This is a genomic window from Lysobacter luteus (assembly GCF_907164845.1).
Lineage (GTDB): Bacteria > Pseudomonadota > Gammaproteobacteria > Xanthomonadales > Xanthomonadaceae > Novilysobacter > Novilysobacter luteus.
This window is the reverse complement of record NZ_OU015430.1, coordinates 2,681,784-2,739,454: the sequence shown is the minus strand read 5'-3', so window position 1 is coordinate 2,739,454 and position 57,671 is coordinate 2,681,784. Positions and strand designations below refer to the sequence as shown.

Below are 57,671 nucleotides of genomic sequence, written 5' to 3'. Positions count from 1 at the left end.
GCGACGCGCTGGCGCAGCCCGAGGTCGGCGCGCTGGCCGCGCTGGTCGCGCGCGACCTGGCCAAGTTCGCGCCCGAAGCGGCGCAACTGGAACTGGTCACCGTCGGCGCCCACTACGACCCGGTCGAGCTGTTGCGCCCGGGCTGGCCGCTGCATCGTGAGCTCGACCAACTGGCCGCTCGTGCGCCGCGCGCCGGGGTCGCCCGCGACGAGGGTCGCGTGATCGCGTTCGGTGCCCATGACGAGCGCCTGCCCGGCGCGCTGGCGCCGTCGCCCGACTACGCCGGCGGGCCGCTTCGGCTGATGCCGTTCGTGCTCGGCGGACCGGCCGACGTGGTGTCGATCGTCGGCGACGCCTTCGAACGCGACCTCATCGAGCTTGGCATGGCTGGCGCCGACACCGCGCTGGCCGCGCAGGAGGCCTTCGGCCTGCAGGTCGAACATGCCCGCTACCTCACCGTGCACGACCTTGCCGCGATGACCGCGATGCAGTACGAGCACGCCGGCCTGGCCGCGTTGTGGCCGCTGCTGGAAACCGCGCTGCTGCAACCCGAAGGCGAGGCATGGCTCGACCAGCTCCCCGAGCCGCTGATCCACTACACCGAGGGCGAAGCGCGCATCGCGCTGTTCTCGCCCAACGCCTGGCAGCAGCGCTACGCCGCCGAGGTACAGGGCGAGGCCGACGACGCCACCCGCGACCGCCTGCAGCGCCGCCACCAGTTGTTCGAGGCGCGCCAGCGACAGATTGCCGCGGTACTCGGCGCGCACGGCGTACCGGTCAATTTCGTGCACTGCGAGCGCGACGCGGACTGCCGCAACGCCCTGAGCTGAGGCAGCTGTGCCGCTTCGGCGCTTCCGCGCATCCCGGTAGGAGCGACGTAAGTCGCGACCGCGGCTGGAACGATCGAAACCGCGGGTCGCTCGGCCGGAAAGTGGCGACCAGCAATCAGCAACCCTGAACCGAACCGACCGCTGACCGGTAACCGATAACCGGTAATCGCTTCGCGACTTACGTCGCTCCTACGCGTCGCCCTGCGGGGCGGCGGCCGGGCGGTCCACGGCGTGCTCGAGGATCCGGTAGCCGGCATCAACCATCCCGAGCGTGCGATAGGTCGCCTGCGCCGCCGCGTTGTCGCGCTCGGCGTACAGCCGCAGCCCGACCACGCCGTCGGTCGCCTGCGCCTGCGCCGCGACATGCCGGTACAGCGCCGCGAACACGCCCCGGCGACGGTGTGCTGGCTCGACATAGACGCTCTGGATCCACCACCACTCGCCGTTGCGCCAGTCGCTCCATTCGCGCGTCAACATGAGCGTGCCGACCGGCAACGCGAGGGTCTCGCGGCCGGCGGCGAGCGCTTCATCCATCGCGACGAAATAGCGCGCCCGGGCCGGGTCGGCGATGCCGGCGGCGACCCCGGCCAGCACGGTGGCCGGATCGAGCCGTTTGTGCTCTGTCTCCAACGCCATCGCCGACGCCCAGCGCGCCAGCAGCGCGGCGTCGTCGGCGGTGGCCTCGCGGATCCGGCAGGTCATCGCGTCAACGGAACCGGGGCGCGAGGAGGGGAGGCCGGATCAGCCGCCACGGATCACGCCGCAGGCCACGCGCGCGCCGGCGTTTCCGGAGGGCTGGCTGGTGTAGTCGTCCGCGGCCGCGTGCACGACCACCGCGCGGCCGACGCCGTCGTTGGCCGCGCCACCGCCAAGCACCACGCCCTGCGCGTGCACGTCGACCTTGGCCACACCCTCGGCATTGGCGACGATGTTGTTCATGTCGCCGGCGTGGTGGGTCGGGGTGCCGACCTTGCCGTGCGGCTCCCCGGTGGGGTTGAAGTGGCCGCCGGCGCTGCTCGCGTCGGCCGCGCTGCAATCACCCTTCTCGTGGATGTGGATCGCGTGGGTGCTGCCGGGGGTCAGGCCGCCGACCTCGCCGGTCAGGTGGACGCCGTCGGCCATCGGCATCAGCCGCAGCGTGCCGCTGACCAGGCTGCCGGACGCGGCGGCGAGGTTCACCGAAGCCGACGACAGGGTCGACGTGGTGGCCAGCTCCATCGAGCTGGAGGCGATCACTTCCGGCTGCGGCGAGGTCGCGCAGGCGGCGAGGGCGAGTGCGCTGGCGCCGGCGAACAGGGCGGTCTTCATGGGGGATCTCCTTGGAGGCGGAAGGTGAGGGCCGGGACCGTAGCCGAGCCCGGGTTCAGCGGGGGTGAACCGGGCTCAGGCCCGCGGCTTGAGCTTGCGGGTGAGCGTGTTGCGACCGACGCCGAGCCGGGCCGCCGCCTCGGCACGGCGCCCGCCGGTATGCGCCAGCGCGGCCTGCAGCAGCACTTCGTCGAAGCGGGCGTGCGCCCGCGCGTGGATGTCGCTGGCGCCGGCCTCGAGCTCGCGCCGGGCCCAGGCGGCCAGCGCGGTATCCCAGCCATCGGCCGTGCCGGCGCCCGCGGTCGGTTGCGCCCGTGCCCCGACACCGAGCGCGCGCTCTACGTCGTCGACCGTCACCGTCTCGGTCGGGGCGAGTGCGGCCAGTCGCCAGCACACGTTCTCCAGCTCGCGCACGTTGCCGGGCCAGTCGTGCGCCAGCAACCGCCGGGTCGCCGCCGGCGCCAGCCGTCGCGGCGGTGCACCGACCCGCTGCGCGGCCACCGCGAGGAAGCGTTCGGCCAGCAGCGGCACGTCGTCGATGCGCTCGCGCAGCGGCGGCAGCCGCAGACGCACCACGTCGAGCCGGTGCAGCAGGTCCGCACGGAAACGCCCGTCTGCCACGCGCGCTTCGAGCTCCTGGTGGGTGGCGGCGATGACACGGACGTCGACCCGCACGAGCTCGCGGCCACCGACGCGGAAGAACTCGCCTTCGGCCAGCACCCGCAGCAGCCGGGTCTGCAGCGGCAACGGCATGTCGCCGATCTCGTCAAGGAACAGGGTGCCGCCGTCGGCCTGCTCGAAGCGGCCGATGTGGCGGCGGGTGGCGCCAGTGAACGCCCCGGCCTCGTGGCCGAACAGCTCGCTCTCCAGCAGTTCGGCCGGGATCGCCGCGGTATTGAGCGCCACGAACGCCCGCGCCGCGCGCGGTGACTCGCGGTGCAGCGCGCGGGCGACCAGTTCCTTGCCGGTGCCGGTCTCGCCGGTGATGAGGACCGACAGCGGCGCCTGCGCGAGCCGGCCGATCGCGCGGTACAGCGCGCGCATCGGCGCGGAGTCGCCGACCAGCAGTGGGGTGCTGTCGGCGACGGCGTCCGCTGGATGGTCAACGTCATCGTCGACATCGGCGCGCGCCGCCAGCGTGCGCTCCGCCAGCGCGACGGCCTCGTCGAGGTCGAACGGCTTGGACAGGAACTCGCGCGCGCCACCCCGGAACGCGCCCGCGGTGCTGGCCACGTCGGTGTAGGCGCTCATCACCACCACCGGCAACCCGGGGGCGCGCGTGCGCAACTTGTCGAGCAGGACCAGGCCGTCGTCGCCGGGCATGCGCACGTCGGTGAACAGCAGGTCGGGCACGGGGAGGTCCGCGGTCGGCTGCGCCAGCGCGGCCAGCGCCGGCGCCGCGCCCTCGAACTCGGTGACGAGGTGGCCGGCCTCGCGCAGCGCGGCCGCCAGTACGAAACGCACGCTGCGGTCGTCGTCCACCACCCAGATGCGTGCACTCATTCGGGATCCTCGGGTTCGACCATGGGGAGCAGCAGGGTGAACACGGTGTGCCCCGGGCGCGAGCGCCACGCCAGCGAGCCGCGGTGCTCGCGCGCGACCTGCTGGGCCAGCGCCAGGCCCAGCCCGCTGCCCTCGGCGCGGCCCGAGACCAGCGGCAGGAAGATCTGCTCGGCCAGCGCCTCGGGGACCCCGTGGCCGTCGTCCACCACCTCCAGCCGCAGCGCGACCGGGTGCAGCGCGTCGCCGATGCGCAGCCCATGTTCGGCGCGCGTGCGCAGGGTGATGCTGCCTGCGCCGGCCTCGATCGCGTTGCGCACGAGGTTCCACAACGCTTGGGTCAGGCGATCGGCGTCGCCCTCGAACTCCGGCAGGCTGGGGTCGTAGTCGCGCAGCAATTTGACCGCCCAGCCGGCGTCGCTCTCGGCCAACCGCAGCACGCGCTCCAGCACGGCGTGGATGTTGAGCGCGCTGTGCGCGCGGGGCGGCGCGGGCGACAGCAACTGGTCGAGCAGCGCGGTGAGGCGGCCGACCTCGCCGTCGATCAGGCCGACCAGTTCGCGCGAGGCGTCGTCACCGACACGGCGACCCAGCAGCTGTGCCGCGCCCTTCACCCCCGCCAGCGGATTGCGCAGCTCGTGCGCCAGCCCCTTGAGCGAAGCGGCCAGCGCAGCCGGCAGCAGCAGGGCCGGGTCGTCCCCGGGGAACTCGTCGACTGGATGGGCCTCCACCAGCACGCCGTCGTCGCCGTGGGGACTGAGCCAGAGGTCGGCGAAATGCTCGTCGGCCTCGGGGTGGCGCAGTCTGACCCGGCGCAGGCGCAACGGCGCGCTGTCGGCGTGCAGGCGGGCGATCGCTTCGCGCAGTCGCTCGGGCTGCTCCGCGTCGAGCGACGCAAGCGGCCTCCCGACCACGCGGCGCACCCCGACCCCGAGCCATCGCGCAAACGCCTGGTTGCACCCGGCAATGGCGCCGTTGGCACCGGTCCACGCCAGCGGCGTAGTGAGGGCGTTGGCGTCGGGCGCGTCGGCGGGCATCGCACCATCTTAGTGCAGGCTGTTGACGTGGAGGCAGCGACGGACGGGTGCCAGCGGGTCGCGGCTGAAGCCGCTCCTACAGGGGGGCAAATGACAACGGCCCGGGGGGTACCGGGCCGTTGCGTGTGCGGTCAGTCGAACCGCCTCGACTAGATCGCGTAGTACATCTGGTACTCGAGCGGGTGGGTCGCGGCGCGGAACGCGGTGACTTCCTTCATCTTCAGGCCGATGTAGGCGTCGATGAAGTCGTCGGTGAACACGCCGCCGGCCTTGAGGAAGTCGCGGTCCTTGTCGAGGGCCTCCAGCGCCTGGTCGAGGCTGTGGCAGACCGTCGGGATGTTCTTCTCCTCCTCCGGCGGCAGGTCGTACAGGTCCTTGTCCGACGGCGCGCCCGGGTCGATCTGGTTCTTGATGCCGTCCAGGCCGGCCATCATCAAGGCGGCGAAGATCAGGTAGCCCGAGTTCATCGGATCCGGGAAGCGCATCTCGATGCGGCGCGCCTTCGGATTGGCGACGTACGGGATCCGGCACGACGCCGAGCGATTGGAGGCCGAGTACGCCAGCATCACCGGTGCTTCGAAGCCCGGCACCAGGCGCTTGTAGCTGTTGGTGGTCGAGTTGGTGAAGGCGTTGATCGCGCGGGCGTGCTTGAAGATGCCGCCGATGTACCACAGCGCCATCTGGCTCAGGCCACCGTAGCCGTCGCCGGAAAACAGGTTGGTGCCGCCCTTGGCCAGGCTCTGGTGCACGTGCATGCCGCTGCCGTTGTCGCCGACGAGGGGCTTGGGCATGAAGGTCGCGGTCTTGCCGTTGCGGTGGGCGACGTTCTTGATGACGTACTTCATCGTCAGCAGCTCATCGGCCTTCTTTGTCAGCGAGTTGAACTTGGTGCCGATCTCGCACTGGCCGGCGTTGGCGACCTCGTGGTGGTGCACCTCGACCTCGATGCCGAGCGAAGTCAGGGTCTTGCACATCTCGGCGCGGATGTCGTGCAGCGAGTCCAGCGGCGCAACCGGGAAGTAGCCGCCCTTCACGCCCGGACGGTAGCCGGTGTTGCCGCCCTCGTACTCGCGGCCGGAGTTCCACGCCGCCTCTTCGGAGTCGACGTGGAAGAAGGTGTGGCCCATCTCGTTGGCGTAGCGCACCGAATCGAAGATGAAGAACTCCGGCTCGGGGCCGAAGAACGCTTGGTCGGCGATGCCGCTGGACTTGAGGAACGCCTCGGCGCGCTTGGCGATGCCGCGCGGGTCGCGCGAGTAGGCCTGCATCGTCGCCGGGTCGAGGATGTCGCAGGTCAGCACCAGCGTCGGGTCGGCGGTGAACGGGTCGAGGAAGGCGGTGCTGGCGTCGGGCAGCAGCACCATGTCGGAGTCGTGGATGCCCTTCCAGCCATGGATCGAGGAGCCGTCGAACATCTTGCCGTCCTCGAACAGCGCGTCATCGACGATCGAGACGGGGTAGGTCACGTGGTGCTGCACGCCGCGCATGTCGGCAAAGCGCAGGTCGATGAACTCGACCTTGTGGTCCTTGATGGTTTTCTCGATGGATTCGATCGACATGGAAGGCTCCGGAAAGTGGCGGTGGCGAGTGGCGGGCTGTTGCAACCCTCTCAGTAACGCATCGTTCGTGCCAACCGGCGGGCGGACGCAAGTGATTGATCCGTAACGCCAGACCGCGTCCCGCGACCATCACACCGCACCACATCGGTGCGCGCTTCGCACCTCCGCCCACCTCTGGTGCGTCGGTGGCCGCGCTATCCTCGCGTCCTTCGTCCCGCGCCCGCCCCGCCCATGTCCGACCTGCTCGCCGCGCTGCTGCTCGGCATCCTCGAAGGCCTCACCGAGTTCCTGCCGGTCTCCAGCACGGGCCACCTGCTGATCGCCCAGCACTTCATCGGCGAGCAGCGGCCGGACCTGTTCAACATCGTCATCCAGGCCGGGGCGATCCTGGCGACCACGCTGGTGTTCCGGCATCGGTTGTGGGCGCTGGCCACCGGGCTGCGCGAACGCGCCAACCGCGACTACGCGATGAAGCTGGCAGTTGCCTTCGGCGTGACCGCGGCGGTCGGCCTGCCGGTGCGGCTGGCAGGCTGGGAGTTGCCGGAGACGGTCACCCCGATCGCGTGGGCACTGATCCTCGGTGGCGTCTGGATGGTGCTGGCCGAGCGGCTGGCGGCGCGACGCCCGGCGTCGACCCGCATCACCTGGACGGTGGCCGTGCTGGTCGGCCTGGCGCAGGTGGTGGCCGGGGTGTTCCCGGGCACCTCGCGGTCGGCCGCCGCGATCTTCATCGCGCTGCTGGCCGGCACCGGCCAGCGCTCGGCGGCGACCGAGTTCGTGTTCCTGGTCGGCATCCCGACGATGTTCGCCGCCAGCGGTTACGCGCTGCTGGAGCACTTCCTCGATGGCAACGCGGCGCCGGTCGCATGGGATGAGCTGGCGCTGGCGTTCGTCGCCGCGACGCTAACCGGCTTCGTCGCGGTGCGCTGGCTGCTGGGCTACATCAAGCAGCACAGCTACACGCCGTTCGCGGTGTACCGGATCGTGCTGGGCGTGGCGCTGCTCTTGTGGCTGCCGGTGGGGATGTAGTCGACGGCGCGTCAGAGCGCCGGCGCGGGACGGTCGGGATGCAGGCTGTAATGGCCCTGCACCAGGGCTTCGGCGAGGACGTGGCCGTGCATCGTGCGCAGGGCGTCGGCGGCGGTGAACCGGTCGGGCACGTCCAGCCGGTCGACGTCGAGCGCGAACAGGCGGAAGAAGTAGCGGTGTGGGCGCAGGTCGTTGGGCGGCGGGAACGGGCCGTCGTAGCCGAGCCAGTCACCGGCCAGCGCGTCGTCGCCGGCAAACCAGCCGGTGTAGTCGTTCAGTCCCTGCCGCGCACCGGCCGGGCCGGGTGGCGTGCGCTTGCCGTGCGCGGTGACGCCGTCGCTGCAGCTGCCGGCCTCGATCACGCGCAGGTCGGCGGGCAGGTCGACCATCGCCCAGTGGCAGAACTCGCTGCGTGGCTGGTCGACCGGGATCTCGACGCCCGCCTTGTTGACCAGCCCGGGGTCGGTCGGCGCATCGCTGTCGATGCACAGCAGGGCGAACGAGCGCGTGCCTGCCGGCACATCGTCCCAGGCCAGGTGCGGATTGCGGTTCCGGGCGAAGCCGACCTCGCCGGCGTCGCGTGCGCCGAGCGCGTATTCGGCCGGGATCGCGCCGCGGTGGTCGAAACTGTCGCTGTGGATGCGCATCTCGGGGCTCCGTCATGGCGGGGCCCCGAGTCTGCCAGACCGCATCAGGTGCTGGCGTAGCCCAGCCGGCGGGCGACGGGCCCGAGCACGGCGAACGCGTCGGCCAGCGACTCCGAGAATGCACGCCAGTGACCGGCAGGGAAACGGCTGCCGCCCAGTCGCGACGGCGGTACGCCCCGCAGGCCGATGCCAAGGGTGTCGGCCAGCGCCTGGGTGATCGCACCGGGGTCGTTGGCGATCTCGTCCATCCGGAGCAGGCGGTGGGGCAGCAGCTCGGCCTCGTGCAGGTCGGCCACCTGGCCAAGCACCCGTGCCAGCCAGCGCGCGCCGACCTCGGGGCTTTCCAGCGCGAACGGCGCGGGCGAGCCGAACGCGAGCCAGTCGAGCAGCATGTCGCGCGGGTCGCGGATGGCCACCAGCAGGGTTGCTTCCGGCAGGTGCGGGCGCAGCGCGCGCAACACCGCGTTGTCCCACCACAGCAGCCAGTCGAACACCTGGCCATCGGCAATGCCGCGGGCGGGCAGCGCGGCACGCCATTCGGCCACCAGCGCGGACGGGTCGGCACTGCCGTCGGCCAGCGCGGGCACGGTGGTGTAGCGCTGGAACAGGTCGTGTGGCGGGTTCGGGCCAAGACGGTCGGCGCGCAGCGGCGCGCCGTTGGCGTCGAGCACCGTCGCCAGCCGCTCGACCAGCGAGCCCGGTGCGCCCCACAGCAGCAGCACTGCCGGTGCGGGCTGCTCCAGCGTGGCCGGCTCCGGCCAGTCGCCATGCAGGTCGGAGACCGGCGGCAGCGGCAGGCGCTGGCCGACCACCTCGGCATGCAGCTCGGCCCAGGTCGCCGCAGCGGCGTCGGGCTGGCCGGCGCGGTCGAAGGTGCGACCGAGCAACTGGCGCAAGTTGCGTTTGGCCTGCTCGTCACCGGCGACGGCCAGCAGTCGCTCGACGTGGGCGATCGCCTCGTCGGGATCGCGCTTGAGCTTGGCGTCGACCAGCCGCAGCTCGGCCTGGGCGTGGCCGGGCGCGAGCGTGGTGATGCGCTGGGCGATCGCCTCGGCGGCGTCGTTGTCGCCGGCGACGTCGTGGATGGTCAGCTGCGCCTCGAGCGCCGGCACGAAGTCCGGCATCGCCGCCTGCCAGCGGGTGACCACCGCGCGCGCGCCGTCGCCGGCGAACTCCTCGAACAGCAGTCGTGTACGCCACAGGTCGGCCTGCTGCGGATGGCTGGCCAGCAGGCGATCGATCGTTGTGCGGGCCTCGTCGCTGGCGTTGAGCCGGCGCCAGGCCTCGGCCAGTGCAAGCAGGGTGCGGCGGTTGCGCGGTTCGGCTTCCAGCGAGGCGAGCAGCAGGTCCCGCGCACGCTCGTTGCGGCCGGCCTCCAGCTCCATTTCGCCGACCAGCCGGCGCAGACCGGGCGTGGCGCGGTCACCGTCGACGACCGACGCCAGCTCGTCGGCGGCATCGCCCGGGCGGCCCTGCCGGCGCAGCAGGTCGGCGACCAGCGCGCGCAGCGGCAGCGAGTCCGGCTGGGCCTCGCGCAGGCGGCGGAAGGCCTGCTCGGCGAACGCCAGGTGACCCTTGGCGAGATATGCGAAGCCAAGCGCGTGGCGCAGCGTCGGCTCGTCGGGATAACGCTCGGACGCGCGGCTGAGGATGGCGAGCGAGCGGTCGGCGTCGCCGCGGCGCAGCGCGATGGTGCCTTCCAGCGCGGCGATCTGCGGGTGCTCGGGCGCCAGCCGGGCGGCGGTGCGGGTCAGTCGCTCGGCCTCGTCGATCTCGCCGCGGCCGAGCGCAAGCTGGGCCTGGACGATGTAGGCCGGGAACTGGTTGGGGTCCAGCCCGATGCTCGTGGCCAGCGCGGCCTGGGCCTGGTCCAGCTGGCGGCTGCCCAGCAGCATGCCGGCGCGCTCCAGGTGCAGGTTGGCGTCGTCGGGTGCGATCGAGATCGCATGGTCGATGGTCGCCAGTGCGGTGGCCTCGTCGCCCGACAGGCGTTGCGCCGCGGCCAGCAACCGAAGCGCGGCCGGGTCCTGCGGCTGGGCGGCGACGGCCTCGCGCGCGGCGGCGAGCGCTTCGTCGGCGGCGCCGCGGCGGAGGGCGTCGATGATCGGTTCGTACATGCGGGAAACTCGTGCGGATTGGGCGACCGGGCATTGTAGCGGCGCCGTGGGCGCTGGCCCGGCGGCGAGACGCGAGGCGTGGCGCAGCAGCCACGTTGGGTATCATCGCGACGATGAATGCGCCCCCCTCCGCCGCCGCTCCCGCGCCCCGGTCCTCACCGCTGGCGCGTGGCCTGCGTTACCTGGTCCGGGTGCCGATGCTGCTGTGGCACGTGCTCATCGACCTGCCCCTGGTGCTGCTGCTGGTCACGCCGCTGACCAAGGACCTCATGGTCGGCGGGGAGACGCTCGAGCAACGCGTGATCCGAGGCTGGTCGAACGGGTTGATGCGGGTGTTCGGCTTCCGCATGCGGCGGGTCGGCACGCCGCTGCCCGGGGCGGCGATGTTCGTCGCCAACCACGTCAGCTGGATCGACATCACCGCGCTGCACAGCCAACGGATGATGGGCTTCGTGGCCAAGCGCGAGATCCGCAGCTGGCCGCTGGTGGGCTGGATGGCGACCCGCGCGCAGACGATCTTCCACTCGCGGGGGAGCACCGAATCGCTCGGCGGCGTGTTGCACGAGATGCTGGCGCGGCTGCGCAACGGCCAGGCCGTCGGGGTGTTCCCGGAGGGTGGGGCGCGCGGCGGTGGCGAGCTGGGTCCGTTCCATGCGCGGATCTTCCTGGCCGCGGTCGAGGCCGGCGTGCCGGTGCAGCCGGTCGCACTGTGTTACGGCGAGCACTGCTCGGCCCAGAAGGTGGTGGCGTTCCGCCCCGGCGAGAGCTTCGTCGGCAACTTCCTGCGTCTGCTCGGCGAGCCGGCGCGGGTCGGCTCGGTGCATTTCCTCGAGCCGATCCCGCCCGCCGAGATCGAAGGCCGCCGCCGCATCGCCGAGCTGGCGCGCCGCCGCATCGGCGAGGCGATGTCGGCCTGAGCCGCCGGCCGTGCAGACCGCCGCCGCCAACCCGGCGATCCTGACCTCGGCCGATTACCGGCCGCCGCGCTGGCTCTCCAACGCGCACCTGCAGACCGCGCTCGGCTCGAGCGGGTTGCGTCGGCGCCGTGGCGAGCGCGACCTGCTGGCGACCGGCGCAACCACCACCGAACACCTGGTCGACGGCGGCGACGGTATCCGCCTGCTTGGCCTGCACAGCGTCGCACCGGCGCTGGCGCCCGCCAGCGGGCCGCGTGGGCTGGCGCTACTGCTGCACGGCTGGGAAGGCAGCGTCGACTCGAGCTACATGCGCCTGACCGCCGCGCAACTGCTGTCGCGGGGGTTCGAGGTGTTCCGGCTCAACTTCCGCGACCACGGCGGCACGCACCACCTCAACGAGGAGATCTTCCACTCGTGCCGGATCGACGAGGTGGTGCATGCGGCATGCGACGTCGCCGCGCGCTTCGTCCCGCGCGGGTCGGGATTGCCGGTTGTCGTCGCGGGCTATTCGCTGGGCGGCAACTTCGCATTGCGGCTGGCCCTGCGCGCGCCGGCGGCCGGCCTGTCGCTGGCGCACGTGGCCGCGGTCTGCCCGGTGTTGGACCCGGCACGGACGATGGATGCGATGGAACGCGGCCTGCCGGTGTATGCCTGGCACTTCGAGCAGAAGTGGCGGCGCTCGCTGCAGCGCAAGCGGGCGCTGTTCCCGCAGTTGCATGACTTCGACGACCGCGTGCTGGGCCAGCGCATGCGCGCGCTGACCCGCTGGCTGGTCGAGCGGCAGACCGACTTCGGCACGCTGGAGCGGTACTTCGACGGCTACGCGATCGCCGGCGACCGGCTGGCCGCCCTGCAGCCCACGGCCAGCATCCTCACCGCGGCCGACGACCCGGTGATTCCGGTCGATGATTTCCACGCTTTGAAGTTGCCGGCATCGGCGACGCTGGAGGTGTCGCCGCGCGGCGGGCATTGCGGCTTCATCGAGAATGCCCGGCTGGATGGCTTTGCCGAGCGCTGGATCGCCCAGCGGCTGGCCGACGCGGTGTCGCTCAGCCGGCGCTGACCACGGCCAGTGTCAGGCGCGAGATGCAGGCCAGCTGGCCCGCCTCGTCTTCGATCCGGATTTCCCAGACCTGCGTGCGGCCGCCGACATGGACCGGCCGCGCAGTGCCGGTGACCGTGCCGCCACGGACGGCGCGCACGTGATTGGCGTTGATCTCTAGGCCCACGCAGACCTTGCCTTCGGGCACGCACAGGTTGCCGGCGCTGCTGCCGAGGGTCTCGGCCAGCAGCACCGACGCACCGCCATGCAGCAGCCCGTAGGGCTGGCGTGTGCGCGCGTCGACCGGCATGGTCCCGCGCACGTAGTCGGCGCCGATTTCGGTGAACACGATGCCAAGCGGCTCCATCGCGGTGCCGCGCGAGAGCTCGTTGAGGCGCTCGACGCTGGCCTGGCGGCGGAACGGGGATTCGCGGGAAGGGGCGGGCGTTGATGCGGAAGTCGTCGTCATCGCACCACGATAGCCGACCCGCGCAGCCGTGGTCTGCAGGACCGTGGCCTGGAAAAGAAGACCCCGGCACCGCCCGGCTGATGGGGGAGGCATCATCCGTACGACACCGGGGAACAGGAGGAGGGACGAGCCGCGCGTTCGGGGGCGGAGGTGGCAGCGCGGCGCGCGGGTGCGGCGGCCACCGGGCGGATCAGACGCAACGGAACAGGCGCGGGCCGTTGTTGCCGGTGGTGTAGCTGCGCGAGGTCGCGTAGCCGCTGCTGGAACCGTAGCCGACGCCGAAGTCGCGTTCGCGGCGGGCGCCGAACGAGGCGGTGGCGGCGGGAGCGTACGGGCGGGTGGCGGGGCTCGGGGTGGCGCGGTTGCTGTGGCGGCTGGTCGGGCGGGCGGCGGAGAAAGCGTTCATGGCGGTGTCCTTGGGGTCGGGGGAAGCGTGTCGGTGAATCGGTGTGTTGGTAAAGTACAACACCTATTCGCCAGCGCCATGGGCCAGAAGTCACCCCACCGACGACACCCCTTCGAAAAGAACCCGCCGCCCTACAGGATCGGCGCCAGCCCCGCGCCGAACGCGGTGAACAGCCGCGTCGGCAGGCCCTTCAGCGCCAGGTTGACCTCGGGGAAATCCCCGACCGGCCGGTGGCACTCGCGGAACCGCGGGTGGTCCGGCGGCAGCGGCCCCGGGCATGTTGGCCCCGGCACGAACTCGTAGCTGGTCGCATAGCGCACCGGCCACAGGTCGAACACCGGCAGGTATTCGGAGGCCTTCGCCAGCGAGTACTCCAGTCCCCAAAGCACCGGTGCCTTGTCGCGTGGCGCGATCACCCACGAATTGCCGGGAGCGATATCGCGCCGGATGCTCGCCTCCAGCGCCGCCGCGAACGCCGGGTCCTCGATCACCACCGCACTCTCGGTGTTGTAGTGGTCGCCGCGGGGGTCGAAGTTGTGCGTGCCGACGACGCCGACGCGGTCGTCGATCACCAGCGACTTGGCATGCATCCCCACCCGCACGCCGGCGCGCTTGAGCGGCACCGGCTCGTTGGCCTGCCGGCGCAGGTAGCGGGTCGCGCCGTACTCCGAGCGCAACGGCTGCCGGTAGCGTGCGGTGCGCAGCACGCTGTCGCGGTCGGGCGGGCGCGTGCGCGCCCGCTCCTGCACCGGTTCGTAGTCGGGCACGACCGCGCCGGTGGCGGACAGGTCGACCGGGGCGTCCGCGGGGAACGGCTTGTACTCGTAGATCTCGAAGCCGAACTCGCGCAGGTAACGGCGCTTGTACTTGTACGACAGCGCGTAGGCGATGAACGCGTCGGTCGCCGCCAGGCTGTTGGTGGAGACGATGACGCGCGGCGCACCCGGCCGGTCGTGCAACTGCCGGAACATTTCCTGCGCCGGCTTGGACAGCACCAGGTACGGCGTCTGCAACAGCACCTGCCGGTGCGCCGACTCGATCAGCCCGCGCAGCGAATCCGACGCCACCGCCAGCTGCCCGGGATCTTCGCCGTTGTGCTTTTCCGGCGTGTCGGAGATGTAGCGCACCTCGCCAACCGCGATCGCCGGCTCGACCAGCCGCTCGCGGACGAGCTGCGGATCGGCGGCGTCGTCGCGCATCGCCTCGGCGCGCGCCGGGTGGTCGAAACCATGCGGCGCAAGCACCGGCACGCCGTCCTCCAGCAGGGCATGGCCGACGTCGACCAGCCGCGCGGGCGGCACGCTGCGCGGGTCGGTCCAGAACGTCTCGAAGTCGACCGCCATGTCGCGCGCGACCGGGCCGGCCACCAGCAGGTCGCGGTCCCGGAAGTTGTACTCGTCGTCCCAGTCGTAATAGGTGTCCTGGTAGTTGCGCCCGCCGGTAATGCCGATCGCACCGTCCACCAGCAACAGCTTGGTGTGCATGCGCTGGTTGAGCTGGCGCCAGCAGCAGGCCGCGGCCAGCACGTACTGCGGATAGCTGATGCGGGCGCGGCGCAGCACCGGGTTGTACAGGCGCACGCTGAAGTTGACGTGGGCGCCGGCCAAAGCGGCCAGCGTCTCGACGTTCTGCAACGCCGACAGCTGGTCCATCAGCAACCGCACCCGCACGCCGCGGCGCGCGGCGGCCAGCAATTCGTCGAGCACCAGCCGGCCGGCGTCGTCCTCGTCAAAGATGTAGGTCTGCAGGTCGATCGCGGTGGTGGCGCTACGGATCAGGTTGACCCGCGCAAGCATCGCGTCGGTGCCGCTGTCCAGGATCACGGCGTAGTGGCGCGGTTGCCCGGGGCTCGACTCGCTGAAGGCGCGGCCGGCCAGCTCGCGTAGCGGCGAGGGCTGTGCGCAGGCGTCGATCCGCTCGCAGTCGAGCGTCGTGGGGCGCGCGCTGGCGGCAATCGCGGCGGCGCGGTCGGCCTCGTGCGGGCTCAGCGTGGCGCACGCCGACAGCGACAGTGCGAGCACCGCGGCAACGAGCTGGCGGACCGTCACGGCGTGTCGCCCTGCAACCGGACCCGCATGTCGAAGCGCACCGTGTCGGCCAGCGCGACGCGCCAACCATCCAGGCCGTAGTCGCCGCGCGACACCGTGCCGTGCACGACCACGTCGCAGTCCACCCCGGGCCGCGAGCACGTCGCCGGGAGCACGGTGAACGCCTCCATCCGGCTGGTGCCGTGCATCGTCAGCCGCCCCTGGAGGCGGCCGCCGTCATGCGCCAGCTCCGCCGTGTGCGGTTCGGAGACGAATTCGATGAACGGGTGGTGTCCGGCGTCGAAGAACCGCTCGCCGCGCGCCAGCGCGGTGTAGCGCTCGGATTCCTCGACCTCGACCGCGCCGGTGGCGAGCACGATGCGCACCTGCAGGCGCCCGTCGGGCAGGGTGTGCAGTGCGCCGTCATGCCGCGGGAAGGTGCCGTGGACACGTTGCCCCCAGCGCGTGCGCAGCTCGAAGCCGAACCGGGTGTGGACCGTGTCGAAGCCGACCGGTGCGACGGCGCCGGCAGGCTGCAACAGCAGTGTCGCGGGGGTGACCGCCGGCGTTGCGGCCGCAGCGGCGCCGACCACGCCCGCCGCCAGGCCCGCGGCCACCATCCCCCCTGCGGCCAGCCGTGCGATCAGTCCGGTGATCGAGCTGCGGGTTCGCCTCACGGCCACCAGAAAGCGCTGAGCTGGGCGATGCCCGGCTCCAGCGGGACGCCGGCCGGCAGCGACAGCACCGCCACGCCGGCCGGCGGCATCCCGCGGTAGTCGCCGGACTGACCGCTGTGCAGCAACGCGGCCAGTTGCTCCAGGCCCGGGTTGTGGCCGACCAGCATCAGCCGCTCGACCTCGACGTGCCCATCGGCCAGTGCGATCAGGGAACCCGGGCTCGCCTCGTAGATGGAGTCCTCGACCCGCTGCTCGACGTACCCGACCACGCCGAGCACGGCTTCCAGCGTCTCTCGGGTGCGCCGCGACGGCGAGCACAGCACGCAGTCGGGCACCAGCTTCTGCGAAGCCAGCCAGCGGCCGGCCGCCTCCGCCTCGGCGATTCCTTCAGCCGACAGCGGCCGATCCATGTCGGCCTGGTCGGGCAGCGACGGTTCGGCGTGGGCGTGGCGCAGCAGGATCAGTTCGCGCATGGCATCGGGCTCGCAGGGAAGGGGAAGGAAAGGGTTACCGCTTCAGCCAGCGGAGCAGCGGTTGCCAGTCGGCCTGGTGTTCCCGGATCTGCGCCGAATGGTAGTCGAACAGGCTCTTGCCCAGCCCGCACAGCAGCACGTAGGCCTGGCTGTCGCGCAGCTGGGCGACCAGCGGGTAAGGCCAGCGCCGCAGCAGCCCGACCACATCCTGCGAGGCATTCGTCCAGGGGCGCAGGCGGTTGGCAACCAGCCCCACCGGCAGCTCGCCGCGGCGCACCCGCGGGTGCCGCGCCAGCGTGTCGAGGAAGTCGACGCTGGCTTCGATGTCGATGGTCGACGGCAGCACCGGGACGACCACCGCGTCGGCGGTCTCCAGGAAGGGAGCGAGGTCGGCGGCCATCGCGCCGGCGGCCGCGTCGATGACCACCTGCTCGGTGCCGGCGGGCAGCTGTGCCCGCCACCCCTTGCCACGGGTGCCGTCGAGCGGCAGCACCGCGCTGTCCATGTCGGCGCGCCGCCGGGCCCAGCGGGTGGAGGAACCCTGCGGGTCGGCGTCGACCAGCACGGTGTTGCGTCCGTCGACGGCCGCGTGGGCGGCGAGGTGGGTGGCGATGGTGGTCTTGCCGGCGCCACCCTTCGAACTGGCCACGAGCACGGTCTTCATGCGGGTCCCCTGTGAGGCTGCGCAGAGAGCAGTGGAAGCCGCAGCGTACACCGCGTCCGCCACGGTGGTGTCGATGCGGTCAGCGAAGGGAGGCAGCGTGCCGTTCGAGTTGCCGGGCGGCGACGTGGAGCCGCGCCGCGAGCGCTTCGTTGCGGCCGTCGTCGACAGCGCCGCCGGGGGCGCCATCGTCGCTGCGCACCGCGGCCTCGAGCGCCGCGGCGGCGTCGGCCAGTGCGGTCGCGCCGACCAGCCGCGCCGCACCCTTCACCTTGTGTGCCTGGCGCGCCAGTCCGGCCGCTTCGCCGGCGGCCAGGGCGTCATCGAGCTCGGCGAGGTCCTGGCGGGTACTGGCCAGGAAGTCCTCGAGCAGCAGGCGTGCCTCGGCGGGGTCGCCACCGGTCAGGGCATCGAGCGTGTGGTCATCGAGCGCCGGCGCGTCCTGGGGCGTGGTGTCGACCGCCGGTCCCGCGGCTGCGTCCGGCGCGCCGGTGTCGGTGCCCGCGCCGGCGGTGTGGGGCAGCCAGCGTTGCAGGCACGCCTGCAGCACCGGCACCGAGACGGGCTTTGCGAGGTAGTCGTCCATGCCGGCGCCGAGACAGCGCTCGGCTTCGCCTTTCAGTGCCGACGCGGTCAGGGCCACGATCGGCGTTCGGACCAGGCCGTCGCGGGCTTCTTCCTCGCGGATCGCGCGGGCGAGCCGGTAGCCGTCCAGCCGCGGCATGTGCACGTCCGACAGCAGCAGCGCGTAACGGCCGCTGCGCCAGCGCTCCAGTGCCTCGACGCCATCCTCGGCCGATTCGCTGGCGTAGCCGGCCAGCGCCAGCTGGCGTGCGATCACCAGCCGGTTGGTCGGATGGTCGTCGGCCAGCAGCACGAGGCTGCGCTCGCGCTCGGCGCGTGCGGTGTCCGGCACAGGACGCGCGCTGAACACCACGGGCGCGGCGTCGGCGGCCGGCTCGGCGGCGACGTCCTCCACCCGCGCGCGCGGCAGGACCAGCGAGAGGTGCATCGTCGTCCCATGGCCGGGCGTGCTGTCCATGCGCACCTCGCCACCCATCAGCCGCGCGAGCCGCTCGCTGATCACCAGTCCCAGGCCGGTCCCGCCGAACCGTCGGGTGGTGTCGCCCTCGGCCTGGCTGAAGGGCTGGAACAGCCGCCCCTGCGCCTCGGGGGCAATGCCGATGCCGGTGTCGGTGACCCGCAGCGCGAGCCGGTCGCGCGGCACGTCGTCGGCGTTGCCGTCCGCCGCCTCGCCGAGCCATTCCAGCGCCACCTGCACCCCGCCCTGCTCGGTGAACTTGATCGCGTTGGACAGGAAGTTGGACAGCACCTGCCGCAGCCGGAGCGGGTCGGCCAGGTAGGCCGGCGCGATCCGCGGGTCGATCGTGCACTCCAGCCCGAGTCCCTTGCTGGACGCGGCGCCGCTGTAGTTGGCGACGGTGGCGCTGATCAGGGCGTCCAGGCGCAGCGGTTCGGGTGCCAGCTCCAGCCGGTCGGCCTCGATCTTCGAGAAGTCGAGGATGTCGCCGATGATCTGCAGCAGCGACTGCGACGACTGCTGGATGATGTTGAGCGCGTGGCGCTGGTCGGGCGCCAGCCGGGTGTGGGCGAGCACTTCGATCATGCCGGTCACGCCGATCATCGGGGTGCGGATCTCGTGGCTCATCGCCGCCAGGAACGCCGACTTGGCGTGGTTGGCCGCCTGCGCGCGCGCCTCGCTCGCGCGCAGCTCGTCCTGCAACCGCCGGTTGGCGTCGAGTGTGGACTCGTTGCGGGCGAGCTGGTCGATCAGCTCGGTCTCGAAGGCAAGCACGTCCCGCCGCATGTCGGTGAACGCTTCCATCACCGTGGCGAGCTCGCCGCGCGGCACGTGCCGCGGCATCGCGGTGTAGTCGTGCTCGCGCATCCGTCGGGCAAGGAAGGTCAACGCCTCGACACCGTGGTAGGCGTTGCGCAGCACCACCCGGCCGACCAGCGTCGCCACCAGCAGTGCCAGCAACGACACCGCGATGCGCAGCAGGCTGACCTGGCGGTTGCGTGCCAGGTCGGCCCGCACGAGGCTGTCGGCTTGCACCATCGCCAGGTCCGACAGCGCCTGGATGCGCTGGGTGACCGGGTCGATCGCCGGGTACAGCGCGGTGTCGGCAAAGCGGCCCAGCGCGTCGATGTCGCGCGCAAGCAGGATCGCGCGCAGTTGCGCCATCGCGGCGTCGGCGACCGATCGATGGGCTTCGACCTCCGCGAACAGGCGCTGCTGCGCGGTGCTCCGCGGCATCGCCTTCAATGCACTCCAGTCACGCGCGATGCGGGCGTTCGCATCGTCGACCACCGCCACACCGTCCTGCCACGTGATCAGGTTGTTGCGCACGCGAAAGGTGGTGTCGACGACGTCCAGCCCGTAGGCATCCGAGACCGCCTTCAGGCGCCGCATCCGCAACAGCGAGTCGTCCTTGAGCGCGAGCAGCGACTGCCGCGCGTGGTACTGGGCAACCTCGTCGATAACCAGCACGGTCGCGCCGGCCAGCAGGAACAGCCCGAACAGCGCCAACAACTGGTGGCGGATGCTCAGCCCACCCAACCGCGCCCGCCAGCGTCCTGTCGATCGCGTCGCGGGCGCGTCGGACATCTGCTCAGGGCTCCGGTCGCCGCCACTGTGCAAGTACCCGCGGCAGGTCTTCCGGCGCCACCGGCGGCGCGATCAGGTACCCCTGCGCCATGCTGCAGCCCAGGTCGGCCAGCATCTGCCAGTCCTCCACGGTGGCCACGCCCTCGGCAACCACTTCGAGCCCGAGCTTGCGCGCCAGGTCCAGGCTGGCTTCGACCACCGCGCGCTTGCGCGGTTGCTGCCACGCGCCGGCGACGAAGCCCTGGTCGATCTTGAGCTCGGTGAACGGTATATGCGACAGCTGCGCGAGCGAGGAATAGCCGGTGCCGAAGTCGTCGATCGACAGGCCGAAACCCTTCAGCCGCAGCCGCGCGAGCACGCTCAGCGCGCGCGCGGCGTCGGCCATCACCGAGCTTTCGGTCAGTTCCAGCACCACCTCGGCCGGGTCGACGTTTTGCGCCTGGACGATGCGCTGGTAGCGGTCGGCCGCGGTCGGGTCGGCCAGGCTGGTTGGCGAAATGTTGACCGACACGTTGAGCCGCAGGCCTTCCAGGTCCCACCGGCGTTTCCACTGGCAGGCCTGCTCCAGCATCAGGTCGGCCAACGGGTCGGCCAGGCCTTCGCGTTCAAGCAGGCCGATGAAGCTCTGCGGCCGCACCACCTGGCCGTCGGGCCGGACCCAGCGCGCGAGCGCTTCCACGGCGACCGCCTTGCCGTTGCCGAACTCGACCTGCGGCTGGAACCACGGTCGGATCTCGCCGCGTGCCAGCGCCTCGCGGATCGCGGTGGCGCTGATCTCGACCGGCTCGTCGACCTCGTCGTCGCCCAGCAGATCCCCGTAGGTGGTCAGCGCGGCCGCGAGCTTCTCGGCGGTCAGCGGCTTCTCCACGCTGCCCAGCACGCGCAGCCCGTACGCGCGCGCCATCGTCTGCACGGTATTGAGCAGGGCCGGGTCCAGCGCACTGACCACCAGCACCGCCCGCGCCAGCCGCCGCTGCGCGACGTGGCCGATGAACTCGATGCCGTCCATGCCCGGCATGTCGAGGTCGACCATCACCACGTCCGGGGGCTCGTCGCGCGACGACAGCAACTGCAGCGCCGAACGGCCGTCGGCGGCGTCGCTCACGCCGGCAATGCCGAGGTTTTCCAGCAGCCGCAACGCCATCCGGCGTTGGAAGCCGTGGTCCTCGACCACCATCACGCTCAGTGCCGATATGGACATCCCATCCCCTCGATCCTGCCGCCGTCCCCCGTGGTGCCGCCCCGTGCTGTCGCGCCGGACCAGCCACCGCACTTTAGACCCAATCCGCCGGACCCGGCGAGCGCGCCCGCAGCGCGCAGCGCGGATACGAAAAACCCGGCCGGGGCCGGGTCTTCGTGCGGTGCGTGGCTCAGCGCCAGGCGGGCGGATCGGCCTGCCAGGCCTGCTGGATCTCCGCCAGGGTCGCGCGCTCCTGCTCGCGCCAGTCCGGCAGCAGCGCCTCGTACTGGTCGGCGCCGGTCCAGCGCGCGGGCTCGCTGCGCACGGCCGCCGCATACCACTGCACCGCCTCGTCGCGGCGGTCGAGCTCCCACAACGCCAGTGCGAACGTGGCCGGCATCCAGGTGGCATTGATGTTGCGCGACTTGCGCAGGGTGTCCCATTGGGCGAGCGCGCCAGCGGCGTCGCCGGTGCGGAACAGGTCCCAGCCGTAGTTCCACAACACGGCGCGGTACAGGCCGTCGTTGGAGTCCATCTGGCCCAGCACGCGGCCGTAGAGCTCGTGGCCGAGCTCGGGGCGGCCACCGGCCATCGCGACGTGCGCGAGCTGGGCGATGTCGGCCTTGGAGCGCGGATTGCGCTGGATCGATTTCAGCAGTGCCTGCACGAGCGCCTCGCCGCTGCCGGACTGCGACTCGATGGTGCGGGTGGTGCGCGCGTCCTCGTCGAAATAGAACTCGGCGGTCGGCACCAGCGGTGCGGTCTGGGCGAAGGCGAAACCCGCCGTGGCGCAGAAGGCGAGCACGGCGAAGAGCAGTTTGTGGAAGTGGTGCATCGGTAATCCCCCTGTATTGCCCGCCCATGGTACCTCCGGCCGGCGGGCGCTGCAGGCCCGCTGCTACACTCCCGGGGCTTTGCCCGGCGGTTTGCGCGCCAACCGCCCATTCACCTTTTCGCAGCCACCCCGCGGCCCCGGCCGCGCCGGAGCCACGCATGACCAGCACCGCCGAACTCAGTTCGCCGTCCTCGGCGAACACCTCCCTGACCTCGTCCGTGGTCGACCCCGACTACAGCCTCGACCACAAGTACAGCCGCGAGTCCGGCCGGATCTACCTGTCGGGCGTGCAGGCGCTGGTGCGGCTGCCGCTGATGCAGCGGCTGCGCGACCAGGCCGCCGGGCTCGACACCGCCGGCTTCATCTCCGGCTACCGCGGCAGCCCGCTGGGCGGCTTCGACCTCGAGCTGTGGCGGGCGAAGAAGCACCTCGAGGCGGCCGGCGTGAAGTTCGCGCCCGGCCTGAACGAGGACCTCGGCGCGACCATGGTCTGGGGCACCCAGCAGACCGGGCTGTTCCCGGGCGCCAGGCACCAGGGCGTGTTCGGCATGTGGTACGGCAAGGGCCCGGGCGTGGATCGCAGCGGCGACGTGTTCAAGCACGCCAACGCCGCCGGCACTGCGCCCCTGGGCGGCGTGCTCGCGCTGGCGGCCGACGACCACGCGTGCCGTTCGTCGACCCTGCCGCACGGCTCGGAAGGCGAGTTCACCAGCGCGATGATGCCGATCCTCAACCCGGCCGGGGTGCAGGACATCCTCGACATGGGCGCGATCGGCTGGGCGATGTCGCGCTACACCGGCCGCTGGATCGGCTTCAAGACGATCGCCGAGACGGTCGAGTCGTCGGCCTCGGTCGACGTCAATCCGCTGGCCTTGCAGATCGTCACGCCGGATGACTTCGACATGCCGCCCGGCGGCCTCAACATCCGCTGGCCCGACCCGCCGATGGACCAGGAGATGCGCCTTCACCGTTACGCGGTCAAGGCCGCGCAGGCGTTCGCGCGGGCCAACCGGATCGACCGCATCGTGATCGATTCGCCGGCGCCGAAGCTGGGCATCATCACCACCGGCAAGTCCTACCTCGACGTGCTGACCGCGCTGGAGTACCTCGGCCTAGACGAGCGCGCCTGCTCCGACCTCGGCATCCGCGTCTACAAGGTCGGCATGACCTGGCCGCTGGAGCCGGTCGGCCTGCGCAACTTCGTGCGCGGCCTGTCCGACATCCTGGTGGTGGAGGAGAAGCACGCCTTCATCGAGAACCAGATGAAGGAGTCGATGTACAACTGGGCCGATGCCGACTTCGGTGGCGCTCGCCCCAGCATCATCGGCAAGTACGACGAGTCCGGCGCGTGGATCCTGCCGAGCACCGGCGAGCTGACCCCGGCGACGATCGCCGGCGTGATCGGACGGCGCATCCAGAAGAACATCGCACTCGATGCCGGCGCCAGCGAGCGCATGGACAACGTGCTGCAGTGGATGGCGCAGAAGGAAGCCGAGCTGGCGCTGCCGCGGGCGAACTTCCCGCGCGTTCCGCACTATTGCTCGGGCTGCCCGCACAACACCTCGACCGTGGTGCCCGAAGGCTCCCGCGCCCTGGGCGGCATCGGTTGCCATTACATGGTCACGTGGATGGACCGCAGCACCGACACCTACACCCACATGGGCGGCGAAGGCGTGACCTGGGCCGGGCAGGCGGCGTTCACCGACACCGCGCACGTTTTCCAGAACCTCGGCGACGGCACCTACTTCCACTCCGGTTCGCTGGCGATCCGGCAGGCGGTCGCCGCCGGGGTCAACATCACCTACAAGATCCTCTACAACGACGCGGTGGCGATGACCGGCGGGCAGCCGGTCGACGGCCAGCTCAGCGTCCCGCAGATCGCCCAGCAGGTGCGCAGCGAAGGCGTGCAGGCGATCGTGGTGGTGTCCGACGACATCGCCAAGTGGAGCGACCGCTCGCTCTTCCCGAATGGCGTCGAGTTCGAGGACCGCAAGCACATCGACGACGTGCAGAAGCGTCTGCGCGAGGTCAAGGGTACGTCGGTGCTGATCTATGACCAGACCTGTGCGACCGAAAAGCGTCGCCGCCGCAAGCGCGGCAAGATGGTCGATCCGCAAAAGCGCGTCATGGTCAACTCGCTGGTGTGCGAAGGCTGCGGTGATTGCGGGAAGAAGTCGTTCTGCGTGTCGGTGCTGCCGAAGGAGACGGAGTTCGGCCGCAAGCGCGAGATCGACCAGTCGAATTGCAACAAGGACTACAGCTGCGTCGAAGGCTTCTGCCCGAGCTTCGTGACCGTCGAAGGCGGTGCGCTGCGCAAGAAGAAGGGCAGCGGCGCGAAGGACCTGCTCGCCGACCTGCCGATGCCGGTCCTGCCGGCGCTCGACAGGCCCTGGAACATCCTCATCACCGGCGTCGGCGGCACCGGCGTGGTCACCATCGGCGCGTTGCTCGGCATGGCCGGGCACCTGGAAGGCAAGGGCGCGACCGTGCTCGACCAGACCGGCCTGGCCCAGAAGGGTGGCGCGGTCACCACCCACATCCGCATCGCCAACACCCCGGCCGACATCCACGCAGTGCGCATTGCCGCGGGCGAGGCGGACCTGGTGCTGGGCTGCGACATGGTGGTGGTCAACGACTACTGGGCGCTGTCGAAGATCCGCGGCGGTCGCTCGACCGTCGTGCTCAACAGCTACGAGGCGATGCCGGGGTCGTTCACGACGCGCCCGGACATGCAGTTCCCGGCGACCGACATCATCGACGCGGTGCGCAAGGCGCTCGGCGGCGGGGAACAGGCCGTCGACAAGCTCCACGTGGTGGACGCCACCCAGCTGGCGACCGCGCTGCTCGGCGACGCGATCATGTCGAACCTGTTCATCCTCGGCCACGCCTGGCAGCAGGGGCTGGTGCCGCTGTCGCTGGAGTCGATCATGCGCGCGGTCGAACTCAACGGCGCGGCGATCGACAAGAACAAGGCCGCGTTTGCCTGGGGCCGCCTGGCCGTGGTCGACCCGCGTGCCGTCGCCGAGGCGGCCGGACTGGTGCGTAACGTGCCGACCGCGGCCGAGTCGACCCCGCACGCGCTGCCGATGCTCGGCGCCGGCCAGTGGGAAGGCCATGAGTTCGGCAGCCCGTCGGCGCCGCGCGCGACCGCCGCGCAGGACGAACTGCGCCACGTGCCCGAGCACGCCGCCGGCACCGACAACGTTGCCTTCCTGCCGCTCGACGACGCCCGCCTGTCGCGTTCGCTCGACGAGGTGATCGCGCGCCGCGTGGCGTTCCTGACCGATTACCAGGACGCCGGCTACGCCCGCCGCTATGCCGACTTCGTCGCCCGCGTGCGCAAGGCCGAGCACGAGCGTGCACCGGGCAGCACCGACCTGGCCGAAGCGGTCGCGCGCTACGCGTTCAAGCTGATGGCCTACAAGGACGAGTACGAGGTCGCGCGGCTGTACACCAGTGGCGACTTCATGCGGCGCGTGCAGCAGCAGTTCGAGGGCGACTTCAAGCTCAAGTTCCACCTCGCCCCGCCGCTGCTGGCCAGGAAGGACGCGCAGGGGCGCGGGGTCAAGCGCGAGTTCGGCCCGTGGGTGTTCACCGCGTTCCGCGCGCTGGCAGGTCTGCGCCGGCTGCGCGGCAGCGTATTCGACGTATTCGGCTACACCGCCGAGCGCCGGACCGAGCGCCGCCTGGTCGAGGACTACCTGCGCACCGTCGACGGCCTGCTCGCCACGCTCGACCGCGGCAACGTCGGGCTGGCGGCCGAGATCGCCAGCATCCCCGAGCACATCCGCGGCTACGGCCACGTCAAGCACGAGCACCTGGAGAAGGCCAAGGCGCGCGAGGCGGAGCTGCTGGCCGAGTGGGCAAATCCGCTGCGCGTGGTGCAGGTGGCCTGACGAGCGCGTTGAAGAACCCGCGCGCCGGGCCGATAACATGCAGTGTCGACCTTTTCGGCGACTATCCCTGTTGATGCCCGAGATCCCCGGCCCCTGCTACCGCCGCCGCCCGCCCGTCCGCCACCGGTGGCCGCGCCCGGCATGAGCGCCGCCCCGTCGCCTGCCGACTGGCGTGTCGGGCTGCTGTCGGCCGCCGATGCGGGCGGCGTGGTTGCGACGACCGAGGCCCTGGCGCTGCGCCAGCCCGGGGTCGAGGGCGCCCGCCTGCTGTGGGAACTCGGGTCGCTCGGGCCCTGGCGCGACCCGCGTCCTTCGCCGGCACCGGCGGTGCTCTCGCTGGCCGACCTCGCGCTGCTGGGCGCGGAGCCGCGGCTGAGTGCCGACGGACGGCGGGCGGCCATCCCGCTGCGCGCCAGCACCGCGGTGCTGGTGATCGAGGCCGGGCAGGGCTTCGATTTCGACCGGGTGCTGGCCGAACTGCAGCCGCCGCTCGCGGTCATCGACCGCTGGCTGGGCAAGGGCCTGCACATGGCCGGCCTGGAGCGCGAGGTCGCCCGGCTGGAACGTTCCGAGCAGGTCCAGCGCGCGCTGTTCGACATCTCCGAGCTGGCCGGCTCGGACCGCGACATGTCCGAGGTGCTGCGTGGCATCCACGCGATCGTCGGCACGCTGATGTACGCCGAGAACTTCTTCATCGTGCTGCGCGACCCCGTAAGCGAGTCGTTGCGGCTGCTGTACTTCGTCGACAGCCAGGACCCGGCGCCGTTCGACGAGCTGCCGATGGACGCCCTGCGCCACTCGGCCACCTGGTACGTGCTGCACACCGGCCGCACGCTGCGCGGCGACCACGAGCACCTGCGCGAGCAGGTCGACGGTCCCCTGCGGACCGTGGGCAGCGACAGCCCGGACTGGCTCGGCGTGCCGATGCTGCGCAACGGCGAGGCGGTGGGTGCGGTGGTGGTGCAGAGCTACCAGCCGGGCATCGGCTTCAGCGATTCGGACGAGACACTGCTTGGCTTCGTCGCCAGCCACATCCTCACCACCCTTGAGCGCAAGCGCAGCACCGAACTGCTCGAACGCAACGTCGCCCTGCGCACGCAGGAGCTGGCCGAAGCCAACCGCGGCCTGCAGCAGGAGGTCGCCGAGCGCCAGCGGGCCGAGCGCCTGCAGGCGGCGCTGTTCCAGGTCGCCCAGCTGGCCACCGACGACATCGGCGAGGAGGAGTTCTACGCGCGCATCCACGGCATCGTCGGGCAGCTGCTCAACGCGGAGAACTTCTTCATCGCGCTGGTCTCAGAAGACGGCCGCTCGCTGGAGTTCCCCTACTACGTCGACATCCGGCTCAAGACAAAGCGCGAAGGACGACCGCTGGCGCGCGGCCTCAGCGAGTACGTGCTGCGCCACCGTCGGCCGCTGCTGGTCGACGCCGAGTCCGAGGGCGAGCTGGTCCGCAGCGGCGAGATCGTGCCGTCGCAGTACCAGTTCCCGGCGTCCCATTGCTGGCTCGGCGTGCCGTTGCTGCTGGACGAGCGGGCGCTCGGGTTGATCGCGGTGCAGAGCTACGACCCGGCCGTGATGTACGGCCACGCCGACCAGGAGCTGCTCGGCTTCGTCGCCTCGCAGATCGCCAACAGCCTGCACCGCCGGCGCAGTGCCCAGTTCCAGCAACAGGCCTACCTGCAACTCGAGGAACGCGTGGCCGAGCGCACCCTGGAGCTGCGCCGGCAGATCCGCGAGCGCGAACACGCACAGGACCAGCTCCGCCACGAAGTCATGCACGACGCGCTGACCGGCCTGCCCAACCGTGGCCAGATCCACGACCGGATCGAGGCGGCGCTGGAGCGCCTGCGCACCGACCCGTCACGCCGCTGCGCATTGCTGTACCTGGACGTCGACCGCTTCAAGGTGATCAACGACAGCCTCGGCCACCTCGCCGGCGACGACTTCCTGCGCGAGGTCGCGCGCCGGCTGCAGGCCAGCGTGCGCCAGCCGGACCTGGTCGCGCGGCTGTCGGGCGACGAGTTCGCGATCCTGCTGGAGGACGTGCAGCTGGACGCGCTTGGCGCGCCGGTTACCGCCACCGCGGTCGCCCAGCGCGTGCTGGATCTGTTGACCGAGCCGCTGCACGTCGGCGGGCGCCGGCTCGAGCCGTCCGCCAGTATCGGCATCGCGATCGGCGACAGCCGCTACCGCGAGGCCGACGAGCTGGTCCGCGATGCCGATGTCGCGCTCTACCAGGCCAAGGCGCTGGGACGGAAGCGCTGGCAGCTGTTCGACGATTCGCTGCGTCGCTCGGCCATCGACGTGCTGGCGATGGAGGTCGAGCTGCGTGACGCGATGCGGCTCGACCAGCTCGAACCGTACTTCCAGCCGATCGTGCGCCTGGCCGACGGCGCGGTGGTCGGCCACGAGGCGTTGCTGCGCTGGAACCATCCCCAGCGTGGCGTGCTCGGGCCCGGCACGTTCCTGCAGCTGGCCGAGGACAGCGGCCTGATCGAGGCGATCGACTGGCGCATCTTCAAGCGCAGCTTCGTCCACGCGACCCGGCTGCCGGCCGACACCTACCTGTCGATCAACGTCGCCCCGCGCCACCTCCACCGGGAGGACTTCGACGTGCGCCTGCTCGAACTGCTCGAGCGCACCGGCCTGCCGCCGGAGCGGTTGCAGATCGAGGTCACCGAAGGCTCGCTCCTGGAAGACCCCGAGCATGTGCGGGCGATCCTGGAACGGTTGCAGGCCAGCGGCATCGGCGTCGCCCTCGACGATTTCGGCACCGGTTACTCGTCGCTGAGCTACCTGCACGCGTTCCCGCTGCGCGTGATCAAGATCGATCGCACCTTCTTGGCCGCGCTTGGCGAGCAGGGCAACAGCGCCGCGGTGATCGCCGCGGTGCTGGCGCTGGCGCGCGCGCTCGGACTGGACGTCGTGGCCGAAGGCATCGAGACGGCCGAGCAGCACCGCGCACTGGTGGAACTCGGCTGCGAGTTCGGGCAGGGCTACCTGTTCGGGCGGCCCGCGCCGATCACCAACCGGGCGCCCACCGCCGTCGACGACACCGGCTCATAGCGGCGCCAGGATCCGCGCCAGCCGGTCGCGGCTGCCGTCGATCCGCTCCAGGTGCGGGTAGCGCAGCCCGCCGCGGTAGTCGATCGCGATGGTGCGGACCACCTCGCCGTGCTTCACCACCAGTTCGATCGGGGTACCGTCCGCCTGCGCGGCGCGGATCGCGTCCTCGAGCAGGTCGGCTTCGAATGCGTGGCCGTTCACCGCCAGCAGGGAGCTGCCCGGCGCGATGCCGGCATTGAACGCCGGCCCGTCCCAGCGCACCGCGCCGACGTTGCCCGACGCCACCGTCATGCCCAGCGAGGCGGTGTGGTCGGCCGTCTTGCGCGCCCCCAGCAAGGCCTTGTGGTACGTGCTGGGCTTGTCGCGGTAGACGAGTTTCCAGCCGGCCGCGGCCAGCCCGTCCAGCGGCGGCGCGTTGGCGTCGAGCCGGCTGCGCAGGAACGTCGCCCAGTCGTGCGCGGCGACCCCGTCGAGCGCGGCGACGACGTCCTCGAACCGGTACGGCAGCACGTCCCAGCTGCCGTCGTCGACGCCGAAGAACGCGCTGGCGAAGTCGTCGAGCGAGCGGCGCCCGTTGCTGAGCTCGCGCAGCTTGGCGTCGACCGCCAGCCACACCAGCGCACCGGCGTTGTAGTAGTCCTCGCTGAGCTGGTAGCTGCGATACGGCTGCGGCCGACGCATCGCGATGATCGGGTCGTGGGTGGTGTCCTGCAGGGTGCGCCAGTCCAGGCCCGGGCGGTCGTCGGCGTAGGTCGCGGCGACCAGGGCCAGCGCGTCCAGCGCATCCTGCTTCTTCCACAGCCCCGACCGCGCCGCCAGCACCATCCCCCAGTACTGGGTCTGGCCCTCGTAGACCCACAGCAGGCTGTCGACCATCGGCTGGTGGAAGTCCGGCGTCGCCAGCCCGGCGGGGCGGCGGAACTTGCCGTTCCAGGAATGCACGAACTCGTGCGGCAGCAGGTCCCGCGAGGCGACGCTGGCGTCCCAGTCGGTGAAATATCCCGGCCGCACGCCATTCTCGCTGGAGCGGTGGTGCTCCAGCCCGTTGCCGCCCATCCGGTCCGACAGCGAGAACAGGAAGTCGTAGTGGTCGAAATGCTGAGAGTCGAACAGCTTGTAGGCCTGCTCGACCAACGCCCGGTGCGGTTCGATCTGCGCGTCGGTGGCTTCGAGGTACTTCGGCGCGTCGGCGACGATGTCGAGCATCACCGGACGTTCGGCCCCCGGGTCGAGGTCGATCCGGCGGAAATGGCGCCCCGCGTATACCGGTGAGTCCTGCAGCGTCTCGAAGTCGACCGTGCCATAGCGCAACACGTCGCCCGCGCGCGACTGCAACTCGAGCGCGGTGCCGGCCTGCCAGCCGGCGGGCAGCGTCAGTGACGGCGTGATGCGGATGTCGGCGACGTCGTGCCCGGCCGGGTACAGCACGACCGTGCCCCACTCCAGGTTGAGCATGTCGCCGGTCATGACGATGCGGCCCTGGTTGGAGGCCGTCGGGCTGAGCATGTCGAAGGACAGTTCGAGCACGGACACGCCGTCGGGCACGACGATGTCGAACGCGTAGACGTCGGCCGGGTCCCGGGTCCAGGCGATCCGCTGGCCGTTGCCGTTGACCCTCAGGCCGGCGAGCCGGTGGATCGGGCCGTCGGGCCGGTGCTTGCCGGGAATCCACTTGGGGAACAGCAGCCGCAGCGGGCCGGCCTGCACGGGAACGGTCTGGCGGACGTGGAACACCCGCCGGGTGAGGTCGGTCGCGTCGACATCGACGGTCAGCGTACCCGGGTACGGCGCCCGCGCCTCCATGCCCGTGGGACTGGTGGCCGTGGCAGGCGGCGCCTGCGCCAGCAGTGCGGAGACGGGCAACAGCGCCACCGCGAGTGCGGACAGCAGGACGGTCGAACGGAACGGATGCGGCATCGAGGATTCCCCGGGTGGCTTGCGCCCCATCCTACGGTCCGTCGCGGCCGATGCCACCCGCGCGGACTTTGCCGAAAGTGGCGTTGCCTACAGCAGCCCGGAGGCGCGCGGGGCCGCAGCGTGCGAAGGCGCCGCACGGGGCGTCCGCGGAGCGGCATTGCGGCTGGAAGTGCGGATCACCCGGCCGATATAGGCCCAGATCCAGATCGCCGCGCTCAGCACGACGATGCGCACCACGTTGACCGGGCTGCGCAGCTGGCTCCAGAAATCGGCGGCATGGGGTTCGGCCAGCCAGACGAAGCCGGCGACGAAGGCGATCGACAACACCACCGCAAGCGCCACCCAGGCGCATTCGCCTACGCACCACCGCGTGAACCGGATCGCCCCGCTCATTGCCGATGTCCCTTGCCGATGACCATGGCGGCAGTGTCGCCCGCCACCGGTCACGGCAGCGTCGACGCTGGCGGCTATCTGCGTTCCGCCGGTGAAGCCAGTCAGCTGGCGGACAGCCACGCGGGCGGGCCGGCGACCGGTCGTCCGTCGCGCGCCGTCCACCGTGCGCGGCTACTCTGGCCTCCGCTGTCCACCCCCGCTCCGGTGCCGATGCAACCGCGCAACCTCACCGAAGGGCCGATCGCCCGCACCCTGTTCGTGTTCGCCCTGCCGATCCTTGGCGGCAACGTGCTGCAGTCACTCAACGGCTCGGTCAACGCGGTCTGGGTCGGCCGCTTCCTCGGCGAGGAGGCGCTCGGGGCAATCGCCAATGCCAACAACATCATGTTCCTGCTGCTGGGCGGCGTGTTCGGCTTCGGCATGGCCTCCACCATCATGGTTGGCCAGGCCATGGGCCGGAAGGACCTGCCGGGCGCGCGTCGGGTGATCGGCACCGCGGCAACGTTCTTCCTGTGCATCTCGGTCCTGATCGCGGCACTGGGGCTGCCGCTGTCGCGCCACGTGCTGGTGTGGATGAGCACCCCCGAGGCCGCCCTGCCGCTGGCCGACGCCTACCTCAAGGTGATCTTCCTGGCGCTGCCGTTCCTGTACGCGTTCGCGTTCCTGTCGGCGATCCTGCGCGGCGCCGGCGACACGCGCACGCCGTTCCTGTTCCTGCTGCTGGCGGTCGCGCTCGACATCGTGCTGGTGCCGTTGCTGATGTTCGGCGTCGGCCCGCTGCCGGCGCTGGGCATGGCCGGCAGCGCGACCGCGACCCTGCTGGCCAACCTGGTCGCATTGGCGGCCATGCTCGGCTGGCTGCGCCACCGGCGACACCCGCTATGGATCAGCCGACACGAGCGCCACCTGTTCGTGCCGGACTGGGCGATCGTCCGCGCGCTGGTCACCAAGGGCGTGCCGATGGGCCTGCAGATGGTGATGATCTCGCTGGCGATGATTGCCATGATCACGATGGTCAACGCGTACGGCACCCACACCACCGCGGCCTATGGCGCCGCGCTGCAACTGTGGACCTACGTGCAGATGCCGGCGATGGCGATCGGCGCGGCGTGCTCGTCGATGGCGGCGCAGAACGTCGGTGCCGGCAATTGGCCGCGGGTGGAGGCGACCACGCGGGCCGGCATCGGCTTCAACTTCCTGCTGACCGGCGCGCTGATCGCGCCGCTGATCCTGCTCGACCGCTTCACCCTCGCGATGTTCATGCCCCCCGGCAGCGATGCGCTCGACATCGCCCGGCACCTGAACCACATCGCGGTGTGGTCGTTCCTGTTCTTCGGGGTGACGTTCGTGGTGGCCGGCGTGGTGCGTTCGACCGGTGCGGTGGTGCCGCCGCTGATCATCCTCGGCCTGGCGCTGTGGGGCGTGCGGGTGCCGTTCGCCAACTGGCTGCAGCCGACACTCGGAGTGGATGCGATCTGGTGGAGCTTCCCGGTCAGCGCGGCGGTGTCGATGGTGCTGTCGCTGGCGTACTACCGCTGGGGCCGCTGGCGGCAGGCGACGATGCTGCCGGTCGACCCGGATGCGATCGCGATACCGTCGGAGGTGCCGGCGCAGGCGCCGTCGCCGGTGGCCGACGAGGGCGCCCGGGTGGAGCCGGCGCGCTAGAGCTGCGACTCGATCGGCAGCCAGCCCAGCACCGCCGCGAGCATGCGGCGCGGCCAGGAAGCGTCGGGTTCGCGGTCGAGCGCGGCCGGCGGCGTGGCGGCGCGGTCGAGCCAGCGCAACTCGCCGTTGGCGTCCAGGTACAACCAGTAGCTCGCCTGCGGCGACGACAGCCGCAGGTACTCGGCACGCACTCCGGCGGCCAGCCCGGGATCGTCGAACAGCACGCCCATCTCGGTGTTGAGGTTGGCCGAGCGTGGGTCCAGGTTGAACGAACCGACGAACCCTTGGCGGTCGTCGAGCACGAACGCCTTGGTGTGCAGGCTGGCGCCGCTGCTGCCGAACGCACCTGCCATGTCCTGCTGCCCGCGTGCCTTCATCTCGTACAGCTGCACGCCACCGCGCAGCAATGGCATGCGGTAGCCGGCGTAGCCGCTGTGCACCGCCGGTACATCGTTGGCGGCCAGCGAGTTGGTGACGATGCCGACCTGCACGCCGGCGTCCACCAGCCCACCGAGCTCGCGGGTGAGTGTGTCGCCCGGCACGAAGTACGGCGAGACCAGCAGGGCCTTGTCCCGACTGCCAAGTACCGCGTCGCCGAGCCGCGTCGCCAGCCAGTCGGCGCGGTCGTCGTCGCCGGCCTTCAGAGGGGGGTCGGAGACGACTTCCAGGGTCGTGCTCCAGTGCGGCTGGAGCCGTCCCTCCAGGTAACCGCGCACGGTGTCCGAGGCGGCCACGCGGGACAGGTACGGGCGTGCGCGCGCTTCCAGCGCGGCGTCGTCGACATCCGACAGGAAGCCGGCCAGCTCGTCCGGCGTGGCCGTGTTGAGCGCGGCGATCGGCACTACCGCCGGGCTGTTCCAGAACGCGTCGAAGATCGCGCTGGCCTGCTCCACCGCCGGCCCGAACAGCATCAGGTCGAGGTCGTGGAAGTTGACCGCGTCGTCGGCGGCGAAGTACTCCTCGCCGATGTTGCGGCCACCGATCACCGCCACCCGTCCGTCGGCGATCCAGGCCTTGTTGTGCATGCGGTAGTTGATGCTGAAAGCGCGTTGTACCAGCTCGATGCCGCGCTCGAGGCCGCTGGCGCGGTTGCGGAACGGGTTGTAGAGCCGCAGCTCGATGCCGGGGTGGGCGTCCAGCGCCATCCACTTCGGGTCCAGCCCCTCGGCAGTCAGGTCGTCGAGCAGGATCCGCACGCGCACGCCCCGCTCGGCGGCGGCATGCGCCTCGCGTGCGAGCAGCTGGCCGGCCAGGTCGTCGTTCCAGATGTAGTACTGCAGGTCCAGGCTGCGGCCGGCCCGCCGCGCGCTCATGGCGCGGGCGGCAAACGCATCCAGGCCGTCGGCCAGCAACAGCGCGCCGGTCTCGCCCGGGTGGGCGGCGAGGATCGGCGCGAGCTCGCGGTCGATCGACGTTTCCGCCGGCTGCAGCGGCAACGCGTGGCCGGGGGCGCCGGTCGCCTTCGGTGCCAGGTGTTCGTTGAACAACAGGCCGCTGCCGCTCAGCGCGGCCACCAGCACGACCGCGATCGCGGCGCCGCGCAGCAGGCGGCTGCGCAGGTTGGGCGCCGGGGGTGTCGTGTCGGGGTTCATCGCGATGCGATGGTGGCACGCTCAGCGCGTGTTGGTGGCCGGGGCGCGCCAGACCAGGCAACGGTTGTGGGCCGGCATCGGCACGTCGGCCAGCAGTACCAGCCCCGCTTCGCGCGCCAGTGCATCGACCGCCTCGAAGTCGCGGATCGCCGAGGCCGGGTCGCGTGCGCGCAGCCAGTCGTCGAACGCGCGGTTGCTGTCGCTGGTGTAGTCCCCGCCGGTATTGAACGGTCCGTACACCACCAGCGTGCCGCCGGCAGCCAGCCGTTGCCCGGCACCGGCGAAGAACGCGCGCACCTGGGGCCAGCCCATGATGTGCAGCGTGTTGGCGCTGAAGACCGCGTCGTACGCGCCGCCCGGCGGAACCGGCAGCGACGCCCAGTCGTCGACGTCGAGCGTCAGCGGCGGCGGCGTGTTGGGCAACGCGGCCTCGTCCAGCCAGGCGCGGATGCCGGGCAGGTGCTCGGCACGTTCGCTGGTCTGCCACGTCAGCCACGGCATCGCCGCGGCGAAATGCACCGCGTGCTGTCCGGTGCCGCTGCCCACTTCGAGCACGTGGCGGGCGTCGGCGAAATGTTCACGCAACACGGCGAGGATGGGCTCGCGGTTGCGCTCGCAGGCGGGCGAGAAAGGCTTCCCGGTCATGGTCCGGATCCGGTGCTGGGGCGGACAGTGTCGCGCAACGTCGCGCTCAGCTTCGCGCCAGCGCCACCGTCATGCGCCGTTCGTCCCACCGTGCCCAGGCGTAGACCAGCAGGCCACCGACCGCGGTCGCCGCACCGACATGGCCGGTCGACGTCCATCCCAGCCCGGCGCTGATCGCCAGCCCGCCGAGCCACGGCCCGAGCGCGTTGGCGGCATTGAATGCGGCGTGGTTGGAGGCGGCCGCCAGCGTCTGCGCCTCGCCGGCCACGTCCATCAGGCGCGTCTGCAGCACCGGCGCGAGCGCGCCCATGGTGCCCACCGCGACCACGGCCGGCAGCATCGTCCACAGCGAGTGCGCGGCGAACGGATAAGCCAGCAGCACCAGCGCCGACCACGCCAGGATCACCGGCGCCGCGCGGAACTGCAGCCGGTCGACCAGCCAGCCGCCGGCGAGGTTGCCGATGATCGAGCCGACGCCGAACACGCCCATCGCGATCGGAATCCAGCCATCGCCGGTGCCGGTCACCTCGGTCAGCGTCGGCGCGAGATAGCTGAAGGCGCAGAACATGCCGGCGAAGCCGATGGCGCCGATCAGCAGCGTCAGCCAGACCTGCGAGGAATTGAACGCCCGCATCTCGCGTAGCGGCGTCTGCCGCGGTTCGGCGGGATCGTCGGCAAGCGAGCGCGCGACCAGGGTGACGGTCAGCACCGCGACCGCGGCGACGAGGGCGAACACGTAGCGCCAGCTCAATGCCTGTCCCATCCAGGTGGCCAACGGATTGCCGACCAGGATTGCGATCGACAGCCCCAGCATCACCCGGCTGATCGCCGCGCCGCGCTGGGCCGGACCACCGATGGAGGCGGCGACCAGCATCGCCACGCCGAAGTACGCGCCGTGCGGCAGGCCGGCGATGAAGCGGAAACCCAGCATCACGTGATAGTCGGGCGCGAATGCGGTCGCCAGGTTGGCCAGCGCGTAGAACCCCATCAGCGCCAGCAGCAGCGAGCGCCGCGGCAGCCGCGCGCCGAGGATTGCCAGCAGCGGCGCACCGACCACGACGCCCAGCGCGTAGGCGCTTATCAGGTGGCCGACCTGCGGCTCGGTGATGCCCAGGTCCTGTACCAGGCTCGGCATCAGGCCCATCATCGCGAACTCGCTGGTACCGATCGCAAAGCCGCCGACCGCCAACGCGAACAGGATCGCGGCGTAGCGGGCGCGGTTGCGCTGGTGGGCGGTCGGGGCGACGGCGTGGGCCATTCGGGGACTCCGCGGATGGACCGCGCATTGTGCGCCGCAGCACGACGAAGAGGGGTAACCGCGGTGAAACGACGACCGGCCACGACCCTCGATCCCGGGATCCCGGCGGCCCCCTGGCCGCGGCCAGGAGGGGGTGACAGCCTCGTGTTGCCGGTCGATCCGGCTGACTGGGCGCCGCCCGCGACCGGTATCGCGATCGACGGCATCGCACTGGAGCCCAAGCCCGAACTGCACGTCACCCTGATCGGCAGCCGCCTCGGCGCAGAACTGCGCGCGGGCTTCGCGGCACCGTGGCTCGCTACCGCCGTGGCGACGGCACTGGCGGCGCAGGACTGGCGGTTCACCCGCACCGGTCGTCGCTGGCTGTTGCGCAAGCCGTTCGTTGCGGACGGCCGGGTGCAACTCGCCCATTCGGTTATCGAACGGGTCGAGCTGCCGGCGATGGCGTCGTTCCATCGGGTTTTGGGATGCCTGCTCGGACGCGAACTGCCGGCGCCGCCCCCACACGTGACGCTATACGTGGCGGGGCAGCCGCACGGCATCGGCGTGTCCAGCGAAGCGCGCCTGCGGGCATTCGCCGTCCGCGAAGTGTCCCGGCCTTTGTAGGAGCGGCTTCAGCCGCGATCAGGCTGAGCGGGTCCGAATGCAGATCGCGGCTGAAGCCGCTCCTACAGGGCGGGGCACGCTGAACCATTCATCCGCCGTCTCACCGGTTGCGACGCTGCGCTGGCCTACTGCGCGCCTTTGGCGGGAGCAGGCGCATGGGGCAGGCACTGGTGCGGCAGGACGGGACGGGCGGCGAACTCGACCGGCTCGACGCCGGCGGAACCTTGCCCGTGCGGGAGGTACGTCGCCGCGGCGACGGTGCCGCGCTGACCCAGGCGCTGTCGAAGCGCTATGCCGACCGCATCACCGGCAGCTTCACCATCCCCGGGCGCGAGGGCGACTACGCACCGATCCCGGACGACGTGCCCGCCGCGCTCGCCGCCGCCCTGCGCGCGCGCGGCGTCGACCGCCTCTACCGCCACCAGGCCGACGCCTGGGCCGCCTCGCAGCGTGGCGAAAACGTCGCCATCGTCACCCCGACCGCATCGGGCAAGTCGCTGTGCTACACCCTGCCGGTGGTGAGCGCGGCGATGCAGGGGAGCGCAAAAGCGCTGTACCTGTTCCCGACCAAGGCGCTGGCGCAGGACCAGGTGGCCGAGCTGCTCGAACTCAACCGCGCCGGCGACCTCGGGGTCAAAGCGTTCACCTTCGACGGCGACACCCCCGGCGACGCGCGCCAGGCGATCCGCCTGCACGGCGACATCGTCGTGTCCAACCCCGACATGCTCCACCAGGCGATCCTGCCGCACCACACCAAGTGGGCGCAGTTCTTCGAGAACCTGCGCTACGTGGTGATCGACGAGATCCACACTTACAGGGGTGTATTCGGCAGCCACGTCACCAACGTGCTGCGCCGGCTCAAGCGCATCTGCGCGTTCTACGGCGTCACCCCGCAGTTCATCCTGTGCTCGGCGACGATCGGCAACCCGGCCGCGCACGCGCGCGCGCTGATCGAGGCCGACGTGCACGCGATCACCGAGTCCGGCGCGCCCACCGGCGACAAACACGTGCTGCTGTGGAACCCGCCGGTGATCAACCCCGACCTCGGGCTGCGGGCGTCAGCGCGGTCGCAGGCCAACCGCATCGCCCGCATCGCGATCAAGTCCGGGCTGAAGACGCTGGTGTTCGCGCAGACCCGGCTGATGGTCGAGGTGCTGACCAAGTACCTCAAGGACGTGTTCGACAGCGACCCGCGCCGGCCCCCGCGCATCCGCGCCTACCGCGGCGGCTACCTGCCGACCGAGCGCCGCGCGGCCGAGCGCGACATGCGCGCCGGCAACATCGACGGGATCATCTCGACCTCGGCGCTGGAGCTCGGCGTCGACATCGGCTCGCTCGACGTGGTCGTGCTCAACGGCTACCCGGGCTCGGTCGCCGCTACGTGGCAGCGCTTCGGTCGCGCGGGCCGCCGCCAGCAGCCGAGCCTCGGCGTGCTGGTGGCGAACTCGCAGCCGCTCGACCAGTACGTCGTGCGCCATCCCGATTTCTTCGCCGACGCTTCGCCCGAGCACGCGCGCACCGCGCCCGACCAGCCGCTGATCCTGTTCGACCACATCCGCTGCGCCGCGTTCGAGCTTCCGTTCGTGGTCGACGAGATGTTCGGCCCGATCGAGCCGGAGGTGTACCTGGAGGCGCTGGCCGAGACCGAAGTCGTGCACCGCGAGGGCGACCGCTGGGAATGGATCGCCGACAGTTACCCGGCCAACGCCGTGTCGCTGCGCTCGGTCGCCGACGGTAATTTCGTCGTTGTCGACCGCACCGGCGGCAAGCAGCAGATCATCGCCGAGGTCGACTACTCGGCGGCCGCGCTGACCCTGTACGAAGGCGCGATCCACATGGTGCAGAGCACGCCGTACCAGGTCGAACGGCTCGACTGGGACGGCCGCAAGGCCTACGTGACGCGCACGCACGTCGACTACTACACCGACTCGATCGACTACTCGAAGCTGAAGGTGCTCGAGCGCTTCGACGGCATCGACGCCGGCCACGGCGACTGCGGCCACGGCGAGGTGCACGTGGTGCGGCGCGTCGCCGGCTACAAGAAGATCCGCTACTACACCCACGAGAACATCGGCTACGGCCCGGTCAACCTGCCCGACCAGGAACTCCACACCACCGCGGTCTGGTGGCAGTTGCCGCAGGCGACCCTGCTGGCGTGGTTCGCCTCGCGCCAGGACGCGCTCGACGGTTTCCTCGGCGCCGGATACGCGCTGCACGTGGTGGCGACCGTCGCGGTGATGGCCGACGCGCGCGACCTGCAGAAGGCGGTCGGCAACGGCGACGGCGCGTGGTTCGCGACCGCCGATGCGAAGGGCCGCGGCCAGCTGCGCGGGGTGGAGGGTCCGGTCGAAGGCCTGTCGATCGCCCCCGGCGCGCGCGCTCGGTTGCCGCAGGACGCGCACGAGGACTACATGGAAATACATGGCGCCGGCGAGGGCCGCGACGGGACCGACAACCATGACGCGGGGCACCCGGTGATGCGTGCGGTGTCCGCCGATGGCGGCGCGGACGGCGATTCGAAGCGCGATGGGATGCCGGTCCGCGACGCCACCGCCGGGGACGTCGAAGTGCAGCAGTTCGTGCCGACCATCTACCTGTACGACAACTTCCCCGGCGGCGTCGGCCTGAGCGAACCGCTGTGGACACGACAGGCCGAACTGGTGCGCCGTGCGACCGAACTGGTAGAGCGCTGCGACTGCAAGGCCGGCTGCCCCGCCTGCGTCGGCCCGGTGCTCGCTGCCGACGAGTCCGGCGACACGGCCACGCCCAAGTCGCTCGCTCGCCGCGTGCTTGGGCTGCTGGCCGAGGTGGCACGGTGATACCGCAAATCCGAAGCGTGTGCAGGAGCGGCTTCAGCCGCGATCCGCAACCGGACGGGCGACCAGGCATCCGATCGCGGCTGAAGCCGCTCCTACAGGCGGGACGTTGCCCGGCGGGACCAGTCCCGACCCTGTTTGATGTCCCGCCCCGCCGTAGGAGCGACGCGAGTCGCGACCCGCCGAACGGCCGAAGCGATGTACAGGTCGCGACTTGCGTCGCTCCTGCGCGCGGTGGGGGTGCGCCACGTTCGCGTGGCCCCACCGGACCCCTGCGTCGCATGAGGCCCGCATGAGCATCACACTCGACAAGCTGCGCGCGCTCAAGCGCGAGGCCGGTGCGCCGTCGCGTCCGGCGCCGACCGCGGTCGTGCGCGACCGGGCGCCGGCCGCGCCTGCCAACACCTCGATCGAATCACTGCGGCGCTTGCTGGGCGTGCGCGAACGCAAGCCGGTCGCCGCGGCATCGCGGGCGCCGGTCGACCGCCGCCTGCCCGGCGAGGAAATTGCGCCGGGGTTGCGGCTGATCGAGCACTGGCTGCCGTTTGCCGCGCCGGCCGACGCGCTGCCGCTCACGTTCGCCAAGCGCGATGACACCGTGGATCCGCGCGACCTGCTGTTCTTCGACACCGAGACCACCGGCCTGGCCGGCGGCACCGGCACGCGTGCGTTCCAGATCGGCGCGGCCGACTGGCACGCGCATCCGCTGCACGGCGATGGCCTGCGCGTGCGCCAGTTGCTGATCACCACGCTGGCAGCGGAAACGGCGATGCTGCGGGAGTTCGCCGGCTGGCTGTCGCCGACCACGGTGCTGTCGAGCTACAACGGTCGCTGCTACGACGCGCCGCTGCTGAAGACGCGTTACCGGCTGGCCCGGCTGCCGTGCCCGATCACCCCGCTCGACCACGTCGACCTGCTCTTCCCGACCCGCAGGCGCTACCGCGGTGTGTGGGAGAACTGCCGGCTGGCGACGATCGAGCGCGAGCTGCTGAAGATCGCGCGCGAGGACGACCTGCCCGGCTCCGAGGCACCGGCGGCGTGGCTGTCCTACCTGCGCGGCGGACCGTCGACGCTGCTGCGGCGCGTGTGCGCCCACAACCACCAGGACGTGGTGACGCTGGCCAGGCTGATGCTGCGCCTGGCCGAGGTGGAGGATGCCGCGGCGCCCGTCGCGTTTACATCATGAACACGCGGGCCACCGCAGGCTCCCCCGGACGCCGTACCGGAGCCCCGCCATGACCCGACCGCCGCTGATCCCCGTTGTCGTCCTGCTGCTCTCCGTCGGCGCCTGCACCACGATGCCCCCGGTCGACGTGCCGCGCGACCCCGCCACCGTCTGCGTCGCCGACGATGCTTCCTGGGCGATCGGCCGCGCGGCGACCGCCGAGGTCGTCGAGCGTGCGCGCGTCGACAGCCACAGCAACGACGTGCGGGTCATCGAACCCGGCCAGGCCGTGACGATGGACTTCCGCGCCGATCGGCTCAACATCGACGTCAACGAACGCGGCGCGATCAGCGGACTCCGCTGCGGCTGAAGCCGCGGCTCCGCGGTGAAGCTGCCGCGTCACTCCCGATCGCTGTAGGAGCGGCTTCAGCCGCGATCGGATAATCGTCCGCCCGAACCGCCGCGGACGCCGGCGCCTTGCGGCTAGACTCTGGCCTTTCCCGAACAGGACAGGCCGTGCGATCCAATCGCCCCCTCTGGCTGCTGGCCGCGGTCGCGCTGGTCGCGCTGTGGTTCGGTTTGCAACAGACCGGCCCGGACGGCCTGTCCGCGCCCGGCGCCGACTCGCCGCAACGCGAGCTCCCGCGTGATGCGTCGGCGGGGCTGCCGGCGTTCCTGCCACCCGAAGCCGGGCCGGTGCTGGATGCCATCGCGAGCGGCGGCCCGTACGCCTACCGCCAGGACGGCGGCGTTTTCCAGAACCGCGAGCGCCTGCTGCCGCAACGGCCACGGGGGCACTACCGCGAGTTCACCGTCGACACGCCCGGTTCGCGTGACCGCGGGGCTCGCCGCATCGTGACCGGTGGCGACCCACCGACCGAGTACTACTACACCGACGACCACTACCGCAGCTTCCGTCGTTTCGACCCGGTGGGGGCGCCATGAATGCGATCGACCTGCGCGCACTGCTCGCCGACCCGGTGCAGTCCGGCGCGTACTTCATCGACGACCGTGACACCGCCGCGATGGCCCAGGCCGGCACCGCGCTGGACTTCGGGGTCGCCCGGATCGACCTGTCCGGCTGCGGCGACAAGACCGAACTGCTCGCCCGGCTGGCGCGCGGCCTGCAGTTTCCATCGTGGTTCGGCGGCAACTGGGACGCGCTGGCCGACAGCCTGGGCGACCTGGCGTGGTGGCCGGCGCCCGGTTACCTGCTGATGGTCGAACAGATCGGTGGCCTGCGCGAGGCGGACGACGACACGTTCGCGACCCTGCTGTCGATCCTCAACGAGGCGGCGGAGGACTGGCGCGAACGCAACGTCGCGTTCTGGGCACTGCTGCCGTTGCCAGCCGACGCGCTGGCCGCGCTGGAAACCTGACTGTCAGCGGGCGGGGTCGAGCGCCCTGCGCTTGGCTTCGCGCCGCTGCTGGGGCGACTGGCCCCAGTCGTTGTCGAAAACAGCCGGCTGCCAGTCGCCGTAACTGGGGTTGGGCAGCATCCACCAGCGCTCGCCGAACCATTCGCCGTGGGTCGCCATCAGGGCGGCGCGGGCATCCGGCGTGTTGGGCTCGACCGCGGTGAAATCACCCAGCTGGTCGCCGAACTGGAACAGCACCCGGTAGTCGCGTCCGGCCAGCCGGCGGCGGCAGGCCTTGTCGCCACTGTCGGCCGACGCGCATCCCTCCACCACCGTGCCCTTGCCCAGGAACACCGCATCGCTGGCGACCGGCAGGCCGACCGCGCGCAGGTTGTCCAGGGTCGCGTCCTGCATCGCCTCGGTGCGGTTGCTGATGTAGACGATGGTGACGCCGCGCGCCTGCGCCGCCTGTGCGAACGCGAGGACGCCCGGGATCGGCGTCGCCCGACGCTCGTCGACCCACGCCGCCCAGGTCGCCGAGGCGTACTCGCCGCCGTCGAGGACCAGCCGCGCCTGGTACGGCGAGTTGTCCAGCACGGTCTCGTCGACATCGACGATCACCGCCGGCGGCAACCCCATGGCCGGGTTGCCGCGTTCGGCTGGCAGCAGTGCATCCCACCGGGGGTCGGCCAGGGCGTCGTCGAGCCGGTCGGTGGCCGCGCGCCAGGTCTGCAGCGCGGCGGCGCGGTACTCGGCGGAAGCCTGCATCCACAGCACGGCGTTGAGGTTGTCGTCGGCCGCCACCGTCACCGCCGCGGGGCGGTCTTGGGGGGCCTGCGGCGCGGTGTGCCGGCACGCGGGCAGGACCAGCAGGATCAGCAGCGGGGACAGCAGGTGGATGCGCATGGGGTGGCCCGGTGGCTCAGGAAGCGCTCCAGTTTAACGACGCCCCGGGGCGGTCCGGAGCGAGGCCTGCGTCGCAGTTTCAACGCGTGGACATTCACAATTTGTTCACGTATACAACGGGGTTCGCGTCCGGCACGGGGATGTACGCCGCGCGCTCCATTCGCATCCTTCCGGCGCTGATCCAGGTACCGGCAGGCGTTTTTCGTTCACACGCAAGGACCCGCATGAGCAAGCACGCACCACGTTCCCACTCCGGCCTTTCCCGCTCTTCGCTTTGCCGCGCCATCGCCACCTGCCTGCTGGCGGGCGCCATGTTGCCGGCAATGGCACAGGACGCCGCGCCTGAAGAAGACCCCGGCCAGGTCGGCGATGCCGCCAGCTGGCGCACCGACGAGTTCATGGCCGACTGGGGCCTGGGCGCGATCGGCGCCGAGTACGCCTACGCGCGTGGCCTGACGGGCCATGGCATCCGCCTGGGCGTGTTCGACAGTGGCGTGGCGCTGGACCACGCGGAATTCGCCGGTGGCGACCACATCGGCCTGAAGTTCGGCGACCCGGGCTGCAGCAACCTGACCGATCTGTGGGGCTGCTTCTATTCCGATGGCGGCCAGGCCTCGGTCGAGGGCTATCTGGCGCCCGATGGTTACGTGTGGGGCAGCGGCAACGCGCTCGACCTGGAATACAACGCCCACGGCACCCACGTCGGCGGCACCATGGCCGCCGCGCGGAACGGCAGCGGCATGCACGGCGTGGCGTTCGGCTCCGGCCTGGTCTCGGCGCAGCTGTTCACCAACCGCCTCAACGAATACTTCTTCGGCCCCAACGGGCTGGACAGCAATGTCCACGGCACCAGCCCGAGTGACGAAGCGCTGGCCGACATGTACGCGCAGATGGCCGCCAACGGCGTGCGCGCGATCAACCACAGCTGGGGTTTCACCATCCCGCTGGACTCGGCGGGCTTCGCCGACTTCGTCTATGACGCCCTGGGTGCCGGCTTCTTCGAACCCTACGCGGCCGGTTCGCGCGACCACGGCATGCTGCAGGTCTGGGCCGCCGGCAACGGCGGCGATGATGGCGTTGCCGGCAACGGCACCGGCTACTACGCCGGCGTCACCGCGACGCTGCCGCGCTGGCTGCCGGAGCTGGAGGCCTACTGGCTCAGCGTCGCCAACATGAACCTCGACGGCGAGATCGACGGCTCGTCCAACATCTGCGGCCTGAGCATGGACTGGTGCATCACCGCGCCGGGCACGATGATCGCCTCGAGCGTGGTCTGGGGCGAGCTCAGCGGTGAAGTGGTGGTCGGTGAGGACGGCAGCCTGACCCTGGAGTTCGAGGACCCGAACCGCCAGCTCGGTTATGCCTACTACACCGGTACCTCGATGGCCGCGCCGCACGTCACCGGCGCGCTTGCGCTGCTGATGGAGCGCTACCCGTACCTGGACAACGCACAGATCCGCGACGTGCTGCTGACCACCGCGCGCGACATGGGCGCCGCGGGCGTCGACGAGCTCTACGGCTGGGGCCTGATGGACCTGCGCAAGGGCATGGAGGGCTACGGCCAGCTGCGCGTCGACACCGACATCGTCATGGACCGCCGCGCCGGCGGCGCCAAGGTGTGGGAAGGCGAGGCGTGGGACGACTGGACCAACGACATCGGCGGCCCCGGCCGCATGACCAAGTCGGGCATCGGCTGGCTGCGCCTGAGCGGCGACAACAGCTTTGCCGGCCTGACCGTCACCGACGGCGTGCTCGAGCTGACCGGCAACAACGCACTGGGCGACACCGTGGTCGACGGTGGCCTGGCCTGGGTCGCGGCCGGCGGCGTGCTCGCCAACGCGGCGACAGTCAACGGCGGCTGGCTGCAGGTCGACGGCACCCAGTCGGGCGCGTTGCGGGTCAACGGTGGCGGTGGCCTGCGTGGCATTGGCACGGTCGGCAGCACGGTCGTCGCCGGCACCATCGCGCCGGGCAACTCGATCGGCACGCTGTCCGTCGCCGGCGACTACACCCAGCTGGCGGGCTCGTACTTCGACGCCGAGCTGGGCGCCAGCGGCAGCGCCGACCTGATCTCGGTCAGCGGCGTCGCCGACCTGCAGGGCGGCACGGTGCGGCTGTTCGGCACTCCGGGCGTGTTCGACATCGGCGCCAGCTACACCCTGCTCGAGGCCTCCGCGGTCAACGGCACGTTCGCCGGCGTGAGCCGTGGCGCGTTCTCGCCGTTCCTGGGGTTCAACCTGGGCTACGGCGCCGACGTAGTGACGCTCGACGTGGTCCGCGCGATGGCGCTGGCCGAGGCCGCCACCACGCCCAACCAGCGCTCGGTGGCGCGCGCGGCCGATGCGATGGCCGATGACGCGGCGCTGCTCGGCTCGCTCGTGCAGCTGTTCCCCGAACAGGCACAGGGCGCGTTCGACCTGCTCGGCGGCGAGTTCCACCCCGCCGCACGCGCGGTGCTGGTGGAGGACGCCCGCATGGTGCGCGAGGCCGCGCTTGCGCGCACCACGCCGGTCCTGTCGGCGCTCGACGACGATGCCCCGGCGACGACGGCATGGGCCGAGGCGTTCAAGAGCGGCGGCAGCATCCATGGCGACGCCAACACCGGCCGTGTCGAGCATGACGCCAACGGTGTACTCGTCGGCATCGAGCACCGTTTCTCCGGTGGCTGGCAGGTCGGTGCGCTGGGCGGCACCGGCCGCACCGACATCGACCTGCGGGCGCGTGCGTCCAGCGGCGACGTCAAGCAGCGCCACCTCGGCGTGTACGGCGGCAACCAGTGGGGCGGGCTGTCGCTGCGCGCCGGCCTGACCCGCGCCGACCAGGAGATCGACGGCGAGCGCTACGTGGCCTTTGCCGACGTCGACCAGTTCCTGCACACCGAGTACGACGCCACCACCACCCAGGCCTTCATCGAGGGTGGATACGCGTTCGGTCGCCAGGCCTGGACGCTGGAGCCCTACCTGCAGGTCGCGCGCGTGGACGTGGACACCGACGGGTTCGTCGAGGACGGCGGCAGTGCCGCGCTGGCCGGCAGCGATGCCGAGACCCGCGCGACCCTGTCGACGGTCGGCGTCCGCTTCGACGTCGGCCTCGGCGGTGCGCAGCAGTCGGCGAGCGGCCTGCACCTGCGCGGCGGCCTCGGCTACCGCCACGCCTCCGGCGACCTGGTGGCCGAGGGCGTGCACGCGTGGGACGACGGCACTGCGTTCACCGTGACGGGCGCGCCGCTGGCGGAGCGCTCGACCGTGCTGGAAGCCGGTGTGGCCGCACGGTTCGGTGCCCGCAGCCTGCTGGAGTTCGGCTACAGCGGCCAGTACGCCGACGAGGCCCGCGACCACGGCGCCAACGTGCGGTACTCGCTGAAGTTCTGATCCACCGGTTCGTGCGGTAGCGGCAGGGGCGGCTTCGGCCGCCCCTGTCGTTTGTGGGGGCCGCAACGGCGACCACGCGCCGGCAACCTTCCAAATAAGAGCCCCGGCCGGAGCCGGGGCATCTGGCCGCGTCCCTGCGACCACACATGACCTCTCGTGCGTCAGTCCACCCGGGCCTGCAGGGTCAGTCCGTCGAAGGCGGTCTCGCCGACCACGCGGATGTAGTACGCCGCGGCGGCGGGGTTACGCACGCGGACCGTCTCGCTGTTGCCGGGGCGGCTCGAGCGGAACTCGTAGGCATCGCCGGCCGGCGGCTCGCCGCTGCTGACGTACACGCTGACGTTGCCGCTGCCGCCGTGGCTCATCACGTTGAGCAGGCGCGCGCCGTCCGCCACCTCGATGCGGAACAGCAGGCTGTCGCCTGCGCCGCCGGACAGGCTGCGTACCGGAACCTTGTTGGCCAGCTCGGTGGCGTCGTCGCCGTCGTCGCCATCGTCATCGTCATCGTCATCGTCATCGTCGCCGCCGCCGCCGAGTGCCAGCGCGATCGCGGCCTCGGCGTCGAGCAGGCCACTGCCGATCTCGCGGTCAGGCGCCGCCGGGAACGCACGCGCGCTTTCGACGAGGATCGCCTCCAGCTCGGCCGGTGTCCTGGGCGCCTGGCCGGCACCGACCACCGCGCCTTGCACCAGCGCCGCGACGCCGGCCACGTGTGGCGAGGCCATCGAGGTGCCCGCCATGCCGACGTAGGTCGGGGTGCCGAGGTCCGGCGAGGTCGCCGAGGTGTTGGTCGCCTGCCAGACGTAGCCACCCGGATTGCCGTCGACGCCGCCACCGCCGCCGGGGCCGGCCAGGTCCACGCGCGCGCCGTAGTTCGAGTAGCTCGCACGGCCGCCGGTGATGCGGCTGGCACCCACCGCGACCACGTTGTCGCAGCTGGCCGGGGTGAAATTGGCGGCGTCGCCGTTGCTGTTGCCGGCCGCCACCACGACGGTCGCGCCCAGGGCGGTGGCCGTGTCGACCGCGGCCTGGCTGAGCGGTGAGCAGCTGCCGCCACCGCCGAGGCTGAGGTTGATCACCTCGGCCGGGTGGGGATTGGCCGGCACCCCGGGTACGGTGCCGCCGGCGGCCCAGACGATCGCGTCGGCGATGTCGGAGGTGTAGCCGCCGCAGCGGCCCAGTACCCGGACCGGCAGCACCTGCGCGTCGTGGGCGACGCCGGCCATGCCGATCGCGTTGTTGCTCAGTTCGGCCACGGTGCCTGCGACGTGTGTGCCGTGGAACGAGCTGTCCGACGCCGGCCTGCCGGCCGCGCATTCGTCGGCGGCTTCCCAGTCCCCGTGGTCGTAGGCGCCCGGCACGCGGGCGTCGGTTGCGCGGCGCGAGACGAACGCGTCGGTAATGAAGTCGTAGCCCTCCAACATGTTTGCGTCCATGTCGGGGTGCGGCACGATGCCGGTGTCGAGTACCGCCACCACCACGCCTTCGCCAGTCGATGCGTCCCACGCGGCCGGGGCGGCGATGCCGCCGGTCGCGTCATGCAGGTGCCACTGGTATTGCGCGAAGTACTCGTCGTCGATGTCGAGCTGTGGTTGAGCCGGCATGGCGCGGCGTGGCCCGGGCAGGCCGGTGTGGCGCAACATCCGGTCGACCTCGACCGAGCGCACCGCCGGGTCTGCCGACAGCTCGCGCACCAGCGCTTCAAGCTCGGACCGGTCGAGCCGGTGCGACAACCGCAGCAGGTCGGCGCCGAGCGCGAGCGGGCGGACGTGGCGCGCGGTCGGTATCGGCCGGCGGGCGTCGGACTGGGTGCGGATGATGCGTCCGCCGTGGGCGCGGCGGGCGGCGGCGTCAACCGCCTGCAGCTTGAGCGCGCGGTCGGCGCCGGCGTCGCGGTACCGCACTATCAGGCGCGCACCGTCCTCGGCGGCGGGGGTGGTCCGGGTTGCGGGGCGGGTTTCCAGGGGCGCGCCGGCGTGGGCGGCCGGTAGGGCCAGGGCGGTGGCGATCATCGAGGCCAGCAGGCCGATGCGCAGGTGCTTGTTGCCAGTCATTTCCATTCCTTTTGGTTGATTGGTCGAACGTGTGGTTGCGTGGTCGGCGCGGATCACCAGCCGAAGCCGACGCCCGCGCCGACCGAGGTGTCGTCACCGCTGAAGGCGCCGCCGAAGGTCACCGTGGCCCGCTCCGACAGCGCCCGCTGGTAACCCAGCGACAGCGCGGTGGCGCCGTTCTGGAAGCCGACGCCGACGCCGACGCGGTTGTCGGTGTCGATGCCGGCCGCGCTGGTGGCCATGTTGACCATCGCCGCACTCATCGCGCCCATCTGGTCGATGCGGTGCTCCTGCTGGTTGAAGCGCGAGTCGACCTCGCCGCGCAGCGCGGTGAAGTCGTCGTTGAGCAGGGTGAAGCGGCTGTCGGTGTACGCGTTGGCCGAGTGCAGCGTCTGCGTGGCGGTGGTGTCGGTGTAGTCATTGGCCGACTGCAGGGTCTGAACCGCCGCGGCATCGGTGTAACCGTTGGCTGACTGCAACGCCTGCGCAGTGGCGTGGTCGGTGTAGCCCTGCGCACTCGCCAGCGTTCCGGCGTCGCCGGCCTGTACCGGGTTGGCGCCGGCGCTTCCGTGGCCGATGCCCGTGGCCGGGGTGTCCGCCGCCGGGAGCCCCGCCACGCCGGCAGTACCGGTGGCCGGCGACGACGGCTCCGATTCGGCCGTCGTGGTCGAGCCACGCCGGGGCGGCACGGGTTTCCTGTCACGGTTGCCGGGGATCCCGTCGATCTCCTCGGCCAGTGCGCTCAAACGCTGGTCGACCGCGGCGAACGCGCTGCCGATGTCGCCGTAGCTGCTGCCCTGGATCAAGTAGCTGGGTGGCGCGAACACGCCGCCGCTGAAGCCGGCGCCGCCACCCAGCACCGCCGCGACGGACTGCAGCTGGCCAAGGTTGGCCGCGTCGAAGGCCTCGGTGCCGGCGGCCACGTTGGTGATCTGCCGCTGGAACGCCGAGTTGTAGTCGTCGCCCGCACTACCGACCGAGATCGTGTTGGCGCGGTCGGCCAGCGACCCGGCCCCGAGCGCGACACTGTCGTAAGCGTCGTCGTTGACGTAGGCGTTGGTGCCGATCGCCACGCTGCTGTCGGCGCCGGCGGTCGCGCCGAAGCCCAGTGCAGTGGAGTAGCCGCCGTCCGCGACGGTCAGGCTTCCGACCGCGGTGTCGCCGATCGACTCGTAGTACTCGCTACCGGCCACCGCGCCGTTGCCCAGCGCGGTCGCGCCGATGCCGTGGGCCGCGGTGAGCATGACGATCTGGCCCGGCGGGAATCCGATCACGGCGCCGAGGTCGAACATGCCGCCGGCGGCGTAGCTGTAGTCACCGGTGGCACGGGTCCCGGCGCCGTAGCTGGCGGAGAACGCGCCGCTGGCCTGGCTCATGAAGCCGGTGGCCACGCTCGCATCCCCGCTGGCCAGTGACTGGCTACCGAATGCCAGCGTGCCGGTCCCGGTGGCCTGCGCCTGCGAACCCAGCGCGACGCTGGCGCCGCCGGTGGCGATGGAACCACTGCCCACCGCGGTGGCCCCCGCGGCGGTGGCTTGGCTGCCGGCGCCGTAAGCGCTTGCGTCACCGTGGTCGGCCAGCGCGTTGAAGCCGGTCGCGGTGGCGCCGTCGCCAAGTGCGAAAGCTCCCGATCCGAACGCGCCCGCGCCCGCACCGATCGCGCTGCTGGCCGAGCCGAACGCGCTGCTGTAGTCCCCTTCGACCAGGGCGTCCGCACCGGCGGCGATGGACTCCTCGCCGAGCACGATCGCCTCACCGGCGCCGGTCGACTCGAAGTGGATGTCGGTCGACTTGGCGATTTCACCGAGTTCGCGCAACTGCGCGACATTGACCGCGTCGGTGTCCTCGACGCCGGCGGCGACGTGGGTGATCTGGCGCTCGCCGCCTTCGATCCCGACCGACACGCTGTCGATGCGGTCGGCCACGGAACCGGCGCCGAGCGCGACGCTGTTGGCCGCTTCGGCGTTGGCGCCGTAGCCCAGCGCGGTCGAGTCGGCTTCCGCCGCCCACGATGCCGCGCCCAGCGCGGTCGAGCCGGTCGCCTCGGCCGTGCTCAGCCAGCCGATCGCACTGCTGGAGTCGCCACTGGCCCAGGCGCCATTGCCGAAAGCGGATGCCTGCGCGCCGCTGGCCTCTGTCGAGAACAGCCCGGCCGCACTGCCACCGACCGCGGTGCTCTCGTTGCCCGAGGCGATGCTGGCCTCGCCGATCGCGGTGCTGCTGGCGCCGCTGGCCTCGGCCGAAGCGCCGACCGAGGTCGCCAGTTCGCCTGACGCGACCGCGCCATAGCCCAGCGCCGAGGACAGGAAGCCGGAGGCGCTGCTGAAGCCGCCGAACGCGCTGGCGCCGTCGCCGCCGGCGCTGCTGCTGAATCCGACCGCGCTTGCCTGCACGCCGGCCGCGCTGGCCGCCGCGCCGCCGGCGGTGCCGAACCCGCCAGCGGCCTGTGCCCCGGCCCCGAGCGCGGTCGCGCCTTCGCCCGCGGCGACGGTCGACTGGTCGAGCAGGACGGTGCCGTCCTCGTCCTCGACATACAGCTGGCCGCCCAGCGCGGTCGACGAGTCCCCCGTCGCCTGTGCCTGGCTGCCGTTGGCGACGCTGTTGGCGCCTTCGGCTACCGCGTTGAAACCATTGGCGCTGGCGTAGTCGCCGAGCGCGAACGCGCCGGAACCGAACGCCGACGCGCCCAGGCCCAACGCACTGCTGGCCGAACCGATCGCGGTCGCACGGTCGCTGCCCGCGTAGGCGTCGGCGCCGACGGCAACCGCCTGCTCGCCGTCGACGATCGCCTCGGCCTCGCCACTGGCCTTGAACTGGCGCGCGGTTGCATCGGCGACGTCGGCCACCGCCTCGAGCTGGGCGAGGTTGACCGCGTCGGTCGCCTCGGTGCCCGCGGCGAGGTGGGTCAGCTGGCGCTCGGCGCCTTCGCTGCCGATCGACACGCTGTCATCGCGGTCGGCGACCGAACCGCCGCCAAGGGCGACGGCGTTGGCCGCGCTCGCGCTGGCGCTGTAGCCGACCGCGGTGCTGTTGATGCCACTGGCGGTGCTGCCGGCACCGAGCGCGGACGAGTAGAAGCCGCTGGCCTGGCTGTTGGTGCCGAACGCTGACGCGGCGTAATCGGTCGCGCTGCTGCCGGCGCCCACCGCGGAGGCGTTGATGCCATCGGCGCTGCTGCCGCTTCCGACGGCGGTGGCGTTGACGTTGACGGCCCGGCTGTCGGCGCCGATCGCCGTGGTGGCAGAGCCGGTGGCACTGCTGCCGGCGCCGAAGGCCGAAACCTTGTAGCCGAACGCCTTGCTGCCCGCACCGACCGCGGTGGCGGCCTCGCCCATCGCCATCCCGCCGCGGCCGCAGGCGAGGCTCTTGTCGCCGTCGGCCAGGGCCGGGGCGGTAGCGTCGGTCAGGCAGACCTCGGCGGCGGTCGCCGGCAGTGCCGCCAGCGAAAGCGCGGTGGCCAGAGCCAGTGAGAGCGGCGTCAGCCGCGTATGTGGCCCGGACGACGGGCGTGCGGAAAGTGCAGAAGCGCGCAACGCAGGCGCGCTGTTGGAGACGAGCATGGTGATTTCCCTATGTGTGCGTCCATTCAGAGCGCGCGCCTGCTGGCGTGCCTCTCCCCAGGTCGACCTGTCCGCCCGTCCCCGCGCAACACAGCGGTCCCTCATGGACCAGGAGCGCGGGGGCGTTGCCGTGTCACCGCGAACGGTGGACCGGCGGCGGCCAGTACGACGACGCGGCCGTCGACGACGTCCGCGTTGCCCATAGCGATATCACGAACACGACAACGAAGTGAACAGAACGCTGCCGCATGGCGTCACCGCGCGACGTTCGCGACAGTGCCTACGGGGCGGCAGCACGCGTTCGCCCGGATGCCGGGATTACCGGTTTGATGCGCCGCAGCATGGCCGCGGCGGCGGAATCAGCTGTCCAGCAACGCCCGGATCGCGTCGAAGCCGGCCTTGGCGCGCTCCTGCTTGCGCGCCGCGTCCGCGACCGGATCGGCGCCGTCGCGCTGGACCTCGTCCGCCGGCAGCTCGTCGAAGAAGCGGCTCGGCTTGAGTCGCAGCAGGTCGCCCCACTTCTGCGCCTGCCTGGAGTACGACAGCCACAGCTGTTCCTTGGCGCGGGTGATGCCGACGTAGAGCAGGCGGCGCTCCTCGTCGATGCGGCCTTCCTCGATGCTCGCCTCGTGCGGCAGGTTGCCGTCGTCGACACCGACGATGAACACGTAGCGGAACTCCAGGCCCTTGGCGCCGTGCAGCGACATCAGCCGGACCTGGTTGCCGGCGTCGCCCTTGTCCGCGTGCGACAGCAGCGCCAGCTGGGCGGCGAGCTCACCCGGGCCGGCACCGCCGCGGCGGTCGGAGGCGCCGTCGAACCAGTCGGCCAGTTCCTCCAGGTTCTGCTTGCGCCGCTGGTAGCCGGCCTCGTCCTTGCACTGGGCGCGGATCGACTGCAGCAGCCCGGACCGCTGGGCAAGCTCGCGCACCAGCTCGGCCGGGGCCAGCCGGCGGGCGTCCTCGCGCAGTCCGCGGATGATGGTCGCGAACCCGTCGAGTGCGTTGGCCGCCCGCGGCGGCAACTGCTTGAGTGCGCCGACCGATTCGATGGCGCGCGACATCGGCATGTGGGCGTGCTGCGCCAGCTCGGCCAGCCTTGCCAGCGTGGTCGCACCGACCTCGCGCTTGGGCGAGGTCACCGCGCGCAGGAAGGCCGCGTCGTCATCGGGGTTGGCGACCAGCCGCAGCCACGAAAGCGCGTCCTTGACCTCGCCGCGCTCCAGGAACGCGGTGCCGCCGGTCAGGTGGTAGGGAATGCGCAGCAGCTGCAACGCCTTCTCCAGCGCGCGCGACTGGTGGTTGCCGCGGAACAGGATGCAGAAGTCGCTCCACGGCGCCTGCTTCGCGGTCGCGGTGTACTGGATCTCGGCGGCGACCTTCTCGGCCTCGTGCGCGGCGTCGCGACACTCCCAGATGCGGATGCGCTCGCCGTCGGCCTGGTCGGACCAGAGTGTCTTGGGGTGCTCGTGCGGGTTGTTCGCGATCAGTGCATTGGCCGCGCGCAGCACGCGGTTGGAGCAGCGGTAGTTCTGTTCGAGCTTGACGATCTTCAGGTCGGGATAGTCCTGCCCGAGCGCGAGCAGGTTGTCCGGGTTGGCGCCGCGCCAGGCGTAGATCGACTGGTCGTCGTCGCCCACGCAGGTGAACAGCCCGCGCGGCCCGGCGATCGCCTTGAGCAGGCGGTATTGGGCATCGTTGGTGTCCTGGCACTCGTCGACCAGCAGGTAGCCGATGCGCTCGCGCCAGGCCAGCGCGCACTCGGGATCGGACTCCAGCAACTGCACCGGCAGCCGGATCAGGTCGTCGAAGTCGACCGCGTTGAAGGTGCCCAGCCGTGCCTGGTACAGCGCGTAGACGGTGGCGGCGTCGACCTCGCGCGCGCTGCGCGCCTCGGACATCGCCTGTTCGGGCGACAGGCCGGCGTTCTTGGCGCGCGAGACCAGGTTGCGCATGTCGTCGAGCGCGTCCGGCTTGGTGCCGGTGCCCAGCAGGTCCTTGATCTGCGCCGCGCTGTCATCGCTGTCGAAGATCGAGAAGCCCCGGCGCAGGCCCAGCTTGGCGTGCTCGATCTGCAGGAACTTCAGCCCCAGCGCGTGGAAGGTGCAGATGGTCAGCCCATCGGCGGCATCGCCACGGATGCGCTTGGCGACGCGCTCGCGCATTTCCTTGGCGGATTTGTTGGTGAAGGTAATCGCCGCGATCCGCTTGGCCGGCATGCGGCCGGACGCGATCAGGTGGGCGATCTTCTCGACGATGACGCGGGTCTTGCCGCTGCCCGCGCCGGCGAGCACGAGCAGGGGGCCGTCGGTGTGCAGGACGGCGGCGCGCTGGGGGGGGTTGAGGCCGTGCATCGAGACGCGGGGAACCGGTGGTGCGGCCCGGCATTCTACCGGTCGCACCGGCACGGCACGGCGAGTGCCGGCGCTAAACTGCGCCGATGGCGAAGCTCTACTTCTACTACTCGGCGATGAACGCGGGGAAGACCACGACCCTGCTGCAATCGGCGCACAACTACCGCGAACGCGGCATGCGGGTGGCGATCCTGGCCCCGCGGCTGGACGACCGCGCCGGCAGCGGCACGGTGGCCTCGCGTATCGGCCTCAGCGCGGAGGCGGTCGCCTTCGCCCCCGACCAGGACCTGCTGGCGCTGGTGAAGTCCGACATCGCCGCGCACGGCCGACTGCACTGCGTGCTGGTCGACGAGGCCCAGTTCCTGGGAAAGCCGCAGGTCTGGCAGCTGACCGAGGTCGTCGATGCGCTTGGCATCCCCGTGCTCTGCTACGGGCTGCGCACGGATTTCCGCGGCGAGCTGTTCGAGGGCAGCCAGTACCTGCTGGCCTGGGCCGACGAGATCAGCGAGATCAAGACGATCTGCCACAGCGGCAGCAAGGCGACCATGAACATGCGCGTCGACGCACAGGGACGGGCCGTGCGGGAGGGGCCGCAGGTCGAGATCGGCGGCAACGAGCGCTACGTTTCGGTGTCGCGCCGCGAGTACAAGAAAGTGATGGGCGGCGAAGGCACGATCGAACCGCTACAGGCGCCGCTGCCGCTGTAGCGTTCAGCGGGCGGACGCAGCGCCGGCCAGCGAGCGCGGGGCGACCGGCAGGTCGCAGCCGGCACGGATCGCGGCGAGTTCGCGGCTGATCACGCCACCCTCGGGTTGGGCCTGGCGTACCACCGCGTCCAGCCGGTCCAGCTCCTGTGTGGCCGCGGCACGCCCGGTGCCGGTGCAGCGCAAGGCCGCCGCGCGGGCGCCGGCTTGCCACGTCAGCTGGCGCAGTTCGAGCTCGCCACCGGGCAACGCCGCCAGCGCGTCGAGCCGGGCCATCGCGGTATCGACCGACATCGCATCGATGGCGCTGCGTGCGTGGTAGGTCGCCAGCACCAGTTCGGCGCGACGCGTTTCCGGATGCGCATCGCCCAGGTAGCGGCGTGACTGTTCCAGGCCCTGCCCCAACCGTTCCAGGCCGCTGTCGGCGGGCCCGAGCGACAGTTCGACCACGCCGAGCAGGCGCCTCGCCTCGCCGACGCGCGCGTGGTCGCCGGGCTGGTGACGCTGGCGCAGCTCCAGTGCTTCCAGCAGCAGCGGATGGGCAGGGCGGTCCTGGCCTCCCTGGTGCAGCACCGTGCCCAGGTCGACCAGTGCGTCGGCGATCGGGCCCGCTGCACCGGTACTGCGTCGCAGCGCGAGGGCACGCCGCAGGGCCGTGGTGGCGGCCGGCAGGTCGCCGCGTTCCCACGCCAGCCGCCCGAGCCGTGCATAGCCGTCAGCCAGCACCGGGTGGTCGTCGCCATGCCGACCGGCGAGCTGTTCCTGGACCGACTCCAGCCGCGCGATGGCTTCCGCGTGCCGCCCCTCGTCGGCCAGCACCGACGCCAGCTGGCGCTCCACCGCGAGCGTCGTCATGTGGCCGGGGCCGTTGAGGTCGGTGGCAATGGCAAGCGCTTCCAGCAGCTGCTGCCGGGCCGGCGCCAGCTCGCCGCGGGCACGGTGCAGCCGGGCGAGGTTGCGGTGGATGTCGACCAGCAGCGGGTGGCGGTCACCGGCCTCGGCACGCAGCTTGCGGCGGGCGGCGTCGAACTCGACAAGCGCGGTGTCGGTCTGCCCGGCGTCGGCGTAGAGGCCGGCCAGGTCCATCAGGTTCTCGACTTCGCCGACCGGGTCGGCGTGGTGGGTGCGGCGCAGCGACAGCGACCGTTCGAACAACTGGCGTGCGCCCTGCAGTTGGCCGCCCGCGCGGCGGCAGCGGCCAAGCTGCGAGTAGAACTCGGTGACCTGGGGCGGCAGCTGGGCCTGCTCGCGCTGTGCCATGGCCAGCGAAGGCTCCATCAACGCCCGGCATCCGTCGTCGTCGCCCAGCATCCGCAGCACGCGGCCGCGCTGCGTCAGTGATTCCAGCTGCAGGCTGGGCGGTGCATCGGTGCCTGCGATGAGTGCCGCCTGCCGCTCGAGCAATGCGCTGGCCTCGTCGTAGTCGCCCAGCCCGGTGCGCAGCCGCGCTATGACGCCGAGCAATTCGGCCAGCGCGCGTGGCTGTCGCGCCAGCTCGCGGTCGCCGCGCTCGACCGCGGTGGCGAGCAACTGGCGCAGGTTGAGCGGATCACCGTCGCGCGTACCACCGGCGCGCTCGAACACACCGACCATGAAATCCTGCATCGCCTGCGCGCGCGCGGCTTCGCGCACCGCCTCGCGCGCCTGCCAGGCGACCACGCCGAGCGAGGCGGTCAGCACCAGCGCGACCAGCCCGCCGCTCCCCAGTGCCCAGCGGTGGCGGCCGATGTACTTCGCCATCCGGTAGTTGAGGCTCTGCGAGCGGGCGTGCACCGGGCGCCCGGCGGCGTGGCGCTGCAGGTCCTGCGTCAGCGCCTCGACCGACGGATAGCGCTGTTCCGGCGTCTTGGAGAGGGTCTTGAGGACGATGTTGTCGAGGTCGCCGGCCAACATCCGCGCACGGCGCCGCATCGCCGGGGCATCGGGATCGTTCCGACGGGCGTCGGCGGTCCTTTGCAGCGCAAGCGACGGACGCAGCGGGTCGCCGGTGAGGATCGCCTCCTCCCAAGCCGCGTCGCTCTCGCGCTTGGGCCGGTAGGGCTTCTGGTCGGACAGCAGCTCGTACAGCACCACGCCCAGCGAGTAGACGTCGGTCATCGTCGTGACCGGCTCGCCGCGGATCTGCTCGGGCGCGGCGTAGTGCAGGGTGAACGCGCGCACGCCGGTGCGCGTCTGCTCGGGGGCGGGGTCGGTGTCGAGCAGCTTGGCGATGCCGAAATCGAGCAACCGGACTTCGCCGGCCGGCGTCACCAGGATGTTGGACGGCTTGAGGTCGCGGTGGACGATCAGGTTGGCGTGCGCGTGGCTCACCGCTTCGCAGATCTGGCCGAACATCCGCAGCCGCGTCTCGACCGGGGTGCGGTGCTCGCGGCAGTAATCGGTGATGGGGGCGCCGTCGACGTGCTCGAGCGCCAGGTAGGGCAGGCCGTCGGCACTGATGCCCGCGTCCAGCAGCCGGGCGATGTGCGGGTGCGCGAGCCGCGCCAGGATCTGCCGCTCGCGGGTGAACCGCACGCGCAGGTTGGTGTCGGCCAGCCCCGGTCGCAGCAGCTTGAGCGCGACCCGCCGCTGGTACAGCCCGTCGGCGCGCGCGGCCAGCCAGACCTGACCCATGCCACCCTCGCCGAGCAGGCGCTCAAGCCGGTACGGGCCGACCTCATTGCCCGGCAGCACCCCGCGTTGCGGCGAGACGACCGGCTCGGAGAGGAAGTCCTCCTGGCCGACCTCCAGCGCGATCAGGGCTTCGAGCTCGACCGCCAGATCCGGATCGTCGGCGCGCAGCTCATCCAGCCGCCGCGCGCGGTCGTGCGCTTCCAGCTCGAACAGTTCGTCGAGCAATGGGGAAAGCCGTTGCCACCGAGTGGTATCCATCGTTGCATTGGCACCCGTGCCGCGCCCGCGCCCCGTCGCGGCTGGCGGCTCAGTCCTTCAGCGACGCCAGCAGGAATAGCCGCGCCTTCTGCCAGTCGCGCCGGATGCTGCGTTCGGAGCGTTCCAGCAGCGCG

The 57,671-nt window shown here is 71.4% G+C and carries 41 protein-coding genes and 1 pseudogene (2 of these 42 cut by a window edge); 15 read left to right on the top strand and 27 right to left on the bottom strand.

What is annotated here, in order from left to right; genetic code table 11:
* Positions 1-830, top strand: partial view of a hypothetical protein gene (locus tag KOD61_RS12805; RefSeq protein WP_215219027.1) — the 3' portion only. Its footprint begins 73 nt before the window's first position; 830 of the gene's 903 nt are visible here — the last part of the coding sequence; the start codon falls outside the window, past its left edge; its stop codon occupies positions 828-830.
* Positions 831-1,019: 189 nt separating this feature from the next.
* On the opposite strand, the gene KOD61_RS12800 is transcribed toward KOD61_RS12805, so the two are convergent.
* The 5 genes from KOD61_RS12800 to glnA all read right to left on the bottom strand — a co-directional run bounded on the left by KOD61_RS12800 (position 1,020) and on the right by glnA (position 6,234).
* Entirely contained in the window at positions 1,020-1,532 is a 513-nt protein-coding gene (locus KOD61_RS12800) for a GNAT family N-acetyltransferase (protein WP_215219026.1), read from the bottom strand.
* A 39-nt stretch (positions 1,533-1,571) separates the two neighbouring features.
* Positions 1,572-2,138, bottom strand: a complete 567-nt coding sequence (locus KOD61_RS12795; RefSeq protein ID WP_215219025.1) for a superoxide dismutase family protein — start codon at positions 2,136-2,138, stop codon at positions 1,572-1,574.
* 75 nt (positions 2,139-2,213) lie between these two features.
* Entirely contained in the window at positions 2,214-3,641 is a 1,428-nt protein-coding gene (gene ntrC / locus KOD61_RS12790; RefSeq protein WP_215219024.1) for a nitrogen regulation protein NR(I), read from the bottom strand.
* Positions 3,638-4,675: a two-component system sensor histidine kinase NtrB gene (locus KOD61_RS12785; protein ID WP_215219023.1), complete on the bottom strand. Its 1,038-nt coding sequence runs from the start codon at positions 4,673-4,675 to the stop codon at positions 3,638-3,640. The genes ntrC and KOD61_RS12785 overlap by 4 nt, the downstream gene beginning before the upstream one ends.
* Before the next feature lie 149 nt (positions 4,676-4,824).
* Positions 4,825-6,234, bottom strand: coding sequence for a type I glutamate--ammonia ligase (gene glnA, locus KOD61_RS12780; RefSeq protein WP_215219022.1), 1,410 nt, complete (start codon positions 6,232-6,234; stop codon positions 4,825-4,827).
* 231 nt (positions 6,235-6,465) lie between these two features.
* On the opposite strand from glnA, the gene KOD61_RS12775 reads away from it, so the two are divergent.
* The gene (locus KOD61_RS12775) at positions 6,466-7,263 is read left to right on the top strand and encodes an undecaprenyl-diphosphate phosphatase (RefSeq protein ID WP_215219021.1); all 798 of its coding nucleotides are present in this window, start codon (positions 6,466-6,468) and stop codon (positions 7,261-7,263) included.
* 11 nt (positions 7,264-7,274) lie between these two features.
* Here KOD61_RS12775 and KOD61_RS12770 read toward each other — a convergent pair whose 3' ends face one another.
* Positions 7,275-7,910, bottom strand: a complete 636-nt coding sequence (locus KOD61_RS12770; RefSeq protein ID WP_215219020.1) for a YbhB/YbcL family Raf kinase inhibitor-like protein — start codon at positions 7,908-7,910, stop codon at positions 7,275-7,277.
* A gap of 44 nt (positions 7,911-7,954) precedes the next feature.
* A complete protein-coding gene (locus KOD61_RS12765; RefSeq protein ID WP_215219019.1) occupies positions 7,955-10,027 on the bottom strand; it encodes a tetratricopeptide repeat protein in 2,073 nt (690 codons plus the stop codon).
* A gap of 113 nt (positions 10,028-10,140) precedes the next feature.
* Here KOD61_RS12765 and KOD61_RS12760 point away from each other — a divergent pair, with 113 nt between their 5' ends.
* A complete protein-coding gene (locus KOD61_RS12760) occupies positions 10,141-10,944 on the top strand; it encodes a lysophospholipid acyltransferase family protein (protein WP_215219018.1) in 804 nt (267 codons plus the stop codon).
* 40 nt (positions 10,945-10,984) lie between these two features.
* Positions 10,985-12,007, top strand: coding sequence for a YheT family hydrolase (locus KOD61_RS12755; protein WP_215220415.1), 1,023 nt, complete (start codon positions 10,985-10,987; stop codon positions 12,005-12,007).
* On the opposite strand, the gene KOD61_RS12750 is transcribed toward KOD61_RS12755, so the two are convergent.
* From KOD61_RS12750 to KOD61_RS12710, 9 genes are all read right to left on the bottom strand, one after another.
* Positions 11,994-12,455 carry a hotdog fold thioesterase gene (locus KOD61_RS12750; protein WP_215219017.1) on the bottom strand — a complete coding sequence of 154 codons (462 nt, stop codon included), beginning with the start codon at positions 12,453-12,455 and terminating at the stop codon, positions 11,994-11,996. The genes KOD61_RS12755 and KOD61_RS12750 overlap by 14 nt on opposite strands.
* Before the next feature lie 190 nt (positions 12,456-12,645).
* Positions 12,646-12,861, bottom strand: a complete 216-nt coding sequence (locus tag KOD61_RS12745) for a hypothetical protein (protein ID WP_215219016.1) — start codon at positions 12,859-12,861, stop codon at positions 12,646-12,648.
* Between the two features lie 131 nt (positions 12,862-12,992).
* Positions 12,993-14,909: a phospholipase D family protein gene (locus KOD61_RS12740; RefSeq protein WP_215219015.1), complete on the bottom strand. Its 1,917-nt coding sequence runs from the start codon at positions 14,907-14,909 to the stop codon at positions 12,993-12,995.
* Entirely contained in the window at positions 14,906-15,565 is a 660-nt protein-coding gene (locus tag KOD61_RS12735; RefSeq protein ID WP_251370601.1) for a YceI family protein, read from the bottom strand. The genes KOD61_RS12740 and KOD61_RS12735 overlap by 4 nt, the downstream gene beginning before the upstream one ends.
* Positions 15,562-16,038, bottom strand: a complete 477-nt coding sequence (locus tag KOD61_RS12730; RefSeq protein WP_215219014.1) for a SixA phosphatase family protein — start codon at positions 16,036-16,038, stop codon at positions 15,562-15,564. Before KOD61_RS12730 ends, KOD61_RS12735 begins: the two co-directional genes overlap by 4 nt.
* Positions 16,039-16,072: 34 nt before the next feature.
* Entirely contained in the window at positions 16,073-16,702 is a 630-nt protein-coding gene (locus KOD61_RS12725) for a ParA family protein (protein ID WP_215219013.1), read from the bottom strand.
* Between the two features lie 79 nt (positions 16,703-16,781).
* A complete protein-coding gene (locus KOD61_RS12720; protein WP_215219012.1) occupies positions 16,782-19,328 on the bottom strand; it encodes an ATP-binding protein in 2,547 nt (848 codons plus the stop codon).
* A 4-nt stretch (positions 19,329-19,332) separates the two neighbouring features.
* Positions 19,333-20,529, bottom strand: a complete 1,197-nt coding sequence (locus tag KOD61_RS12715) for an EAL domain-containing response regulator (RefSeq protein ID WP_215219011.1) — start codon at positions 20,527-20,529, stop codon at positions 19,333-19,335.
* A 169-nt stretch (positions 20,530-20,698) separates the two neighbouring features.
* Positions 20,699-21,343, bottom strand: a complete 645-nt coding sequence (locus tag KOD61_RS12710; protein ID WP_251370600.1) for a tetratricopeptide repeat protein — start codon at positions 21,341-21,343, stop codon at positions 20,699-20,701.
* A 158-nt stretch (positions 21,344-21,501) separates the two neighbouring features.
* On the opposite strand from KOD61_RS12710, the gene KOD61_RS12705 reads away from it, so the two are divergent.
* Together KOD61_RS12705 and KOD61_RS12700 are read left to right on the top strand one after the other, a co-directional pair.
* Positions 21,502-25,239 carry an indolepyruvate ferredoxin oxidoreductase family protein gene (locus KOD61_RS12705; RefSeq protein ID WP_215219010.1) on the top strand — a complete coding sequence of 1,246 codons (3,738 nt, stop codon included), beginning with the start codon at positions 21,502-21,504 and terminating at the stop codon, positions 25,237-25,239.
* 141 nt (positions 25,240-25,380) lie between these two features.
* Entirely contained in the window at positions 25,381-28,305 is a 2,925-nt protein-coding gene (locus tag KOD61_RS12700) for a bifunctional diguanylate cyclase/phosphodiesterase (RefSeq protein WP_215219009.1), read from the top strand.
* Here KOD61_RS12700 and KOD61_RS12695 read toward each other — a convergent pair.
* The gene (locus tag KOD61_RS12695; protein ID WP_215219008.1) at positions 28,300-30,222 is read right to left on the bottom strand and encodes a M61 family metallopeptidase; all 1,923 of its coding nucleotides are present in this window, start codon (positions 30,220-30,222) and stop codon (positions 28,300-28,302) included. The genes KOD61_RS12700 and KOD61_RS12695 overlap by 6 nt on opposite strands.
* A gap of 87 nt (positions 30,223-30,309) precedes the next feature.
* Positions 30,310-30,615, bottom strand: coding sequence for a hypothetical protein (locus KOD61_RS12690; protein WP_215219007.1), 306 nt, complete (start codon positions 30,613-30,615; stop codon positions 30,310-30,312).
* A 210-nt stretch (positions 30,616-30,825) separates the two neighbouring features.
* On the opposite strand from KOD61_RS12690, the gene KOD61_RS12685 reads away from it, so the two are divergent.
* Positions 30,826-32,280 carry an MATE family efflux transporter gene (locus tag KOD61_RS12685; RefSeq protein ID WP_215220412.1) on the top strand — a complete coding sequence of 485 codons (1,455 nt, stop codon included), beginning with the start codon at positions 30,826-30,828 and terminating at the stop codon, positions 32,278-32,280.
* Here the strand turns inward: KOD61_RS12685 and KOD61_RS12680 are convergent.
* Genes KOD61_RS12680 through KOD61_RS12670 form a run of 3 tightly spaced genes read right to left on the bottom strand, consistent with a single transcriptional unit; the run spans position 32,277 to position 35,775 of the window.
* The gene (locus KOD61_RS12680; RefSeq protein ID WP_215219006.1) at positions 32,277-33,872 is read right to left on the bottom strand and encodes a phospholipase D family protein; all 1,596 of its coding nucleotides are present in this window, start codon (positions 33,870-33,872) and stop codon (positions 32,277-32,279) included. The genes KOD61_RS12685 and KOD61_RS12680 overlap by 4 nt on opposite strands.
* A gap of 21 nt (positions 33,873-33,893) precedes the next feature.
* Positions 33,894-34,517 carry a DUF938 domain-containing protein gene (locus tag KOD61_RS12675; RefSeq protein ID WP_215219005.1) on the bottom strand — a complete coding sequence of 208 codons (624 nt, stop codon included), beginning with the start codon at positions 34,515-34,517 and terminating at the stop codon, positions 33,894-33,896.
* Between the two features lie 46 nt (positions 34,518-34,563).
* A complete protein-coding gene (locus KOD61_RS12670; RefSeq protein WP_215219004.1) occupies positions 34,564-35,775 on the bottom strand; it encodes an MFS transporter in 1,212 nt (403 codons plus the stop codon).
* Positions 35,776-35,838: 63 nt separating this feature from the next.
* On the opposite strand from KOD61_RS12670, the gene KOD61_RS12665 reads away from it, so the two are divergent.
* The 6 genes and pseudogenes from KOD61_RS12665 to KOD61_RS12640 all read left to right on the top strand — a co-directional run bounded on the left by KOD61_RS12665 (position 35,839) and on the right by KOD61_RS12640 (position 41,741).
* Positions 35,839-36,381 (top strand): hypothetical protein, encoded by a 543-nt coding sequence (locus KOD61_RS12665; RefSeq protein ID WP_215219003.1) that lies wholly within the window; start codon positions 35,839-35,841, stop codon positions 36,379-36,381.
* Positions 36,382-36,536: 155 nt separating this feature from the next.
* The gene (locus KOD61_RS12660) at positions 36,537-39,200 is read left to right on the top strand and encodes a DEAD/DEAH box helicase (RefSeq protein ID WP_311195418.1); all 2,664 of its coding nucleotides are present in this window, start codon (positions 36,537-36,539) and stop codon (positions 39,198-39,200) included.
* A gap of 382 nt (positions 39,201-39,582) precedes the next feature.
* Positions 39,583-40,383 (top strand): annotated as a pseudogene (locus tag KOD61_RS12655) (ribonuclease H-like domain-containing protein); the annotation flags it as partial.
* Between the two features lie 49 nt (positions 40,384-40,432).
* On the top strand, positions 40,433-40,732 hold the full coding sequence (locus KOD61_RS12650; protein WP_215219001.1) for an I78 family peptidase inhibitor: 300 nt from the start codon (positions 40,433-40,435) through the stop codon (positions 40,730-40,732).
* A 146-nt stretch (positions 40,733-40,878) separates the two neighbouring features.
* Positions 40,879-41,307 carry a ribonuclease domain-containing protein gene (locus tag KOD61_RS12645; protein WP_215219000.1) on the top strand — a complete coding sequence of 143 codons (429 nt, stop codon included), beginning with the start codon at positions 40,879-40,881 and terminating at the stop codon, positions 41,305-41,307.
* Positions 41,304-41,741 carry a barstar family protein gene (locus KOD61_RS12640; protein ID WP_215218999.1) on the top strand — a complete coding sequence of 146 codons (438 nt, stop codon included), beginning with the start codon at positions 41,304-41,306 and terminating at the stop codon, positions 41,739-41,741. Before KOD61_RS12645 ends, KOD61_RS12640 begins: the two co-directional genes overlap by 4 nt.
* Before the next feature lie 3 nt (positions 41,742-41,744).
* Here KOD61_RS12640 and KOD61_RS12635 read toward each other — a convergent pair whose 3' ends face one another.
* The gene (locus KOD61_RS12635; protein ID WP_215218998.1) at positions 41,745-42,626 is read right to left on the bottom strand and encodes a 5'-nucleotidase, lipoprotein e(P4) family; all 882 of its coding nucleotides are present in this window, start codon (positions 42,624-42,626) and stop codon (positions 41,745-41,747) included.
* 224 nt (positions 42,627-42,850) lie between these two features.
* On the opposite strand from KOD61_RS12635, the gene KOD61_RS12630 reads away from it, so the two are divergent.
* Positions 42,851-45,997 (top strand): autotransporter domain-containing protein, encoded by a 3,147-nt coding sequence (locus tag KOD61_RS12630; protein WP_215218997.1) that lies wholly within the window; start codon positions 42,851-42,853, stop codon positions 45,995-45,997.
* Between the two features lie 161 nt (positions 45,998-46,158).
* On the opposite strand, the gene KOD61_RS12625 is transcribed toward KOD61_RS12630, so the two are convergent.
* The 3 genes from KOD61_RS12625 to KOD61_RS12615 form a co-directional block, all read right to left on the bottom strand.
* Entirely contained in the window at positions 46,159-48,051 is a 1,893-nt protein-coding gene (locus tag KOD61_RS12625; protein ID WP_215218996.1) for a S8 family peptidase, read from the bottom strand.
* 53 nt (positions 48,052-48,104) lie between these two features.
* Positions 48,105-51,611 carry a YadA-like family protein gene (locus KOD61_RS12620; RefSeq protein ID WP_215218995.1) on the bottom strand — a complete coding sequence of 1,169 codons (3,507 nt, stop codon included), beginning with the start codon at positions 51,609-51,611 and terminating at the stop codon, positions 48,105-48,107.
* A gap of 359 nt (positions 51,612-51,970) precedes the next feature.
* Complete coding sequence (locus tag KOD61_RS12615; protein WP_215218994.1) at positions 51,971-53,962, bottom strand: UvrD-helicase domain-containing protein; 1,992 nt, start codon at positions 53,960-53,962, stop codon at positions 51,971-51,973.
* Positions 53,963-54,048: 86 nt separating this feature from the next.
* On the opposite strand from KOD61_RS12615, the gene KOD61_RS12610 reads away from it, so the two are divergent.
* A complete protein-coding gene (locus tag KOD61_RS12610; protein ID WP_215218993.1) occupies positions 54,049-54,669 on the top strand; it encodes a thymidine kinase in 621 nt (206 codons plus the stop codon).
* Positions 54,670-54,672: 3 nt separating this feature from the next.
* Here the strand turns inward: KOD61_RS12610 and KOD61_RS12605 are convergent, their stop codons facing one another.
* The gene (locus tag KOD61_RS12605; protein ID WP_215218992.1) at positions 54,673-57,537 is read right to left on the bottom strand and encodes a serine/threonine-protein kinase; all 2,865 of its coding nucleotides are present in this window, start codon (positions 57,535-57,537) and stop codon (positions 54,673-54,675) included.
* A gap of 49 nt (positions 57,538-57,586) precedes the next feature.
* Positions 57,587-57,671, bottom strand: the 3' portion of a protein-coding gene (locus tag KOD61_RS12600; protein ID WP_215218991.1) for an ECF-type sigma factor. It continues 476 nt past the right edge of the window; only the last 85 of its 561 coding nucleotides appear in the window; the start codon falls outside the window, past its right edge; its stop codon occupies positions 57,587-57,589.

Bases quoted from the DNA above. Each gene is read 5' to 3' on its own strand.
- KOD61_RS12675 (WP_215219005.1), bottom strand. From the start codon at position 34,517: ATGACCGGGAAGCCTTTCTCGCCCGCCTGCGAGCGCAACCGCGAGCCC.
- KOD61_RS12710 (WP_251370600.1), bottom strand. From the start codon at position 21,343: ATGCACCACTTCCACAAACTGCTCTTCGCCGTGCTCGCCTTCTGCGCC.
- KOD61_RS12725 (WP_215219013.1), bottom strand. From the start codon at position 16,702: ATGAAGACCGTGCTCGTGGCCAGTTCGAAGGGTGGCGCCGGCAAGACC.
- KOD61_RS12775 (WP_215219021.1), top strand. From the start codon at position 6,466: ATGTCCGACCTGCTCGCCGCGCTGCTGCTCGGCATCCTCGAAGGCCTC.
- KOD61_RS12650 (WP_215219001.1), top strand. From the start codon at position 40,433: ATGACCCGACCGCCGCTGATCCCCGTTGTCGTCCTGCTGCTCTCCGTC.
- KOD61_RS12765 (WP_215219019.1), bottom strand. From the start codon at position 10,027: ATGTACGAACCGATCATCGACGCCCTCCGCCGCGGCGCCGCCGACGAA.
- KOD61_RS12745 (WP_215219016.1), bottom strand. From the start codon at position 12,861: ATGAACGCTTTCTCCGCCGCCCGCCCGACCAGCCGCCACAGCAACCGC.
- KOD61_RS12750 (WP_215219017.1), bottom strand. From the start codon at position 12,455: ATGACGACGACTTCCGCATCAACGCCCGCCCCTTCCCGCGAATCCCCG.
- KOD61_RS12620 (WP_215218995.1), bottom strand. From the start codon at position 51,611: ATGCTCGTCTCCAACAGCGCGCCTGCGTTGCGCGCTTCTGCACTTTCC.
- KOD61_RS12610 (WP_215218993.1), top strand. From the start codon at position 54,049: ATGGCGAAGCTCTACTTCTACTACTCGGCGATGAACGCGGGGAAGACC.
- KOD61_RS12730 (WP_215219014.1), bottom strand. From the start codon at position 16,038: ATGCGCGAACTGATCCTGCTGCGCCACGCCCACGCCGAACCGTCGCTG.
- glnA (WP_215219022.1), bottom strand. From the start codon at position 6,234: ATGTCGATCGAATCCATCGAGAAAACCATCAAGGACCACAAGGTCGAG.
- KOD61_RS12785 (WP_215219023.1), bottom strand. From the start codon at position 4,675: ATGCCCGCCGACGCGCCCGACGCCAACGCCCTCACTACGCCGCTGGCG.
- KOD61_RS12760 (WP_215219018.1), top strand. From the start codon at position 10,141: ATGAATGCGCCCCCCTCCGCCGCCGCTCCCGCGCCCCGGTCCTCACCG.
- KOD61_RS12630 (WP_215218997.1), top strand. From the start codon at position 42,851: ATGAGCAAGCACGCACCACGTTCCCACTCCGGCCTTTCCCGCTCTTCG.
- KOD61_RS12705 (WP_215219010.1), top strand. From the start codon at position 21,502: ATGACCAGCACCGCCGAACTCAGTTCGCCGTCCTCGGCGAACACCTCC.
- KOD61_RS12795 (WP_215219025.1), bottom strand. From the start codon at position 2,138: ATGAAGACCGCCCTGTTCGCCGGCGCCAGCGCACTCGCCCTCGCCGCC.
- KOD61_RS12690 (WP_215219007.1), bottom strand. From the start codon at position 30,615: ATGAGCGGGGCGATCCGGTTCACGCGGTGGTGCGTAGGCGAATGCGCC.
- KOD61_RS12625 (WP_215218996.1), bottom strand. From the start codon at position 48,051: ATGACTGGCAACAAGCACCTGCGCATCGGCCTGCTGGCCTCGATGATC.
- KOD61_RS12715 (WP_215219011.1), bottom strand. From the start codon at position 20,529: ATGTCCATATCGGCACTGAGCGTGATGGTGGTCGAGGACCACGGCTTC.
- KOD61_RS12660 (WP_311195418.1), top strand. From the start codon at position 36,537: ATGGGGCAGGCACTGGTGCGGCAGGACGGGACGGGCGGCGAACTCGAC.
- KOD61_RS12635 (WP_215218998.1), bottom strand. From the start codon at position 42,626: ATGCGCATCCACCTGCTGTCCCCGCTGCTGATCCTGCTGGTCCTGCCC.
- KOD61_RS12800 (WP_215219026.1), bottom strand. From the start codon at position 1,532: ATGACCTGCCGGATCCGCGAGGCCACCGCCGACGACGCCGCGCTGCTG.
- ntrC (WP_215219024.1), bottom strand. From the start codon at position 3,641: ATGAGTGCACGCATCTGGGTGGTGGACGACGACCGCAGCGTGCGTTTC.
- KOD61_RS12670 (WP_215219004.1), bottom strand. From the start codon at position 35,775: ATGGCCCACGCCGTCGCCCCGACCGCCCACCAGCGCAACCGCGCCCGC.
- KOD61_RS12695 (WP_215219008.1), bottom strand. From the start codon at position 30,222: ATGCCGCATCCGTTCCGTTCGACCGTCCTGCTGTCCGCACTCGCGGTG.
- KOD61_RS12640 (WP_215218999.1), top strand. From the start codon at position 41,304: ATGAATGCGATCGACCTGCGCGCACTGCTCGCCGACCCGGTGCAGTCC.
- KOD61_RS12615 (WP_215218994.1), bottom strand. From the start codon at position 53,962: ATGCACGGCCTCAACCCCCCCCAGCGCGCCGCCGTCCTGCACACCGAC.
- KOD61_RS12685 (WP_215220412.1), top strand. From the start codon at position 30,826: ATGCAACCGCGCAACCTCACCGAAGGGCCGATCGCCCGCACCCTGTTC.
- KOD61_RS12770 (WP_215219020.1), bottom strand. From the start codon at position 7,910: ATGCGCATCCACAGCGACAGTTTCGACCACCGCGGCGCGATCCCGGCC.
- KOD61_RS12700 (WP_215219009.1), top strand. From the start codon at position 25,381: ATGAGCGCCGCCCCGTCGCCTGCCGACTGGCGTGTCGGGCTGCTGTCG.
- KOD61_RS12680 (WP_215219006.1), bottom strand. From the start codon at position 33,872: ATGAACCCCGACACGACACCCCCGGCGCCCAACCTGCGCAGCCGCCTG.
- KOD61_RS12605 (WP_215218992.1), bottom strand. From the start codon at position 57,537: ATGGATACCACTCGGTGGCAACGGCTTTCCCCATTGCTCGACGAACTG.
- KOD61_RS12720 (WP_215219012.1), bottom strand. From the start codon at position 19,328: ATGTCCGACGCGCCCGCGACGCGATCGACAGGACGCTGGCGGGCGCGG.